Below are 57,671 nucleotides of genomic sequence, written 5' to 3'. Positions count from 1 at the left end.
GCCGCTCCATCGTGTCGAGCAGGGTGAGCTGGCGGTGGAGGAGTACCTGGCTGCGGCGGGCGAGGTTGACGAAGACCTCGGAGACGCCGCGCCGCATGTCCGCCTGCCGGACGGCGGCCTCCAGGGCGGCGCGCTGCAGGGTGTTGAGGGCCTTGCCGACCTGGCCCATCTCGTCCTGGCCGTACTCCAGGCGCGGCGCCTCGGTCTCGACGTCGACCTGCTCCCCGGCGGCGAGGCGGCGCATCACGCTGGGCAGCCGTACGCCGGAGACCTCGTGGGCCTCCTTGCGCAGCCGGGTCAGGTCCCGGACCAGGGCGCGGCCGATGCGGACGGAGACGATGATCGAGACGAGGACGGCGGCGAAGCCCAGGACGCCCGCGACGGCCGCCTGGATCAGGACGCCGACGGCGATCGGCTGGACGCGGTCCTGGTAGTCGCGGCCGGCGTCGGCGCCCATGCGGTCGAGCGCGTCCAGGACGGTGCTCGAAGCGGCCTGCCAGCGCTCGGCGTTGATGCCGTCGAGGGCCTCCTCGGTCGGGGCGTTGATCACCCGCTCCTCGTCGCCCCGCAGGTCGACGGTGTCGGGGCCGTTCCAGTACTTCTCGAAGACGGCGCCCTCCTCTGCGGGGAGGACCGGCAGGTTGGTGGAGTAGAGGAGCTTGCGGTTGGCCACGAGGTCGGAGAAGGCCCGCTGGTCGCGCTGGCTGATCCGGCCCGCGGCGAGCGCCGAGGCGAGCAGGGCGTCCTCGCGGGAGAGCTCCTCGCGGGCGCGGGTGACGCCGACGATGGCCCGGCCCTGCTTGTCCATCTCGGCGTCGTCCAGGGCGTGCAGGGCGTTCAGGAACTCGAAGGCGGGGTCGATGAGCGCGTTGTACGCGGCGAAGGCGTAGGGCCGGGAGATCGTGCCCTCCTCGACCTTGGCGCGCAGGGTCTCCAGCCCCTCGAGGCCGTCGAGCAGATTGCTGAGGCGCAGGTCCGCGTCGTCGCCCATGCCGTCCCGTATGCCGCCCTCGCGGGCGTTGGCCCGCAGCCGGTCCACCACCTGGTCGGTGGCCGCCTCCTGGCGGTGGAGCCGGCCGAGCCCGTCCGACTTCCGGGGGTCGGCGAGGTGCACCAGGGTCTGCCTGCGCTCCTGCTGGAGCATCTGTACGGTGTCCTCGGCGGGGAGGCCCACCTCGTCCACGATCTGGGCGGTGTCCAGGAGTTGCTTCGCCTCGCGGCCGGTGATCACCGTGGCGAAGGCCCAGATGGACGTCAGGGACACCAGCGGAACCAGAAGCAGCCCCACGATCTTCCTGCGGATGGACTTCCCGCGAAAGCGCATGGCCTCCCCTACGTCAACCCCGGCAGGCGGGGGCGGTGTTCCGGTCCGGATTCCGTTTCCATAAACGGCGCGAGCCTACTACTGCCTGCCGGTCATCTCGAAGACCCGTCCGGACGTTCACCCATGTCATCCTCGAGCCCGCATCCGTCGTTGTCGGCCGATGCGCGGACATCCCGTCCTTGGGCACGGGCCGTACCGACCGCCGGATTCGGAGGTTGGAGACGGGGGTTCGCGGAAAGACGGCTTCATCGGGAACCTCAGGTCTCCTTCCGTTCGTGATCCTGGTTGAGGGGAGTGAGAGCCGGATGAAGACGGAACCGGACATCGTGGACAGCAGTGGCGTCGAGGAGAGCGGCGCACACAGCGGGGGGCACAGCGGAGGGCACACCTCGCTGTGGACCGAGGAACCGGCCGTACGGCCACGGTTGCCCGATCCCGTCCGCAGGGCGGCGGTCCGGGCCTGGATCATCACGTCCGTCACCCTCGTTCAGGCCATGGTCGCGGTGCTCTGCACGTTCGCGGGTTCGTGGTTCGCGTTCCCCGCGGTGCTCGGCACGGTCGCGAGCACCGTCGTCGCGACCTGGAGCGTGCTGGACGTCTGGGTGACCCGGCAGGTGTGGAACCAGCGGCACGGAGTGGTCTCGGAGCCGAGCAGCACGGCGCGGGCGCTGCGGCGCGAGCGGCGCAGGGCGCGGCGTGAGGCCCGCAGGGCGGAGCGCTCCCGGCCAGTGTCGGGGCAGCGGCTGTCGCGAGCCTGACCGGTCGCGTCCGGTCGGGCCCGGGACTGCCGTTGTCCCCTCCCCCGCTCCGCCCGGTCCCGGGCATCCGGTCATGCGGAGGGCGCGGCCGGGACCGGGTCGCTGCTCGTTCCGGGGTCAGGGGTCCGGGGTGGTGTACTCCGTGGCTGCGTCCAGCAGCCAGTCCCCGAGGTATCCGGCGAACGACGAGCGGACGAGCACCCAGAAGCCGGGCTTGTCTGCGTCGCGCGCCGCCAGCACCACCTGCGTACGGGCCAGGTTCGTCTGCGCGCAGCGGCCCGCGCCGAACGAGCGGGGGTGCAGATCGAGCGAACAGCCCCGCGCCAGCACATCCCGCGACCGCGCACCGCCCACGAGCAGTGTGGTGCGCTGCGCCGAGACGTCCACGACGGAGACGGCCGGATTCTCCGATGCCGCCCGCAGCCGCGCCCGCAGGTCGTGCCCCCCTTCGGGCGGTCCGACCACAAGCCACTCGTCGGGCCCGAGCCAGAGGGCCGCCAACTCACCGGCCCGTACGAGGGTGTTGGGCTCCAGAGGGAGCTGGAGTCCCAGGGCGGGCCCCACCGCGTCTCCCGCGGGCCCCTGGGGATCCAGACGTACGGAGAGCTGGGTGAGGAAGGGGAACTCCGCCAGGCGGACGGCGCCGCCCGACGCGCGGGTGGCCGCGGCGAAGCGGGCGTGGTGCCGGTCCAGGGGGCTGCGGCGGGCGGTGGCTCCCGTCACCTCGGTCGGGGCCTGTGTCGTACTCGTCGGCCCCGCACTCGTCGTCCCGGCACGCGTCGTCCCGGCAGTCGTCGTCCCGATGATCGTGGTCTCAGCCGTCACGGCGTGCCCCCTCGGGGTCGTAGAGAACGGGACCGGTGACCGTCACCGGGACGAGCGCGTCCCCGACCGGTGCGAACACCCGGTCGCCGATGCGCTCCCGGCCGCCCTTGACGAGCGCGAGCGCGAAGGGGCGGCCGAGCGCGGCACTGCGGTAGCTGGAGGTGACGTGCCCGAGGGTGGGCACCGGCGGCTCGGGGAGCGTGCCGTACGCCACGAGGTGGGCGCCCTCGGGCAGCAGCGTGCATCCGTCGTCCGGGAGGAGCCCGACGAGATGCTTCCGGTCGGGCCTGGCGGTGTCGGGGCGTGCGTAGGAGCGCTTGCCGATGAAGTCGCGCTTCTTCCGGGACACCACCCACCCCATGCCGAGGTCCTGCGGGGTGACGGTGCCGTCGGTGTCCTGGCCGACGATGGGGTAGCCCTTCTCGGCCCGCAGCACATGCATGGTCTCGGTGCCGTACGGGGTGATGCCGAAGGGGCGCCCCGCGTCGTCCAGCGCCTCCCACAGGGCCGTCGCCTCCCACGGCAGGACGTTGATCTCGTAGGCGAGTTCGCCGGAGAAGCTGATCCGGCACACGCGTGCGGGGATCCCGGCGACATCCGTGTCCCGCCACGCCATGAAGGGGAAGCTCTCGGCGTCGGCGGCGAGGTCCGGGGCGAGGGCGGCGAGCACGTCGCGCGAGCGGGGCCCGACGAGGGCGACGGTGGCCCACTGTTCGGTGACGCTGGTGCAGTGCACCCGCAGATACGGCCACTCCGTCTGCAGCCACTCCTCCATCCAGTCCAGGACGGCGGCGGCGTTGCCCGTGGTCGTGGTGGTGAGGAAATGGTCGTCGGCGAGGCGGATGACGGTGCCGTCGTCGAAGACCATGCCGTCGGGGCGGCAGAGCACGCCGTAGCGGATCATGCCGGTCCGCAGCGTGCTCATCATGTTGGTGTAGAGCCGGTCGAGGAAGATGCCGGCGTCGGGCCCGCGTACGTCGATCTTCCCGAGCGTCGAGGCGTCCATGAAGGCCACGCCCTCACGCGCCGCGCGGCACTCACGCAACACCGCCGCCGCCATGTCCTCCCCTTCCCGCGGGAAGTACCACGGCCGCCTCCACTGCCCGACGTTCTCGAACAGGGCCCCGTGCGCCACGTGCCAGTCGTGCAGGGCGGTGACGCGTACGGGGTCGTGGAGGTCGCCGCGGTCCCGCCCGGCGAGCGCGGCGAAGGAGACCGGGGTGTACGGGGCGCGGAACGTGGTCGTGCCAAGGGCGGCGGCATCGGTGCCGAGGAGCTGCGCGACGACGCCGGTCGCCAGGACGCCCGAGGTCTTGCCCTGGTCGTGCGCCGTGCCGGCCGTGGTGTAGCGCTTGACGTGCTCCACGGACCGCAGGCCCGCGCCCGTCGCGCGGGCGAGGTCGGCGACCGTGACGTCGCGTTGCAGGTCGACGAAGCTGAGGGCGGGGTCGGCACCCGGGACGTGCCACAGGTGCGCGGGGGGCGACACCGGTTCGTCACGGACCTCGGGGATCGGCACGGGCCCGCATCCGGCAGCGGGTCCTGATCGCGTCCCGGCCGCCGTGAACCCCTCGGCCTCGACGGCCCGGGCGCCGGCCTCCGCCCCGTCCGCCAGCGCCGCGCCGAGGCCGAAGACGCCGCGGGCCGCACCGGCGACCCGTACGGCCTGGCGGCAGGCGCCGGGGACGAACGCGCCGAGCGTGTCGTCGTACCGCAGCCTCCCGCCCGCCTGGCTGAAGAGGTGCACGGCGGGGTTCCAGCCGCCGGAGACGAGGAGCAGATCGGCCGCGAACTCCCGTACCGGCGCCGGGCTCTGCCCCAGAGGCCGGCCCGTCACCGACGTAACGTGCGGATCGCCCGCCGCCGAGGTGACGGCGTACCCGTGCAGCACCTCGATCCCGGCCGCGGCGGCGCGAGCGGCCGCGCGCCCGGGCTCCGGGCGGGAGTCGGCGATCGCGGCGATCTCCACGCCCGCGGCGGCCAGTCCGAGGGCGGCGTCGTACGCGCTGTCGTTGGTGGTGCAGACGACGGCCCGGCGCCCGGGGAGGACGCCGTACCGGACCGCGTAGGTGCGGGCCGATGCGGCGAGCATGACGCCGGGCCGGTCGTTGCCCTCGAACGCGAACGAGCGCTCGTGGGCGCCCGTCGCGAGGACCACGCGCCGCGCGCGGATCCGCCAGACGCGCTCGCGCGAGACATGGGCGGGCGCGCGGTCTCCCAGGTGGGAGGTGCGGCGCTCGACGGCGAGGAGGTAGTTGTCGTCGTAGTAGCCGAAGACGGTGGTGCGGCGCAGGACGCGGACCTCCGGTGCCGCGTCGAGTTCACCCGCCGCCGCGGTCAGCCAGTCGAGCAACGCCGGCCCAGCGGACGGGACTTCACCACGGGCGTCGGGGGCTTCCGGGTCGACCGCCCCGAGCAGGCTGCCGCCCGGCTCGGGCTGCTCGTCGGCCAGGATGACGCGGGCGCCGCTCGCCGCCGCGGCCGTCGCCGCGGCGAGGCCCGCCGGTCCCGCGCCGACGACCAGCAGGTCGCAGTGGGCGTGCAGCGTGTCGTACCGGGCCGGGTCGGGACGCGTCGCGAGCCGGCCCCGGCCCGGGAGGCTGCTCGCCACCAGGCCGTCGTACAGCTCGACGGTCGTCGCGGGCAGCATCGGCTCGGGGAAGGGGGCCTCGATCTGGACGACCGCGTTCGGCTCCTCGCTGCCCGCCGCGAAGATCCCGCGCGGGCGGCCGAGTTTGACGCTGCTGCCGGTGACGTGGACGCCGCACGCCAGCAGGGCGGAGGCGAGGGTGTCGCCGCGACAGCCCTCGTACGCGACGCCGTCGAAGCGGAAGCGCAGCGGCTGATCGCGCGCGATACGGCCCCCGGCGGGCCGCCGGTCGGCTTGCGAGGTCATCGGATCACCGGTCCTGGTTCGCCGGCGCGGTGGACGGCGAGGATCTCGTGAGTGGCCGTGTCGCGTACGGCGTTGAACCAGCGGCGGCAGCCGGCCGCGTGGCTCCAGCGCTCGGCGAACGGCCCCTTGGGGTTGTCGCGGAAGAAGAGGTAGCGCGCCCACTCCTCGTCTGTGAGGGCCGCCGGGTCCTCGGGGTAGGGCACATGGGCCTGGCCGCCGTAGTGGAACTCGGCCTCGTCGCGGGGCCCGCACCAGGGGCATGGGATCAGCAGCATGGGCAGGTCCTCTTCTCCTCAGTGGGCCACCGCGGCCGCGCCGTGCTCGTCGACGAGCGCGCCGGTGGTGAAACGCGTCAGCGAGAAGGGGGCGCCGAGCGGATGCGGCTCGTCGTGGGCGATGGTGTGGGCGTAGACCCATCCGGCTCCGGGTGTGGCCTTGAACCCCCCGGTCCCCCAGCCGCAGTTGAGGTAGAGGTGGTCGACCGGGGTGAGGCCGAGGATGGGCGAGGCGTCGGGGCTGACGTCGACGATGCCGCCCCAGGTGCGCAGGACGTGAGCGCGGGCGAAGACCGGGAACAGTTCGAGGGCCGCGGCCATCTGGCGTTCGATGATGTGGAACGCGCCGCGCTGGGTGTAGGCGTTGTACGCGTCGATGCCCGCGCCCATGACGAGTTCGCCCTTGTGCGCCTGGCTGACGTAGACGTGCACCGCGTTGGACATGACCACCGTGGGGTGGACGGGCTCCAGCAGTTCGGAGACCAGCGCCTGCAGCGGATGGCTCTGGAGGGGCAGGTCGAACCCGGCCATCCCGGCGAGCACCGAGGAGTGCCCGGCCGCGCAGAGCGCCACCTTGCCGGCGGCGATCGGGCCGCGCGAGGTGCGGACGCCGGTCACCCGGCCGCCCCGTACGTCGATCCCGGTGACCTCACAGTTCTCGATGATGTCGATCCCGGCGGCGTCGGCGGACCGGGCCAGGCCCCAGGCGACATGGTCGTGCTTGGCGATCCCGGCCCGCGGCTGGTAAGTGGCGCCGAGGACCGGATAGCGCACGTCCGGCGCGATGTTGACGATCGGGCAGACGTCCTTGACGCCTTCGGGGTCCAGCCATTCGGCGTCCACGCCGCCGAGCCGGTTGGCCTCGACACGGCGCACGCTGTCGCGTACGTCCTGGAGGCTGTGCGCCAGGTTCAGCACGCCGCGCTGGGAGAAGAGGAGGGGGTAGTCGAGGTCGTCCTCCAGGCCCTCCCACAGCTTGAGGGCGTGCTCGTAGAGGGCGGCGCTCTCGTCCCAGAGGTAGTTGGACCGGATGATGGTGGTGTTGCGGGCCATGTTGCCGCCCGCGAGCCAGCCCCGTTCCAGGACCGCGACGTTGGTGATGCCGTGGTTCCTGGCGAGGTAGTGGGCCGTGGCCAGGCCGTGTCCGCCGCCGCCCACGATGACGACGTCGTACGCGCGCTTGGGCTCGGGGGTGCGCCACAGCGAGTCGGGGTGCTCGGGGAGGTCGGCGCCGGGGGTGCGCGGGCTCATCGGAGATCTCCTGCTTCCTCGGTGAGCGGTGGCTGGGGGATACGGCCGTGGGACACGGCTGCCGGATCGGGCTTTCCGGGCGCGGCGGTCAGCCGCGCAGCCGTGACATCGACGGGTCGAACAGCGGCTCCTCGGCGACGACGGCCGGCACGCGCCGGTCGAAGTAGCCGATGTGGAGGGTGCGTCCGGGCACGGCGGCGTCGGCGGGCAGCCAGGCGTACGCGATGCCCTTGCCGATCGTGTAGCCCCAGGCGGCGCTGGTGACGTGCCCTACGCAGGCCGTTCCGTCGTAGACGGGCTCCTTGCCCATGACCACGCCGCTCGGGTCGTCGATGGTGAGGCAGGTCAGGCGGCGGCGTACCTCCGTCATCCGCTCCTCGAGTGCGGCGCGGCCGATGAAGTCGCCCCGGTCGAGCTTGACGGCGAAGGCCAGGCCGGCCTCGTACGGGTCGTGCTCGTAAGTCATGTCGGTGCCGAAGGCCCGGTAACCCTTCTCCAGGCGGAGGCTGTTGAAGGCGCCGCGGCCCGCGGCGATGCCGCCGTGGGGCTGCATCGCCTCCCAGAGCGTGTCCCAGAGCTTCAGGCCCAGGTCGGCGGTCGTGTACAGCTCCCAGCCGAGTTCGCCGACGTAGCTCAGGCGCATCGCGGTGACGGGGACGGCTCCGATGTGGGCGGACTTGGCGCGGAAGTAGCGCAGGCCCTGGCCCGAGAAGTCGCTGTCGGTGAGCGGCTGGAGGACGTCGCGGGCCCTGGGGCCCCACAGGCCGATGCAGCAGGTGCCGGCGGTGATGTCGCGGACGGCCACGGAGCCGTCCCGGGGCAGGTGGCGGGTGAGCCAGTCGAGGTCGAGCGGGCCGTTGGCACCGATCTGGAAACGGTCGCGGCCGAGCCGGGCGACGGTGATGTCGCTGCGGATGCCACCGTCCTGGTCGAGCATCAGGGAGTAGGTGACGGAGCCGACCGACTTGGCCACGTGGGCCGTCGTCATGGACTGCAGGAACGCCGCGGCGCCCCGACCGGTCACCTCCAGCCGCTTCAGCGCCGTCATGTCGTACATCGCCACGCTCCCGCGGGTCTCAAGCGCCTCGGCGCCGACGACGGGCGACCACATGCGCGCCGCCCAGTCGCCGGGGACGGGGATGTCGTGGCGGGCCAGGAGGGGTTCGTTGGCGGAGTACCACTGCGGCCGCTCCCAGCCGGACGCCTCCAGGAAGTACGCGTTCAGCTCCCGCTGCCGTACGTGGAACGGGCTGGTGCGCAGGGGGCGGAGGTCCCCGGGCGGCTGGAGCGGATGGATGATGTCGTAGACCTCTTCGAAGTTGCGGCAGCCGCGCGCCACGACGTAGTCGGGGGCGAGTTGATGCGCTTCGAAGCGGTTGACGTCGCACTCGTGCAGATCGAACGAGGTGCAGTGGCCGTCGACGAGCCATTCGGCCATGGCGCGGCCGACGCCCGCGGAGTGGGTGACCCACACGGCCTCGGCGACCCAGAACCCCTTGACCTCCGGTGACTCGCCCAGCAGGGGCATGCCGTCGGTGGTGAAGGAGAAGAGGCCGTTGATGCCTTCCTCGATCTTCGCCTCGCGCGTGGCGGGCAGCAGGGCCTGCGTCTCCGTCCAGGCGTCGGCGAAGTCGTCCTCCGTGAAGCGCAGGACGGAGGGCATCGTCTCCGCGGCGTCCACGGACGCGATCTCGTCCACGGGGACCGGCATGGGGCGGTGGCCGTACGAGCCGATGCCCAGACGGTCGTACCGGTCGCGGTAGTAGAGGTCGGCGTCCTGGTGGCGGAGGATCGGGCGGACCGCCTCCTGCTCCTGGCCGGCGAGGGCGGGAACCGGGCCCGTCCAGGCGAGTTGGTGCGCGAGCGGGGTCAGGGGCAGGTCCATCCCGGCCATGCGGGCGACCTTGGGGCCCCAGATCCCGGCGCAGCAGACGACGACGTCGGCGGGGATCTCGCCGTGGTCGGTGACCACCGCCCGGACGCGGTCGGTGCCGTCCTCGGCCGTCTCGGTGCGGATGTCGAGGACCTCGTGGCGGGCGAGGCACCGTACGCCGCGGTCGGTGGCGGCGCGGAGCTGGGCGTCGACGGCGAGGACCGCCTTGGCCAGGCCGTCGGTGGGGATCAGCAGTCCGCCGAGCACCCGGTCGGGGGCGAGCAGCGGGTGGAGCGCCACGCAGGCGTCGGCGTCCAGCAGGCGGGCCTCGATGCCCCAGGCGGTGACCCAGCCGTGGCGGCGCTGCAGTTCGGCGAGGCGCTCGGGGGTGGTGGCCACTTCGAGGCCGCCGACCTGGAGGAAGCAGGGCTCGCCGTCGACCGCGAGGGAGCTGAGCTTCTCCACGGTGTACCGGGCCAGCTCGGTCATCGTCTTCGACGGGTTGGTCTGGAAGACCAGGCCCGGTGCGTGGGACGACGAACCGCCCGTGACGGGCAGTGGTCCCTGGTCGACGACGCTCACCTCGGTCCAGCCCCGGGAGGACAGTTCATCGGCCAGGGCCGCTCCCACGACACCGGCGCCGATGATGACCACTCGCGGTCCCGCCATCGCCACCCCTCCAACACCCAACGAAGTCTGGTTGCTGTGTGCGCAACGTGCATCAGGTTGCGCAACTCACAGTGCCGCTCGCCGGAAGTCGGTGTCAAGGGGGTGTCGGCGCCCGGAAGAGCGGGCCGGCCGCCGGGCGGAAAACAGCGGTGCCCGGCGGCTGCCGAAGCAGTCGCCGGGCACCTGCGGAGTACGGGGAATTCCCCTCCTGGTCAGCCCTTGCCGATCCAGGCGTCGACCTTGTCCTGGTTCTCCTCCACCCACTTCTCGGCGGCCTTCTCGGGCGTCATCTTGTCCTGGGCGATGTACTGCGCCACGACGTTCTGGTCCTCATTGGTCCAGGTGAACTTCTTGACCAAGTCGTAGGCGGGGCTGCCGGAATCGGCGAACTTCTTGCTCACGATCTTGTCGAGAGCGTATTCGGGATAGTCGCAGGCGACCTTCTCGGTGTCCGCGTCGCAGCCCTCCTTGTACGGGGGCAGATCGACCTTGACGAGCTTCATCTCGGAGAAGAGCCACTGGGGTTCGTAGAAATACCCGAGCACCGGCTTCTTCTCGGCCTCCGCCTTGCGGAACGCCTGGATGAGCGCGGCCTCGCTGCCCGCGTACACCACCTTGTAGTCCAGCTTCAGATTCTTCACCAGGGCCCCGTCGTTGGTGACGAACGACGGATCGCCGTCGAGGAGCTGGCCCTTGCTTCCGGATTCGGAGGTCTTGAAGATGTCGGCGTACTTGTTCAGACTCTTCCAGTCGGTGATGTCGGGGTACTTCTTCGCCATCCACGGCGGCACGTACCAGCCGATGACGCCCTTGTTCCCGGTCTCACCGGCCGACACGGCGGTCTTCTGCTGCTCGATGTACTTCTTCTTCAGGTCCGGGTGGCCCCAGTTCTCGACCACCGCGTCGACCTCACCGGTGCCGAAGCCCTGCCAGGCGACCTCCTCCTTGAGGTCCTTCTTGTTGACCGTGCAGCCGAGTTCCTTCTCCGCGACATGGGCGATGACCGCCGCATTCGCCTCGTAGCCGACCCACGGGTTGATGGCGATGTTGAACTCGCCGCACTTCCCGTCGCTGCCCTTGTCCCCGGACTCGCCGACCTTCGCACCACCGCAGCCGCTGAGTACCAGGGCAAGCGCCGCCAGTCCTGCCAGTCCGCCGCGCCGGACGGCCGGCGCGTGTCTTGTCATGACGTCCTTCACGAGTGTCCTGCCCTTCTGCATCAACGCCCCTGGGGCGCTCTTCCGGCCCGGCGTGCCGCCGCCTGCGTGATGCGGTCGAACATGACACCGAGCAGCACGATGGCCAGGCCCGCTGCCAGGCCCTTGCCGTACAACTGACCCTGCGAGAAACCGGCGACGACGTCGTAGCCGAGCGCTCCGGCTCCGACGAGACCGCCGACCACGACCATCGACAGCACGTAGATGAGGCCCTGATTGGTCGCGAGTGTCAGGGACGCGCGGGACATCGGCAGCTGCACCTTGGTGATGATCTGCCAGGTGCTGGAGCCCGCGGCGGTCGCCGCCTCCACGGTGGTCGGCGGGACGGCCCGCACACCGTCCGCGATGATCTTGATGGTCACCGGGGCCGCGTAGACGATCGCGGCGACGATCGCCGTGAACCGCGTCGCGTCGAACAGCGCCAGGAACGGCACCAGATAGACGAACGGCGGCATGACCTGCGCCGCGTCCAGGACGGGCCGGATCAGCCGGTCCGCCAGGGCGCTGCGCCCCATCCACACCCCGACGACCACGCCGAGGGCCAGCACGATCACGGTGGCCACCATGCTGGCGGCGAGCGTCGTCATGGCGTCCCGCCAGAGGCCGGTGCCGACGATCAGCCCGCTGCAGACCGCCGCGGTGGCACCGGCGCGCCAACCGCCCAGCACGGTGCCCACGACCACCAGCACGGCGGCGACGAGCCAGAACGGCGAGCCGGTGAGCAGCGCCTCGAACGGGTCGATGAGCAGGGTGGTGACCAGGTCCCGCAGACCCTCCGTCAGCCCGGCGAGGTGGTCCCGCGTCCAGCCGGTGACGGAGTCCGCTGTACGGGCGATGGCGCTGCCCAGGTCGATGTCGTTCGGGAACTCCGAGGCCCACACGTAGGTGTGCGAGAGGGCGACGCAGACCGCGGTGGCCACGCCGCCGCCCAGCAGCAGCGGCTTGCGCCAGGCACGGAACCGGCCGCCCCTGCGGCGTGCCTCCTCCGCCCTCACGCTCGCGGCCGTCGTCACGCGGTCGAGCACGATGGCCATGACGACGATGGCGAGACCGGAGTTGAAGGCCGTGCCCACGTCCAGGGTCTCGAGGGCCTTGATGACCGTCTTCCCCAGACCGGGGGCGTCGATGAGCGCGGCGATCGTGACCATGGACAGCGCGGCCATGATGGTCTGGTTGACGCCGAGGACGATCGTCCGTTTCGACATCGGCAGAAGCACCTTGAAGAGGGTCTGCCGACGGGCGGAGCCCATCGACCGGGCCGCCTCGACCGCCGTTTCCGGTACCCCGCGGATGGCGTGCGCGGTGATACGGATGGCCGGCGGCGTCGCGTAGATGACCGTGGCGATCGTGGCGGACGCGGGGCCGATGAGGAAGAACAGCGTCAGCGGCGCCAGATAGACGAACGGCGGCATCGTCTGCATGAAGTCCAGCACGGGCGTGAGGAGCCGGTTCACCCGGTCCGATAGCCCGGCCCAGATGCCCAGCGGGATGCCGATGAGCAGGGAGACCAGCACCGCCGCCGTGGTGAGGGCGAGGGTGTCCATGCTCTCCAGCCACAGTCCCTGCAGCCCGAGGAAGATGAACCCGGCGACCGCCAGCAGGGCGACCCGCGCGTTGCCGAACGCCCACGAGGCGTAGCCCGCGACGGCGACGACGCCCAGCCACCCGACGGCCGGGACGGGCCGCCCGAACGCGGGCTGGGAGATCAGTCCCTGGATGAAGGTGGTGAGCCCGTCGATGACGAGCCGGATCTCGTTGAAGAAGTAGAGGAACAGCGGGTTGCTGTTGCGGTTGGCGCCGACGGCGTCGTAGAACTCGTTGAACTCACGGTGCAGGGGGGTGAGTTCGGCCGTTCCGAGGGCCAGGGTGTGCGTGCCGTCGAATATCAGCCACAGCACCACCCAGGCCACGACGGCACCGGCGACGGCGAGTCTCCGGCCGCCTCTGAGCGGGGACGCGACCCGTGCGGCCGTCTCCGTGAGTGCCGCCATCACTCGCCGCCCCGCGCGCCGGCGACGATCTCCAGGATCTCCTCGTCCCCGACGACGCCGAGCAGCTTGCCGTCCTCGACGACCCTGACGGGGCCGGAGGAGGCGAGCACCGCGCGGGTGGCGTCGCGGACGACGGTGCCGGGGCCGAACTCGGGCCCGTCGAGCGGTTCGTCGTCTCCCGGCGGGCGCATGATCCAGCGGAGGGTGAGCACCTCCGCGCGGGGTACGTCGGCGACGAAGTCCCGTACGTAGTCGTCGGCCGGTGCGCCGACCAGTTCGTCGCCGGTGCCGCACTGCACCATCCGGCCGTCGCGCATGATGAGGATGCGGTCGCCGAGCTTCAGCGCCTCGGAGAGGTCGTGGGTGATGAACACCATCGTCTTGCCGACCTCGCGGTGGAGCCGGATGACCTCGTTCTGCATGTCCCGGCGGATGAGCGGGTCGAGGGCGGAGAACGGCTCGTCGAAGAGGAGGACGTCGGGGTCGACCGCGAGCGCGCGGGCCAGCCCCACGCGTTGCTGCATACCGCCGGAGAGCTGGTCGGGGTAGGAGTTCTCGAAGCCGGAGAGGCCGACCAGGTCGATGACCTCCATCGCCCGCTTGCCGCGCTCGGCCCGGCTCACCCCGCGGATCTCCAGCCCGTAGGAAACGTTGTCCAGGACGGGGCGGTGCGGCAGCAGTCCGAAGTGCTGGAAGACCATCGAGAACTTGCGCCGCCGCAGCTCGCGCAGCCGTTTCTCGTCCGCGGCGCGGATGTCCTCGCCCTCGAAGATCACTTCGCCCGCTGTGGGCTCGATCAGCCGGGTGAGACAGCGGACCAGGGTCGACTTCCCCGAGCCGGACAGACCCATGACGACGAACACCTCGCCGGGCGCGACGTCGAATGCGACGTCGCGGACCGCCGCCGTGCACCCGGTGCGCTCCATCAGCTCGCGGGGGGCGAGTTCGCGGAGCTCGGGCGACCCGGGCACCTGGGCGGCCTTCTGGCCGAAAACCTTCCAGAGCCCGCGCACGGAGATGACCGGGGTCGTGTCCCCGGACGAGCCCCGCTGCGGCGGCAGTTCTGTCCTGATTACGGTCACGACCGGCCTCTCTTCCGATGGCTCAGCGCGCCGCGCCCAACGCCGTCGAAGTGCAGAAAATGCCGCGCGCCGAACCTCCGTTGCGTATCACGCATCGTTTTGCTCGGGGTGGAACACACTTGCCCACGAACCGGCGTACGTCAAGAGGCGAGCCCTGGCTGATTCACGACCCGTCGACTTGGCCGACAGCCCTTGACCTGTCGGACACCAGCCCTGGACGATGTTGCGTATAACTCACCGCGTTGTGTAATGCGCATCAAGGAGGATGAGAATGGCTCCTCGACCGCGCCCCGGCCGCGAGTTCGTCCTGACGCTCTCGTGCCCCGACCGCGCCGGGCTCGTCCACTCCGTCACCGGCTTCCTCTTGGACCACTCGGGCAACATCCTGGAGAGCCGGCAGTTCGACGACCGGTTGCAGGACCGGTTCTTCATGCGGGTCCACTTCGACGTCTCGGACCCCGGCGTCACACGCGAGGAGCTGTGCCGCGGGTTCGCCCCGGTCGCGGAGGCGTACCGGATCTCCTGGCAGCTCCACGACGCCTCGACCCCGACCCGGGCGCTGATCATGGTGTCGGCATTCGGGCACTGCCTGAACGATCTGCTCTTCCGCCGGAGAACCGGAACGCTCAACGTCGAGATCCCGGCCATCGTCTCCAACCACCGCGAGTACGCCTCTCTCGCCGCGAGCTACGGCATCCCGTTCCACCACGTCCCGGTGGCGCCGCAGACCAAGCCGGAGGCGGAGGCCCGTCTGCTGGAGCTGGTGGAGGAGCTGGACGTCGACCTCGTCGTGCTCGCCCGCTACATGCAGATCCTCTCCGACGATCTGTGCAAGCGGCTGGAGGGGCGGGCGATCAACATCCACCACTCGTTCCTGCCGGGTTTCAAGGGCGCACGGCCGTACGCGCAGGCGCACGAGCGCGGGGTCAAGCTCGTCGGCGCCACGGCCCACTACGTCACTCCCGATCTGGACGAGGGGCCGATCATCGAGCAGGACGTCGTCCGCGTGGACCACTCGCGCAGCCCCGACGAACTGGTGGCGATCGGGCGTGACGTCGAGGCACAGGTCCTGGCCCGCGCGGTGCAGTGGCACAGCGAGAGCCGGGTCATGCTCAACGGCAGCAGGACCGTCGTCCTCCGCTGAGCAGCGTGAGTGAGGCACGGGGACGGGCGGGCGGTGCGCGCCCGCTCCCGCTCGTCGGAACGCTTCTACGCGCCGGGGTCGCCGAGCCGGTCCAGCAGCAGGCGCCGCCAGCGCTCCGTCTCCGCGATCTGGTTGAACGTGAAGACGTGCAGCCCCGCCACCCTCGCCTCGGGCGCGGTCAGCGCGGTCGCGCCCGCGCGTAGCAGCCGCTCGGGCGCGTAGCCGCCGGGGGCAGCGAAGCGCAGGAACCAGGCGGGGTGGCGGGTGAGGAAGCGCGCCGACTCCCCGACCCCGATCTTCGTCGCCATCGACAGCAGCTTCGCCCGCTGCACGGGCCCCGCGACGCCGATGTGCAGTGGCAGGGTGACGCCGCGGCGCCGCACCCGGCCGGTCCAGGCGCTCAGCACCCGTGCGTCGAAGCACAAGTTGCTGACGATATAGCTGGAATAGCGCTGTTTGTCCCACATGGCCTGCACGGTGACGTCGTCGTCGATCCGCGGATGACTCTCCGGGTAGCCGGTGATGCCGACGTGCGGGAACGGGCTGCCCAACTGGGTCAGCGCGCGCAGGACGGGCAGTGCCGCGTCGTACCGCCCCACGGGCGGATCGGCGTCCCCGGCGGGCACGAACACGTCCTCCACGCCGGCCGCCCGGAGGCGGCCGGCGACATCCGCGAGGTGGGCGTCGTCCAGGAACTGCCGGGCGGGCAGGTGGGGGACGACGCGGTAGCCGTGGCCGGCCAGGCGCACCGCGAGGTCCAGCGTCGGGCCGAGCCCCCTGGCCGGTGAGGCGGTCACCGTGACCGGCACATCCGGCGGGACGCTGCCCAGCACCCGCTCCTCGGCGGAGGGCGTGGGCAGCACCTCGTACCGGACCCTGCGCAGCAGGGCGGCCAGGCTCCCGGCGGGGGTGGCCCGTACGGCGTCGTCGGGGAACGGCGTACGCCGCATGGGCGCTCTCGCTTTCCCGGGCGCGTGTCAGGCGCCCTGTGTCAGGCGGGGCCGGGGCGCTGCCCGTCCCCGGCGGGCCGGTGCCGGTAGAACTCCGCCGTCGAGGGCGGCAGCGGCTCGTTGCCCAGGATGAGGTCGGCGGCCTTCTCGGCGACCATCATCACCGGAGCGTAGATGTTGCCGTTGGTGATGTACGGCATGACCGAGGCGTCCACCACCCGCAGCCCGTCCAGGCCGTGGACGCGCATCGTCGCCGGGTCGACGACCGCCATCTCGTCGGTGCCCATCTTGCAGGTGCAGGACGGGTGCAGGGCGGTCTCCCCCTCCCTCGCGACCCAGTCGAGGATCTCCTCGTCGCTCTGCACCTCCGGACCGGGCGAGGTCTCGCCGCCGTTGAACGCGTCCATCGCCGACTGGCCGAGGATGCGGCGGGCGACCCGGATCGCCTCGACCCACTCGCGCCGGTCCTGTTCCGTGGAGAGGTAGTTGAAGGTCAGGGCCGGGTGGACGTCGGGGTCCTTGCTCTTGATCTTCACCGAGCCGGCGGCATCGGAGTACATCGGCCCGATGTGCACCTGGTAGCCATGCCCGCCGGAGGGTGCGGAGCCGTCGTAGCGGACGGCGATGGGCAGGAAGTGGAACATCAGGTTGGGGTACGCCACGTCGTCGTTGCTCCGCGCGAACCCGCCCGCCTCGAAGTGATTGGTGGCGCCCGGGCCCTTGCGGAAGAGCCACTGGAGACCGATCCACGGCCGGTGGCGCCACTTCAGATACGGCTGCATGGAGACCGGCTGCTTGCAGGCGTACTGCACGTACACCTCCAGGTGGTCCTGGAGGTTCTCCCCCACCCCCGGCAGGTCGTGCACCACGTCGATGTCCAGGGCCCGCAGTTCGTCCGCGTTGCCGACGCCCGAGAGCTGCAGCAGCTGCGGGGAGTTGATCGCCCCGCCGCTCAGGACGACTTCGCCCGCGTACACCTGCCGGGGTGCGCCGCGGCCGCGGCGGTACTCGACGCCGACCGCCCGTGTGCCGTCGAACAGGATGCGCGTGACATACGCGCGTGTGCGCACCTCGAGGTTGGGGCGGTTCATGACGGGGTGGAGGTAGGCGCGGGCGGCGGAGAGGCGGCGGCCTCGGTGCACATTGCGGTCGAAGGCCGCGAACCCCTCCTGCCGGTAGCCGTTGACGTCGTCCGTACGCGGGTAGCCCGCCTGCTCGGCCGCCTCCAGGAAGGCGGGGAAGAGCGGATTGGTGGCGGGGCCGCGCTCCAGGACGAGGTTGCCCTCGTGCCCGCGGAAGGGGTCGTCGGGGTCGGCGGCCAGGCAGTTCTCCATGCGCTGGAAGTACGGCAGACAGTGCGCGTCGTCCCACGCCTCCATGCCCGGACCGGACGCCCAGCGCTCGAAGTCCAGCGGATTGCCGCGCTGGAAGATCATGCCGTTGATGCTGCTGGAGCCGCCGAGGACCTTGCCGCGGGCGTGGAAGATGCGGCGGCCGTGCATGTGCGGCTCGGGCTCGGATTCGTACTTCCAGTCGTAGAAGCGGTTGCCGATGGGGAAGGGCAGCGCGGCGGGCATGTGGATGAAGGCGTCCCACCGGTAGTCCGAGCGGCCCGCCTCCAGCACCAGCACCTTGGTGCCGGGATCCGCGGAGAGCCGGTTGGCCAGTGCGCTGCCGGCCGAACCGCCGCCGACGATGACGAAGTCGTACTCCGTGGCCACCATGGTGTGCCTCTTCCCTCCCACCGACTTCCGGCCAGGGGGCGCCCCCGGCCGCCGTACGCCGGGCATGCTAGTACGAGTATCGCCATGCGCACCAGGTTGCGACCGACGCAACTGAGGAGCGGCTACTCAAACAGAAATCCCTTGCCGCAAGGACCCATGGCCTGTTGGTTACAGCGCGTATAGTTGCATCATGAGCAACCACAGTGCAGCTGTCGAGAACGCCGGGCAGCAGCCGGCGGGAGGGGTGCAGTCCGTCGATCGCGCGGTCAGCGTCCTGGAAATCCTCGCCCAGCGCGGCGAGGCCGGCGTCAGCGAGGTCGCCGCGGAGATCGACGTCCACAAGTCGACCGCGTTCCGCCTGCTCGGCGCTCTGGAAGCACGCGGCCTCGTCGAACAGGCGGCGGAGCGCGGCAAGTACCGGCTCGGCTTCGGGATCGTACGGCTGGCCGGCGCCGTCACCGACCGTATCGACATCACCCAGCAGGGGCGGCCCGTCTGCGAGCGGCTGGCGGAGCAGATCGGTGAGACGGTCAACATCGCCGTCCTCCAGGAACATTACGCGATCAACCTGTACCAGGTGCGCGGTCCGGGCGCGGTCACCGCGCACAACTGGGTCGGGCAGCTCACGCCCCCGCACGCGACCTCCAGCGGCAAAATCCTTCTGGCTCACCTCTCCACCAAGGACCGGACGGAACTGCTCAAGGAGACCGGGCTGAAGAAGGTGACGGCGCGCACCATGACGTCCAAGGTGAAGCTCGAGAAGAGCCTCACCGAGGCGCGGGAGCGCGGATACTCGCTCACCCAGGGGGAGTTCGAGGTCGGGCTGCACGCCATGGCCGCGCCCATCCGCTCCCGCGACGGCGAGGTCGTGGCCGCGCTCAGCGCCTCCGGACCGGGCTACCGCTTCACCGAGGAGCGGATGCACGAGCTGGCCCCGGTCCTGGTCGACGGCGCTGAGGAGATCAGCCACCGCCTGGGCTACCTGGGCTGAACGGCCGCCCGCGGACGGCGACTTCACGTACCCACCCGTCCGGCCCGGCCCTCCCCTCCGGCAGGGACTGGGGCGGGACCTGCCCCCGAGACGATCAGGAGGACGATGTCCTCGTGGCCTGCACCGGGATCGGTGCGGGATCCGGCCGGGAACAGGGCCGTAGTTGCCTGAGCGGACCCGGGCGCGGCAGCACGGCCGGATGCCTCGGGGCCACGATCAGGGAGTGAGCCGCGGCGCTCAGGGCAGGCCCAGGCGTCCGTTCACCCAGGTGTGGAAGTCACCGATGTGGTGCTCGCTGGGCACCAGGACACCCCCGCTGGCGTAGAGCCGCGAACTCATGGCGGGCTGGCAGCGCTCGCAGGCGTCGAAGTCCTGGCGGTTGACCCGGTCGAAGAGCTCGACGGAGCGGGAGATGTCGCGGCCGTTGTCGACCACGTCCTTGAGGTACAGCCAGTCGCACTCGACGACCGTACGGTCCACCGCCAGCGGGAACATGCGGTGGAAGATCACATGGTCCGGCACCAGGTTGATGAAGACCTGCGGCCGTACGGTCAGGGCGTAGTAGCGGCGGTCCTGGCCCTCCGCGACGGTGGGGATGCGGTCCAGCCCCTCGGAGCCGTCGACGGTGAACCCCTTCGCTTCGGCGGAGAACGCCGCTCCGTGCCCGACGAAGTACTGCGCCGCGTAGCCGTCCGCGAACTCCGGTAGCACATCGGTGAGTTCGGGGTGGATCGTCGCGCAGTGGTAGCACTCCATGAAGTTCTCGACGATCAGCTTCCAGTTGGCCCGGACGTCGTAGACGATGCGGCGCCCGATCTCGAGGCCGTCGATGCCGTACCGGTCGATCGCCTCCGCGTCGCCGAGCCGCGCGACGACGTCCCCGACGACCTGCTCCTCGAAGGAGGGCGGGGTCTCGGACAGGCAGACCCAGACGTAGCCCAGCCATTCGCGCACGGCGACCGGCACCAGCCCGTACGCGGTACGCCCCACGTCCGGCATCTTCGTGAGATTGGGGGCGGCGACCAGCTTGCCCTGCAGGTCGTACGTCCAGGCGTGGTACGGGCATTGGAACGCCCGGCGGACCTCGCCCGACTCCTCGGTGCACAGCCTCGCCCCGCGGTGGCGGCACACGTTGAAGAAGGCGCGCACCGCATGGTCGCGCGAGCGGGTCAGCAGAATGCTCTCCCGGCCCACGGTCACGGTCCGGAAGGCGCCCGGTTTCGCCAGCTCGGAGGAGCGGGCCGCGCAGAACCACATCGACTCGAAGATGTGCTCCTGCTCCAGGCGGAAGATGCCGTCGTCCGTGTAGTGGTCGCCGGGGAGCGTGGCGATCAGGCTCTCGGGCAGACCGTCGGATGCCCCGGTCGGTGTCCCGGTCGATGTCACTGTGCACTCCTCGCGGGATGCGGGGGTCGGGAGGGTCGGCGCGCGCCGGGGACGGGAGGCCCCGGACGATACGGTGCAGTGTGGTGCGGACACGGTGCGGCGGGGCGGGAGGCGCGCCGCCGCGGAGACCCTGCAGGGCCGGTGGGCCCCGTCGCTCTGCTCTTACGGCGGCCCGCCGGGACCGGAGCCTGCGCCGGGGCCGAAGGCCGCGCCGGGTCCGGAGGCGGGATCGGGTCCGGTGGCCCTCCCCGGGCCGGATGCGGCACCGGCCAACTGGCGGCGCCAACGGGTGAACAACCGCGTCTGATTGACGCCGAGCACGGCGACCGGATGGTCCGCGCGCCGGTAGACGGCGAGGAAGCTGCGGTCCGCCGCCGCGCCCTCCTCCACGGTGACGCTGTCGGCCCCTGCGGCGTGCCCGGCGAACTGGATGCGCACACCGTACTGGTCCGACCAGAAGTACGGCGGGCGGAGCCGCCCCGGTACGGCCGAACCGCCGGACAGCAGCGCGGACACGGCCGCCGCCGGACGCTCCCGTGCACCGGTCCAGTGCTCGACCCGGCGATGGACGCCGGCGGCCGGGTCGTACCAGGCGGCACAGTCGCCGACCGCGACCACACCCGGGACGTCGGTGGTGCCGTCGGCGCCGCACCGCACCCCGTTCTCCAGCGCGACGCCGGAGCCCTCCAGCCACGCGGTGCACGCGACGGCTCCGATGCCCACGACGACGACGTCCGCGGGGATGCGGCGACCGTCCTGGAGGAGGACCGCGTCGACCCGCCCGTGTCCGCCGAGGGCACGCACCCCGGTCCCGCACAACAGCCGGACGCCGTGGTCCTGGTGGAGCGCGGACACGATGCCGCCCATCACCTGTCCCAGCGGACCGGCCAGCGGCGTCGGCGCGGCCTCGACGACGGTGACGTCCAGACCCATTCCCCGGGCGGTCGAGGCGACTTCGGCTCCGACGAACCCGGCGCCGATGACCACCAGCCGCCCGCCGCGCAGGAGATCGGCGCGGAGCGCCCGGGCGTCCTCGATCGTCCGCAGCACATGTACGCCGCCCAGACCCTCGCTGCCGGGCAGGGTGCGCGCCGCCGCTCCGGTGGCGACGACGACCCCGTCGGCGACGACCGTACGGCCGTCCGCGAGACGTACGGAGCGCTCCGCACGGTCGAGGCCGACGGCCCGCGCGCCGAGCAGCCACTCGGCGCCGAGGTCCTCGTCCGGGGATTCGAGCGCGAGACCGGTCTCGTCCATCTCCCCGGCGAGGAACTCCTTCGACAACGGCGGCCTGTCGTACGGGCGGTGGGGCTCCTCCCCGATGACGACGAGCCTCCCCTCGTACCCCTGCGCGCGCAGGGAACGGGCGGCCGACAGTCCGGCGAGCGACGCGCCGACGACGGCCACGCTCCTCACCCGACGCCTCCGGCGACGCGTGCGACGGCGCACGGCGGGAGGTTCGGGACGGCGTCGGACAGCAGCACGTAGATCACGCCGTCCTCGACGAGGACCTGGTGCGTGCGGACGGGGAAACGGGCGGGGGGCGCGTCGACGCCACCGGTGCGCAGGTCGAACTTCGAGGCATGCAGGGGGCATTCGACCTCGCAGCCCTCCAGCCAGCCGTCGGAGAGCGAGGCGTCCTGGTGGGTGCACGTGTCGTCGATGGCATGGACCTCGCCGTCATCGGTGTGGAACACCGCGACAGGGGGGTCGGTCTCGAGTCGGTAGGACTCGCCTCGCGGGAGGTCGGCGAGACGGCACACAGGGATCATCACGACCACCTCGGATGCGCATAGCGAAACAGGATGCGAAGAACGCAACGCCAGTGTGGAGGCGCCCCTATGCCTTGTCAAGGAGCCGTTTTGGGTGGCCTGAAGCCGTCCTGTCGCATCACTGGACGCAACGCTGTGCGCAGGGAAGAACCACTTGCGGGGGCGCGAGAACGCGCCACTCCGAGCGGTCGCCATGGATGCCGGGCACGGTCGAGGGCGCGCGTCAGGGGCATACCAGGGGTGCGTGCCGGGGGCGCAAGGAAGTGGTGGCGCCTGGGCGGTACGCGCGGCTCCGCATCGCCCGCGTTCGTGTCGCCCACGTTTGTGTCGCCCGCGTTCGCATCGCCCGCGTTTGTGTCGCCCGCGTTCGTGTAGCGCGTGTGCGGCGCGCCCCGGCCCGAAGCCGCTGAAGTCCTCCTGCGCGACGACCTCGTGGCCGGTGCGCGCCCCGGCGGGCACGCACCGGCCACGAGGTCCGGTCGTCGGCGATGCTGCGGGTGCGGCTCAGTGGCCGCGAGCCACCCACTCCTCCAGGTGCGGCGCCTCCGCGCCGATGCTCGTCCTGTCCCCGTGTCCGGTGTGCACCACCGTCTCCTCGGGGAGGACGAACAGCCGGTCGCGGATCGAGGCGATGATCGTGGAGAAGTCGCTGTAGGAACGGCCCGTTGCGCCCGGCCCGCCCGCGAACAGCGTGTCGCCGCTGAACAGGGCGCCCAGCTCGGGTGCGTACAGGCACACCGCGCCCGGGGCGTGCCCCGGCGTATGGAGGACGTTCAGCGCCGTGCCCGCGACCTCGAGCACCTCTCCGTCGGCGAGCGGCCCGTCGGGCAGCCGCTGCGGATGCGCCAGCTTCCAGAGCACATGGTCGTCCGGATGCAGGAGGACGGGTGCGCCGGTCAGATCGGCCAGGGCGGGGGCGGCGTTGACGTGGTCGTTGTGCCCGTGGGTGCACACGACGGCCGTGAGCCGCCGGTCGCCCACCGCCTGGCGGATCGCCGTCGCGTCGTGTGCCGCGTCGATGACCACGACCTCGTCGTCGTCGCCCACGATCCACACGTTGTTGTCGACGTCCCAGGTACCGCCGTCGAGACTGAAGGTCCCGCTGGTCACCAGGTGCTCGACGCGGACCGCGCCGGCCATCAGAGCACCACCACCGAGCGGAGCACGTCGCCGTGGTCCATCGTCTCGAAGGCCTTCTCGACGTCGTCGAGGCCGATCGTCTCGGAGACGAAGGCGTCGAGGTCGATACGGCCCTGGAGATACAGGTCGACGAGGTACGGGAAGTCGCGCGAGGGCAGACAGTCGCCGTACCAGCTCGACTTCAGGGCTCCGCCGCGCCCGAAGACGTCCAGCAGCGGCAGCTCGATCTTCATCTCCGGTGTCGGGACGCCGACGAGCACGACGGTGCCCGCGAGGTCGCGGGCGTAGAAGGCCTGCTGGTAGGTCTCGGGGCGGCCGACCGCGTCGATGACCACGTCGGCGCCGAACCCTCCGGTCAACTCCCGTACGGCCTCGACCGGATCGGCGTTCTTGCCGTTGACCGTGTGGGTGGCGCCCATGCTCGTCGCCCGCGCGAGCTTGCGCTCGTCGATGTCGACGGCGACGACCGTCGTGGCACCCGCGAGCGCGGCGCCGGCGACGGACGCCATGCCGACGCCGCCGCACCCGATGACGGCCACGGAGTCACCGCGGCTGACGGCACCGGTGTTGACCGCCGCGCCGAAGCCCGCCATGACGCCGCAGCCCAGCAGCCCTGCGGCGGTGGCCGGGACCCTCGGATCGACCTTGGTGCACTGGCCGGCGGCCACCAGGGTCTTCTCCGCGAAGGCGCCGATACCCAGCGCCGGGGAGAGGGGCGTGCCGTCGGTCAGCGTCATGGGCTGGGAGGCGTTGTGCGTCGCGAAGCAGTACCACGGCTTGCCCTTTCGGCAGGCCCGGCACTCGCCGCAGACGGCACGCCAGTTCAGGATGACGAAGTCACCGGGCTCGACCTCGGTGACGCCCTCCCCCACGGCCTCGACGCGGCCGGCCGCCTCGTGTCCGAGCAGGAAGGGGAAGTCGTCGTTGATGCCGCCTTCGCGGTAGTGCAGATCGGTATGACAGACGCCGCACGCCTCGACCTTGACCAGCGCCTCGCCGGGCCCGGGGTCGGGGACGACGATCGTTTCGAGCGAGACGGGCGCGCCCTTCTGCCGGGCGACGACTGCACGGACCTCGTGAGCCATGGGTACTCCTCGTCGTTGACGGATCCCTGGGCTGCTGTGTTTCCTATTGCGGTACGCGTCTCTGGATGCGCAACTGCAGGATTGAGGAGGAGACGCCCATGGGTCAAGGGGCGCGCCGCCGGGGTCGACGGCGTCCTCACCCGGGGCCGGCAGCAGCCGTACCGGCACCCGGCTTGCGGTGACTCCTCCCCGTAACGCCCATGATCTCGTACGGCGGCGGCTCCGCGCGCAAGAACCCGGGTGCGGGTCCCGTACGCGTGCGGACCCCGGTCCCGTACGCGTGCGGGCGGGTCGCGTCACTCCGCCGGGACCGGCGGGCGCTTGAACATCCGGGTGGCGGTGATCTCGCCGTGCACCGCCTCCTCGCCCTCCGCCTGCTGCGGCAGTCCCGGACGCAGGTGCTCCTCGACGCTGATGTACTTCAGGCCCGCCCGCAGGTCTGCGTCGTTCCGCAACCGGATCACCAGCGGGAACTCGGCCAGGGCCGTGGTGTCGAACAGGCCTGTGGTGTAGAGGAGCTGGACGCCCAGCGCGTCCGCGACGGCTCGCTGCAGCTCCAGCAGGTACGTGGCGTTGGCGCGGCCGATGGGATTGTCCAGGAACAGGGTGCCCGCGTGCCGGTGCTTGTCGCGCCCGCGGTCGTTGCTGCGGAGGGCGGCCATCGTGCAGTACAGCGCGATGGCCGCGGTCAGGAGCTGGCCCCCGGAGAAGACGTCGCCCATCTGCCCGACCGGCACGCGCTCGGCGCGCAGGACGGCGTCCGGCTTGAGGATCTCGACCGCGATCCCGCGCGGCTGGAGGGCTGCCGCGACGCCGCGCAGCAGCAGGGACATCCCGTCGCGGCGCAGATCCGAGTTCTTCTTCACCGCGGCGCGGGTCGCCTCGTCGATGACCTCGCCGAGGCGCTCGGTGAGCGTGGCCTGGTCGGGGTCGTCGAACCGGATGCGCAGGAACTCCTGCCCCGACCACTCCCCCAGTCCCTCGGGGAGCCGGGAGAGCCGCTGCGCGGAACGCAGCGTGGTGAGCGAGGACTCCACGAGTCCGCGGAGCCGGTCGACGATGCTGTCGCGGTTGCGCTCCAGCTGCGCCAGCTCGTCGGTCAGGACGCGCAGCCGCGGCGCGAAGGCCTCGGCCCAGGCGGAGGCGTGCTCGGGGAGGGCGGAGGCGGGCAGCTCGCGGATCTGCTGGCGTGCGGGAGTGCGCACCTGTTCGTAACGGGTGGAGTTGGCGTGCCGTACGAGCACGTCGCCGGCCTCGCGGACCGCGGACTCCGCCGAGGCGAGGTCCGCGGCGCACCCTCGCAGCGAGCGCCGCGTCTCGCCCGCGGCCTGCCGGGCCTCCTCCAGGCTGCCGCCGTACGGCTCGGGCGCGTCCCCTTCCGGCTCTCCGGTCTGGTGACCGTCCCGGAGGAGATCGCGCAGCAGCGCGGCGAGTTCGTCGAACCCGCCCGCCGCGTCCTCGGCCGCCCGGTGCTCGCGCAGCAGTCCGGCATGCACGGTGCGGGCGTTCTCCAGCGCGTCCGTACGGGTCGCCAGCTCCGCGGTGGCTCCGCGCAGCAGCTCCCTGGCGTGCTCGGCGTCGGCGGGGACCAGTTCCTCGGGCAGATCGGTGTGGGCCTCCCCCTCGGCCGGGGCGTGCCGCTCGGCCTCGCCGCGCAGACGGCCGAGCTGCTCGCTGGCGGCCGAGGCGCGCGACTCCAGCATCTGGACGAGGGATTCGGCCCGGGCGGCGGCGGCCTGGCGGGACGGCCCGTCGGCGCCATCGGTCCCTTCGAGCAGCTGGGCGGCGCGGGTGCGGACCTTGTTGGTGAGGCGGTCGAGTGAGGCGAGGGCCGCGGACTCGTCGCTCTCCGCCCTCGCCTGCTCGGCGCGCAGGTCGGCGCCGACGCCGACCTTCTCGTACAGCTGCGAGGCCGCGCGGTACGCCTCACGGAGCGCGGGCAGCGAACCTCCGGGCGCCGCGTCCTGTGGGGTGTCCTCGGGGGCGCCCGCGATCTCGGCGCGCTCGGCGCGCAGGGCGCGGGCGGTCCGGCGGGCGTCGTCGGCGGCGCGCTGGGCGGCCCTGCGGTCCTCGTCCGCGGCCCTGGCCCGCTCCAGGAACGCGGTCGCGCGCGTCTCCGACTCGGCCGCCTCGTCGGCCAGTTCACGCGACCGCGCCTGCCAGGAGGCGCGCTCGCGCAGGCGGAAGGCGAGACCGGCCAGGGCGTCGGCCGAGCGGCGGGCGCGCTGCGCCGCCTCCAGCCGCTCGTCGCGGACCCGCGTCGCCTCGGCGGCGATCTCGTCCGCCTCGGCCCGGGCGGTACGGGCCTCCGCCAGCGTCTCCCGCGCCGCCCGCGCGGCCTCGCCCGCCGCATGCGCCGCCTCGGCCAGCTCGGCCAGACGGCCCGGCGCGCAGCCCGTGCGCCAAGAGGTGAGCCGGGCGGAGAGAGCACGGTCGGTGGCGAGCCGGGCCGCCAACGCCCGGATCTCCTCGTCGCGTTCGGTGGCACGGGCGCGCAGGGCGTGGCGCTCGGTGTCGGCGGCGCGCTCGTCGTGCATGGCCGGGTTCGGCGGGACGAGGAACACTCCGCCGTCCTCGGCACCCGGGCCGGGGGTGGGCGCGAGCAGGGCGGCGGAGGTCCCGACGGCGACGGCGGAGCGCGGCAGGAGGGAGGCCCCGGCGAGCACCTCGCGGGCGCGGGCGTGCGTACCGGGGTCGGTAATGATGACGCCGTCGACCAGTTCGGGACGGGCGGCGAGGACGGTCGCGTGGTCGGCCGGGTCGACGGCCTGGGCGAGGTAGCGCCAGCCCGGGAGGGCGGGGATGCCGTGCTCACCGAGGTACTCAACGGCGGCCAGGACGTCGGGGCCCGCGGGGAGCAGTCCGCCGTCGCCGAGGGCCCCGAGGATGCGGGCGTCGTCGGCGGCGGCCGTGCGCAGGTCGAAGAGCTGGCGCTCGACGGACGCGACGGTCTCCTCGAGCATCTCCTGGAGCGCTTCGGCGTTCCGGTCCAACTCCTCGGCGCCGAGAGGCCCGTCGGCGACGGGCCGGCCGCGGTCGCCCGCACCGGAGGCGTGGACGGACGCCGCCTGGCTGCCGTCCGCCACGGTCTCCGCCGCGCCGTCCTCGGCGACGCCGTCGGTGGGGGCTCCGGCGGGAGATGCGGGCGCGGGGGCGGCCTGCGGGGACCCACCCGGTCCGTTCACTGGGGCCGCACCGGAGGCGGCCCCGTCCGGCGTGCTGGGCCCGTCGGCTCCCGGGTGCGGCGGGATGTCCGTCGCCGTGCCGGAGAGGCCGTCCACCGACCGCTGTTGGCCGCGGCCGTCCGGTCCACCGTCCCGCACGGTGTCCGTTCCTGCGCCCCGTACAGCGCCCTGTCCCGCGTCCCGCCCGGCGTCCGGCCCGTCCTGTGCCGCGGAGCCGCCGCTGTCGCCGGGACTTCCCGGTGCTGTGCCGAGCCCGGCGGAGGCGGAAGTGCCGGCTCCGGAGCGGGTGTTCCCGTGCGTGGCGGCGTCCGCGGCGGCACCGTCGGACCTGCCCCCGCGGCTCGCGGCGCCGGACTCCTCGGCGCGGCGCGGCTGCGGCAGCGTCGCCGCGGGTGCGGACGGAGGAAGGCTCAGCAGGTCGGCCAGCCGCTCCTCCGCGCCGATGGACTCCGCCGCGCGCCGCTCCGCCGCGTACGCGGACTCCGCCGCATCGGCCGCGTCCTCCGCGCGCGCCGCCGCCAGCTCGGCACGGGTCTGTTCCGCGGCCGCCTCCTTCGCCCGGTCCGCGGCCTGACGGGCCGTCTCCCGGGCGGAGTCCGATGCGGCGACCGCCGACTTCTCGGCGTCGCTGGCCGCGAGCGCCGCGCGCGCAGGATCGGTATCGGGTGCGCCGGGATCACCGTCCGGGGCCTGTTCGGGAACGTCGAGCCAGCCCGCCCGTACGGCCTCGGCGGTCTCCTGCTCGACCTCGGCGAGGCGCTGCCGCAGATGCTCGGCCTCGCTGCGGGCGCGCTGGGCGGCGGTGGCGGCGGCCGTCGCGTCGCGGTGGGCCGTTTCGCCCGCCTCCTGCAGCCCGGCCGAGCGCTCCTCCTCCTGGTTGGCGAGCCGTTCGCCGTCCTCCGCCGCCGCGTGCAGGGCGCGTACGAGGTCGGAGGCTGCTTTCGCGCGAGCGGCGAGCGCCGGGGCCGCGTCCCTCTCGGCCTCGCGGATCGCCACGGCGACGCGCGCCGACCGGTCGGCTGCCGCCCGGTGCCGGAGCACGATCTCGGCGGCCTGCCAGGCGGAGTGCAGCGTCCGGGCGTCGCTCAGCTCGCGGCGCTGCGCGGCGGCCGTCTTCTCCCCGGCCGCGAGCGCCAGCGAGGCGTGCCGGTAGGCGAGTTCGGCCGCGACGAGCCGCGAGCGGCCCTGGGCGTCCTCGGCCTCGGAGGCCGCGCGCGCGGCCGTGGTCACCTGCTGCGCCAGCTCGGCGGACCGGCCGCGCTCCTCGGCGCCGCGGGCGGAGAGCCGGCGGGCCAGCGTACGGGTGCGGCGCTCGGCGCCCGCGTGCACCTCGCGCGCCCGCTCGCGCTGCTCGGCGGCCTCGGCGATACGGGAGAGCAGGTCCAGCGAACCGGCCGTGAAATCCCGTTCCGCCGTCAGTTCGGCCCGGCGGCCGAGCTTGTGCGCGAAGCCATGGACGAGGTCCGCGAGCCCGTCGGTGTCGCGGGTGTCGGTGACGGCCCGGAGCAGCAGATCGGTGAAGTCCGAGTCGTTCTTGACGGCGAAGAGGCCGGCGGCCTCGCCCTCGTCGGCGTTCATCTCCCGCTGGTAGCGGAAGAGTTCGGGATCCAGCCCGAGGTCGCCGAGGTGTTCGTTCCAGCGCTCGTGGATCTCCTCCCAGACGACGTCCAGATTCGGGTACGCCTTGCCCGCCTCGGTGACGGCATCCCGGAACCCCTTCATCGTCCGGCGGCGGCCCTGCGCCCCGGATGCGCCTTCGACGGGGGGCCGGACGACGGTCGCCTCGGCGACGGGGAGCGAGTCCAGGGACATGCCAGGGCCGGGCCGGAAGGAGTACCACGCCTCGGCGAACTTCCGCGGGTCGCCCGAGACCTGGCGGCCCCGCCACTCGCTGACCTTGCCGACGACCACGCACTCCCCGGTCAGGGTGTGCTGCCATTCCAGGGCGACATGACCGCAGTCGTCGGCCAGCAGGAATTTGCGCAGCACGCCGGAGCTGGCGCCTCCGAGGGTGTTGCGGTGGCCGGGCAGCATCACGGAGAAGATCAGCTTCAGCAGGACGGACTTGCCGCCGCCGTTCTCCAGGAAGAGCACGCCCGCGGGGGCGGGGCGGCGGGGCGGCCCGGTGGGCTCGTCCTCGAAGAAGTCGGCCTGGGTGGGCGCCGGTTCGGTCACGGGCTCGCCCACGCCGCGCAGGTCGAGCACGGTGTCGGCGTAGCGCGCACCGGCAGGCCCGATGGAGTAGAGGCGGACCCGGGACAGCTCGTACATGGCGGCGGACTCTCGTTGTCTCTTCGTACGGTCGTGGGCGGTCGGGCGGGGCGGTCCGTGGTCGGACGGACCGGCGGGGCTCAGGAGTGGAAGGGCAGTCCGGCCTCCGCGACCAGCCCGACGTCGTCGGTGTCGTCGGCCGGGAGAAGGCTCGCGGTGCCGTCCGAGACGGGGACGACTCCGAGTTCGAGCAGTTCGGCCATGGCCGCGCTGCCCGCCATGTCGCGGACCTGGAGCTGGTAGCGCGCGGTCGTACGGTACGCGCCCCCGGCGTCGTCGCCGGTGCGCTGCAGGAATCCGGAATCGGTGAGGAAGGCGACGGCCTTGCCCACGATGCCCGTCGTCGAACCTGCCAGTCTCCGGGCGTCCTTGGTCGCCCCGGTGGCGCTGCGGCGGGCCCAGACCCGCCAGGCGGCCTCCAGTCCGGGGGCTCCGCTGGCGGGATCGGTGTTCTCGCCGGACTCCTCGGCCCGCTCCTCCAGGCGTCGGCAGGCCTGGCGGACGAACGCGTCCACGCCGTTGACGGTGATCCGGCCGATGTACCCGTCGTCGGCCAGGTCCTCAGGGCGCGGGAACGCCAGGGCGGCGACGGCGAGATGGGCCAGCCCGTGCAGGAAGCGGTCGCCGGAGTCGGAGGACGCGCGGCGCGCGTAGTCGCCCATGCGGACCGCGAAGACGGAGTCCTCGGCGGCGGTCACGGCCATCCCGGCGCGGGTGGAGACCTCCAGGACGACGAGGCCGAGACCGGCCGCGACGGCGTCGGCGAGCCGCGCGAACGCCGGGTCGTCGCGGTGGCGCCGCAGCAGTTCGGCGTACTCCACGTCGCGCGCGGGCACGAGCTTGGGCTGCAGCCCGAACGCGACGAGCCGCGCGGCATCGGCCGCGTCCGCGGGCGTGACCGAGCCGGCGCGGGCGCGCACGCCCCCGCCGTCCCCCTCCCCCGCGGATGCGGACAGGCCGTCGTCGTCGAACTCGCCGGTCACGGACACAACTCCTCACTGAAAACGGTCTTGACGCGGTCCGGCACCTACGCCGCCTCCGATCGGTCCGCCGCCATGCCCGCGGCGTCCAGGAGCGCCTTGCCGACGATCAGGTCGGCGCCGCCGAACTCCGGGTCGTCCAGCTCCGTGCCGTCGTCGACGGCGAACAGGAGCTGCTGTTCGCCCTGGCGGTAGGCCGTGCCCACCGGGGGGCTCGCGGCATGGATCGCCAGCAGCGCTATCAGATACGGGAGTTCGGGGTCGCGGCGGCGGGCGTCGGCGAGCAGTCCGGACAGGCGGCGCGGCGCGTCGGCCGGGAGGTCGAGGAGTTCCAGGGCGGAGGCCAGCTGTTCCTCGCTGAAGCGGCTGTCGTCCGGTGTGGCGACCAGGTCCGGCTCGGGCATCTCCGCCCCGAGGTGTTCGCGCTCGACCGGCGGGGTCAGCAGCAGGTCCACCAGGTCACCCACCCGTACGGCCGCGGGCGTGCGCAGGCCCGTGCCGCGCGCGAAGAACGCGTCGGTGACCCGCGTCGCCTGCTCGACGGGCAGCGGAAGGACGGGCGCGACGAGCTGGCCGTAGAGGTCGAGCCCGGAACCGGCGACGCGGGCGGCGAACGCCTGGCGGTCCTGCTCGGCCCGGAACAGCGGGCCCGCCTCCAGCAGCCGGGACTGGAGCTGGGTGTGACGGCGGATGCAGTCCTTGACGATGTCGACCAGTTCGGCGGCGCGGCGCTTGTGCTCGGCGTCCTCGGCCTCGTCGCGGGCGCGGCGGATGTTCGTCAGGATCGCGTTCTCGTGGCGGTAGCGGTCGGCGACGTGGTCCAGCGCCTCGGCGATCATGTCGGGTACGGCCGACAGCCAGTCGACGGCGCGGACGTTGCGGCGCGTCGCCTCCAGGGTTCTGCGCAGCGCCTCCGCGTACTGCACGGTGCGGTACCGGGCCTGCTCCGCCGCCAGTTGGGCGTCGGCGAGGCGCCCGCGGCTGATCAGCACCTCCAGCTTCACCTCGGCGGCGATCTGGGCGCTCGTCACATCGGTGTCGAGCGCGCCCATCAGGACGTTGACCGCTTCGTCGGTGGTGCGCAGATAGACGCTGCCGCCCGGGCCCGGCACCTCCTCGATGAGCTTGAAGTCGTAGTCACGGCGGACGTAGGCGCCGTCGGGCCCGAACGTGCCGTAGACGGCGCGGAATCCGCGGTCCACGCTGCCGACGTTGATGAGGTTCTCCAGCACCCAGCGGGCCACCCGGTCGTGCTCGGCGACCGGACGGGACGGCGCCTGGGCGGCCACGCGCGGCATGAGCCTGGCCACTATCTCCTCGTGGTCGGCGCCGGTGTCGAAGTCCATGTGGAGCGTGACGAGATCGATGGCGGAGAGGGCGACCTCGGCCATCGCGTAGACCGAGTACTCGCCCGCGAGGTTGGACTTGCGGGTGTCCAGGTCGTGCAGCGGGGCGGTGCAGGCGAGCGCGCGCAGCCGCCGGGCCAGCCCTTCGTCGGCGGCCGGGCCGGGGGCCGGCCGGGCGGACCCGTTGAACTGGGGCGGAACGGCCGCCGGGGCTGGAGATGTCACGACGCACAGATTAGGTGGTGGGACCGACAACGGACGAAACGGCGCGGACCTGGACCGGGGGCCACGCCGGACAACTCGGGGTCGCACGAGCCGACATGTGGCACATTCGGCTCATTCTTCACATCTCGTACAGCGCCCCGCCCCGGCGTGAGTCCCGCCACGGGGCGGGCGCACCGCCCCCGGTCACATCTCCGCGACCTTCCGCGAGTACGCCTCGGAGAGCTGCGCCCTCGAGTCGTCCAGATAGACCGCGAGCATCCGCTCGGCCTGTGCGGTGTCCCCCGCCCGCAGCGCCGCGAGGATCTGCCGGTTCCGGGCCAGATAGGGCTCATGGAAGCGGCGCGGATCGGCCATGACATGGAACACCAGCCGGAGTTCGGCCAGGACGCCGCGCATCATCTCGTCCAGCCGCGGGCTCTCGGCGAGGGCGACGAGCGCCTGGTGGAAGCGGATGTTGGCGGTCGACAGATCCTGCCAGGACTGCTCGCGGGCCGCCTTCTCGCCCGTCGCCAGCGCCGCTTCGAGGGCATCCAGCCGCGAGGCCGGGTCCCCCGCTCCGCGCACGGCGGCGCATTCGACCAGCTTCCGGACCCGGTAGATGTCGAGCAGCCCCTCGAGCGTGACCACCCGGACGAACACCCCGCGGTTGAGCTGGTGCACCAGCAGCCGCTCGTGGGTCAGGAGCCGGAAGGCCTCGCGGAGGGTGTTGCGGGAGACGCCGAGGGCGCCGCCGATGTTCTCCTCCGAGAGCCGCGTGCCGGGCGTGAAATAACCCTCGGCGATCCGGTCCCGCAGGATCGAGGCGACCCGTTCGGCCGTACTCGTACGCCCCAGGAGCGCCCGGTCCTCCTCCAGACCCGCCGCCTCCACGAGCCGGGGCTCGTCCTCGTCGGCCACGGCACACCTCCCTGTTCCGCCCGCGTCACGCCGGTGTGATCGCGCTGCCAGGGGGAGTCAATCCCAAGACCGGCGAGCGGGACAACACACCTCTTGTGGGATCGTTCAACGATCCGCTACGTTGTTCCGAACATCGGGACGGCCCGGCCGCCCCCCTCTGGGAGGGGCCGCGCGGCACGGGCGGTTCCCTGTTCGGCAGGGGAACGCGTCCGCGTCCGGGAATCAGGGGCGGTCCGCGTCCGCCGCGCGAGCGGGGCCCGCCCCCGGCCCGTCCGGGGTGCAACCGAGCGGAACGGCCCGGCACTTGGGGAGCGTAGGACGTATGAGCGACGCGGTGATCGATCTCAACGCCGACCTCGGTGAAGGGTTCGGCCGGTGGAGTCTCACCGACGACGACGGTCTCCTCTCCGTCGTCACCAGCGCCAATGTCGCCTGCGGCTTCCATGCCGGGGACCCCACGACCATGCGCCGGGTGTGCGCGACCGCCGCGGAACGCGGCGTGACCATCGGCGCCCAGGTCTCCTACCGCGACCTCGCCGGCTTCGGCCGCCGCCCCATGGACGTGCCGCCCGAGGAGCTCGCGGACGAGATCGCGTACCAGATCGGCGCGCTGGAGGTCTTCGCCCGCGCGGGCGGTGCCCGTGTCGCGTACGTCAAACCGCACGGCGCCCTCTACAACCGCGTCGTCGCCGACGAGGAGCAGGCAGCGGCCGTGGTCGAGGGCATACGCCTGGCCGGCAGCGCCCTGCCCGTGCTCGGCCTCCCCGGCTCCCGGCTGCACGCCGCCGCCGACAAGGCCGGGCTGCCGGTCGTCGCCGAGGCGTTCGCCGACCGTGCCTACACCGCCGAGGGGACCCTGGTCTCCCGGCGCCTGCCCGGCGCGGTCGTCAGCGATCCGGCCGCGGTGATCGACCGTTCCGTACGCCTCGCCGTCGACGGCGCGGTGGACGCCCTCGACGGGCGGCGCGTCGCCGTCCGCGCCCGCTCCCTCTGCCTGCACGGGGACACCCCGGGCGCGACGCAACTGGCGCAGGCGGTCCGTACGAAGCTCGAAGCGGCCGGCGTACGGGTCGAGGGCTTCGCATGAGCGGCCTCCCCCTGGAGACACCGCACATGAAGGCCCTCCCCGCCGGTGAGCACGGGCTGCTCCTCGAACTCGGCAGCGGTGAGGACGTCGAAGCGCTCCATGCCGAACTGCTGCGCCGCCGCGCCCTCGACGAACTCCCTCCCGTGCGCGAGGTCGTCCCCGCGGCCCGGACCGTCCTCGTCACGGGACTCGCCGACCCCGGCGCCTTCGCCGCCGAGCTGGCGCGCTGGCGGATCCCGCCGATCGCCCGCGGGCAGGAGTCCGCGGTGGAGATCCCGGTCCGCTACGACGGCCCCGACCTCGCCACGGTCGCGGGGCACTGGGGGGTCCCGGAGGAGGAGGTCGCGCGGATCCACGCCGGCACCGAATTCCGGGTCGCCTTCTGCGGATTCGCGCCCGGCTTCGGCTACCTCACCGGCCTCCCCGAGACCTGCCACGTTCCGCGCCACTCCACGCCGCGGACCAAGGTCCCGGCCGGTGCGGTCGCCCTGGCCGGGACGTACACCGGTGTGTATCCGCGCTCGTCGCCCGGAGGCTGGCAGCTCATCGGGACGACCGACGCCGTGCTCTGGGATCCCGCACGCGAACCCGCCGCGCTGCTCGCGCCTGGCACCCGCGTCCGGTTCGTCCCCGCACCGCGGAAGGACGAGGACGCCGCATCGCCGAACGCCGGGGACGCCGCGCCGGAAACGGGCCGGGCCTCCGCGCCCGCGCAGCGGCACCCGGCACACGAGCCCCGGCCGGCCGCCGTCCGGGAGAGCCGCGGATGAGCGACCGGGAGCTGGAGATCGTCGACCCCGGCCCGCTGACGACCCTTCAGGACCTGGGCCGCCCCGGCCACGCGCATCTGGGGGTCGGCCGCGCCGGTGCCCTCGACCGGGGCGCGCACCGGCTGGCCAACCGCCTCGTCGGCAATCCGGCCGAGGCCGCCGGCCTCGAGACGACCCTGGGTGGCTGCACCGTACGGGCCCGCGGTGCCGTCACCGTCGCCGTGACGGGTGCGCCGTGTCCGGTCACGGTCGACGGTCGACCGGCCGCGTGGGGAACGGCCGTACGGGTCCCCGCCGGTGGCCTCCTGCGCGCCGGGGCCGCGACGCACGGGCTGCGCAGCTATCTGGCGTTCGCGGGGGGCCTCGCGGTCGATCCGGTGCTCGGCAGCCGCTCGGCCGACCTCCTCTCCGGCCTCGGCCCGCCGCCGCTCACCCGGGGCACCGTACTGCCGCTCGGCGACAGGGACGGGCCGGTGCCGGCAGGCGCGGACACCGTTCCCTGGGAGCGGCCGCCTGCCGAACTCGTGCTGCCCGTCCTGCTCGGGCCGCGGGACGACTGGTTCACCCCGGCCGCCCTGCGCACGCTGGCCACCGGCGACTACCGGGTCTCGCCGTCGGGCAACCGCATCGGGCTGCGCACGGACGGCCCGCCGCTGGAGCGGGCGCGGGACGGCGAACTCCCCAGCGAGGGCATGGTGCTGGGCGCCGTGCAGGTGCCACCGGACGGCCGGCCGGTCGTCTTCCTCGCCGACCATCCGACGACGGGCGGCTATCCGGTGGTGGGCGTGGTGCCCGAGAGCCGTCTGGACGCCGCCGCCCAGGCCGTGCCCGGCACGCCGATCCGCTTCCTGCCGGTACGGCCGCGCTGAGTTCGGTGCCCTGGCGGTCGGCCGCGACGGTTCGCGGTCAGGTGCCGTCGGGAGCGACGGCCGTCGTTCAGGTGCCGTCGGGAGCGCGGCCGTCGGTCACGTGCGACGGGAGAGAGGGTGCCTCGCGCGACGGGAGAGAGACGGCTCGTCAACCGTCCGCGCTGCCGTAGCCACCGCCCCCGGGCGTCCGGACGACGAGGACGTCACCGGCCTCCACGTCGGTCACGTCGCAGCCCTCCAGCGCCTCCGTCGTGCCGCCCGACCGCTCGATCGCGTTCTCGCCCAGCTCCCCCGGCCCGCCGCCCGCCATCCCGTACGGCGCCACCCGCCGGTGCCCGGTGAGCAGCGCGACGGTCATCGGTTCCAGGAACCGGATCCGGCGCGTCACGCCGTGGCCGCCGTGCCAGCGGCCGCGTCCGCCGCTGCCGTCCCGCACCTCGAAGCTCTCCACCCTCACCGGGTAGCGCCACTCCAGGACTTCGGGGTCGGTCAGCCGCGAGTTGGTCATGTGGGTCTGGACGGCGTCGGCCCCGTCGAAGCCGTCACCCGCCCCGGATCCGCCGGCCACGGTCTCGTAGTACTGGACGCGGTCGTTGCCGAAGGTGACGTTGTTCATCGTGCCGGAGCCCTCGGCCTGGACGCCGAGCGCCGCGTAGAGCGTGCCCGTGACGGCCTGCGAGGTCTCGACGTTGCCCGCGACCGTCGCGGCCGGGTGGGCCGGAGCGAGCATCGAGCCCTCCGGGATGCGCACCTCCAAGGGCTTCAGACAGCCGCTGTTGAGAGGGATGTCGTCGGCGACGAGCGTCCGGAACACGTAGAGGACGGCGGCCATCACCACCGAGCTGGGCGCGTTGGAGTTGCCGGGCTGCTGCGGCGAGGTCCCGGCGAAGTCCAGCACGGCGCTGCGGGCCTCGCGGTCGACGCGCAGGTCGAGGCGGATGACGGCGCCGGCATCGGTCTCGTAGTGGTAGGAGCCGTCGTCCAGCCCCGCGAGGATGCGGCGGACGGACTCCTCGGCGTTGTCCTGCACGTGGCCCATGTACGCCCGCACCACGTCGAGCCCGAACTGCTCGATCATGCGCCGCAGTTCACGGATGCCCTTCTCGTTGGCGGCGATCTGGGCGCGCAGGTCCGCGAGGTTGGCGTCCGGGGCGCGGGAGGGGTACGGGCCCGCGGCCAGCAGCTCGCGCGTCTCCTCCTCGCGCAGCCGCCCGTCCCGTACGAGGAGCCAGTTGTCGAAGAGGACGCCCTCCTCCTCGATGGTGCGGCTGAAGGCGGGCATGGAGCCGGGCGTGATACCGCCGATCTCGGCGTGGTGCCCGCGCGAGGCGACAAGGAAGAGCAGCCGCTCCCCTTCCTCGTCGAACACCGGCGTGACGACGGTGACATCGGGGAGGTGCGTCCCGCCGTGGTACGGGTCGTTGATCGCGTAGACGTCGCCCGGCCGCATCGCGCCCTCCTCACGCCGGCGCCGCAGCACCTCCTTGATGGACTCCCCCATCGAGCCGAGGTGGACGGGGATGTGCGGGGCGTTGGCGATGAGGTTGCCCTCGGCGTCGAAGAGCGCACAGGAGAAGTCGAGCCGCTCCTTGATGTTGACGGAGTGCGCGGTGTGCTCAAGGCGCAGCCCCATCTGCTCGGCGATGGCCATGAAGAGGCTGTTGAAGACCTCCAGCATGACCGGGTCGACGTCGGTGCCGACGGCCGCCCGCCCTGGCCTGGGGCGGACGCGGGTGAGGACCAGGTGTCCGTGCGCGCCCGCGGTGGCCCGCCAGCCGGGCTCGACGACGGTGGTCGCGTCGTCCTCGGCGACGATCGCCGGGCCGGTGACCCGGTCCCCGGCGCGCAGCCGCTCCCGTTCGTGGAGCGCGGTGTCCTGCCACCGTCCCTCGCTGAACATCCGCACCGTGGCGGCCGCGCGGGCGTCCTCCCCGGTCCCCGACGCGCCGTCGCGGGGCGGGAGTTCGAGGGCGTACCCCGCGGTGTCGCCCGACGATCCGACGGCCTCGACGGACACCGCTTCGGCGACGAGCGGCTTGTCCATGGTGAAGGCGTAACGGGTGCGGTGGGCGCGGACGAACTCCTCGCGCATCGCGTCCGCCGTGTCCAGCGGTACGGCGATGGCGGCGTCCGTGCCCGCGTACCGCAGGTGCACCCGCGCCGAGGTGGTGACCGTGTCCTCAGGGACGCCGTCGGCCAGGAGTTCGCCACGGGTCTGTGCGGCGAGCCGGTCGCACACCTCCCGCACGTCGTCCATCGCGTCCTCGCCCAGCTCGGTCTCGACGGCCTGCTCCCGCATGGCGGTGGCGTCCGCGACCCCGATGCCGTAGGCGGAGAGCAGTCCGGCGAGGGGCGGGACGACGACCGTGGAGATGCCGAGGGCGTCCGCGACCGCGCAGGCGTGCTGGCCGCCCGCGCCGCCGAAGCTGGTGAGGGCGTACCGGGTGACGTCGTGACCGCGCTGCACGGAGATCTTCTTGACGGCGTTGGCCATGTTGAGCACGGCGATGTCGAGGAATCCCGCGGCGACCTCCTCGGGGGTGCGGTCGTCGCCCGTGGCCCCGGCCGCCTCCCGCGCGAGGCCGGTGAACTGCGTGCGGACGGTTCCGGTGTCGAGCGGCTGGTCGCCGCCGGGGCCGAACACCGCCGGGAAATGGGCGGGTTGGACCCGGCCGAGCATCACATTGGCGTCGGTCACGGTCAGAGGGCCGCCCCCGCGGTAGGAGGCCGGTCCGGGGACGGCACCGGCCGAGTCGGGACCCACGCGGTAGCGCCTGCCGTCGAAGTGCAGGACCGAGCCCCCGCCCGCGGCGACGGTGTGGATGTTCATCATGGGCGCCCGCATCCGTACGCCCGCGACCTCGGTGCCGAAGACCCGCTCGAACTCCCCCGCGTAGTGCGAGACATCGGTCGACGTGCCGCCCATGTCGAAGCCGATGACGCGGTCGTGGCCTGCCTCGGCGGCGGACCGCACCATGCCGACGACGCCACCCGCGGGTCCGGAGAGCACCGCGTCCTTGCCGCGGAAGTGCGCGGCCTCCCGGAGCCCGCCGTTGGACTGCATGAACATCAGCCGGACGCCCCGCAGTTCCGCGGCGACGCCGTCGACGTACCGGCGCAGGATCGGCGAGAGGTAGGCGTCGACGACGGTGGTGTCGCCTCGCGGGACGAGCTTCATCAGCGGGCTGACCTCATGGGAACAGCTCACCTGGGTGAAGCCCAGATCCTCGGCGAGCGCGCCGACGGCCCGCTCGTGCGCGGCGTGACGGTAGCCGTGCAGGAACACGACGGCGGCGCTGCGGAGACCGTCGCGGTGGGCGGCGCGCAGCGAGGCGGCGACGGCGTCGAGGTCGGGTTCCCGCAGGACGTCACCGTGCGCGCCGACCCGCTCGGGCACCTCGATCACCCGGTCGTAGAGCGCCTCCGGGAGGAGGATGCGGCGGTCGAAGATGCGCGGCCGGTTCTGGTACGCGATGCGCAGCGCGTCCCGGAAGCCCTCGGTGACCACGAGGACGGTCGGTTCGCCCTTGCGCTCCAGGAGGGCGTTGGTGGCGACGGTCGTGCCCATCTTGACGACCGCGATGCGCTCGGCCGGCACGGGCTCGCCGTCCCGGAGATCGAGCATCAGCCGGACGCCGGCGACGGCGGCGTCCTCGTACCGGTCGGGGTTGTGGGACAGCAGCTTGCGGGTGACCAGCCGTCCGTCGGGCCGTCGTCCGATGACGTCGGTGAAGGTACCGCCGCGGTCGATCCAGAACTCCCAGCGTCCGGTCATCCGTCCATTGTCGCAGCGGGGACGGCGGGGACGGCAGGGACGGCAGGGACGGCGGGGACGGCGGGGGCCCTAGAGGGCTGACGCACATGTGCCGCCGGCGTGCCGCGGGCCGCCTCGGCCAGGGTCGCGCGGTCACCGAAGGGCGTGGCGGGGGGCGAGGGAGGCCAGGGCGCGGAGCGCGGCGCGGTGAGCACGCACGTCCAGGACCGGCGCCGTTCCGCCGAGCCGGTGCCGGCCCTCCCCGGCGGCGAGCAGCAGCAACCCCGGCAGCAGGTCCTGGCAGCGCGCGGCCACCCACTGCGTGCCCTTCGTCGCCAGCCACAGGGCCTGCGCGAGACGGCTGGGCCCCGGGGTCACCGGCTCGGTGCCCGGAGGCGGGGTTTCGGTGACGCCCGCGCCGGACGAGGTGCCGGGCGGTCTGGACGGCGCAGTGGGCCACGCCGTTGGCATCGGGCGGGAAGGACTCGGTGACGATGACGACACGCATAGGGGTGTTGTCGACGTACGGAGCGTGGATCGGGCCACGTGGATCTTTCCGCCGGTGGAACGTCCCATGAGCGTTGTCACCGAGTCCCTGCCGGTGTCGTCACACGGCGGGCATGTCGGGCCCGATCCGGCTGCGGACGGCCGTCTGGACCTCCGCCTCCTCCGCGGGGTCGGCCGCGAGCCTCCGCAACCGCTCGACGACGCGCTGGTCGCCGGTCGCCGCGTGCCGCGCCGCCAGCTCGCGCGTCGTCTCCTCGCAGTCCCACAGGCACTCGACGGCGAAGCCCGAGCCGAAGGCCGGGTCGGTGGCGGCGAGCGCGCGGGCGGCACGGCCGCGCAGATGGGAGGACGCGGTCTCGCGGTAGATGTGGCGCAGGACGGGGGCGGCGCAGGCGATGGCGAGGCGTCCGGTGCCGTCGACGAGTGTCATGAGATCGGGGGCGTCCGCGCCCTCGGTCCGTACGGTCCTGCGCAGCGCGGAGAGGACGAGGTCGGCGTCGGCGTGGCCGCCGCGGCAGGCGAGCATGCAGGCGGCCGCGCTGCCCAGCGCGTCCGTGCGGCGGGCCCAGACGCGGGCACGGGCGATGGCCGCCGTACTGCGCATGCGTTCGAAGGCTGAGAGGGCCGCCTCCGCGACCACGGGCGAGGCGCCGGCCGCGGCGGCTTCGATCAGGTCGAAGGCCTGGGGGTCCTGCTGTTCGGCGAGGTAGCGGAGCGCCGCGCCGCGGGCGCCGTCGGGACCGCTCAGGGCCGCGCGCACGACCTCGGGGCGGTCCTCGGGGGTGGCGACGGCGGTCAGGCAGCGGGCCGCCGCGATGTGTCGGGGCTGGGAGGGGTGCTGGTCCAGGCCCTGCTGGGCCCAGGCGAGGACCTCGTGGACGCTCCAGCCTGGACGGGGGCCGGTCGGCCGCAGCTGGCGCTGCCAGCGGTCGAAGCAGCCCTGCTCGCCGGCGGCCCGCACGCGGGCGGCACCGGCCGGGTCGTCGGCGTTCTCGGCCCACAGGCGCCAGGGGCGGGGTTCGAAGGCGTCGCGGACGGCGGTGGCGAGATCGGCCTCTCCCTCGGGAGTGGCCGGGAATCTCGCGAGGATGGGGGTGCCGAGGGCGCGCAGAGCGGTGTCGTCGTCACGGAGGGCCAGCTCGTCGAGGGCCCAGGTCCAGTTGGAACCGGTGGCGGCGTAGCGGCGGAGCAGCAGCAGCGCGTCCTGGCGACCGTACGAGGCGAGGTGGCCGAGGACGGCGAGGGCGAGGCCCGTGCGCTCCTCGGAGGGGTCGAGGACGTCGTCCGCGTGGAAGAGGTGTTCCTCGATCTCCTCGAGACCGGCGTCCAGGTCGAGGCAGAGGCGTGCGTAGTACAGGGAGCGGTTCTCGATCTGCCAGTCGCGCCGGGGGTCGCGCAGCACGCAGTGGTGCAGCGCGGCGAGCGCCTCGGCCCGTGGGGCCGCGAGGGCGTGCAGGGTCCCGTCGCCGCGGCCTCGCTGCAGGAGGCCGAGCAGGGTGCCGCTGGGCGCTATGTCAGGATCGAACATAAGGTCAGCATCCGGTGCGGTGGGTTCGCTGGCAACGGGATTTCCCGCGACCGGCATTCTTGCCGGTGCCCCGGGGGTCTACGCCTGGTGAACGGCGAGGATTTCCGGGTCACGCGGCCCGCAGCCTACCCGGACGGATCAATTCCGCGGAGTCCGGACGGTCTTGAGCCCTTGTCGCGCGCTTGTACGGGGCCGGGAGGCCGGTGTCATATGTCGGAAGCACCACCGAAACGGGTGTTGCCAAATCCCTTACGGCTCGTCGCTCCCTGTGCAAGAGTCGTAACCGGCCCTTGGGTCAGAGTCGGCCGCGCAGGTAATGGAGTACGCAATGCCGTCCCCCACTTCTACGGACCGATCCGCCGCTCAGCCGCCCGAGCGCGGCCCGGTCGACGCACTGATCTCTCAGACGCGGAGACTGCGCGGCGGTGTCGATGCCGTACGCCGTGACACCGTCTCGGACGAGGACGACGCCGGTCTCCGGTGGCGGCGTGCGCTCTGCGATCTCGCCGTCCACCATCTCGACGACCTCGGCCAGCAGCTCGGCCAGCTCCGTGAGGGCCTGCCGCCCGAGGAGCCCGGCGCGGACGGCGTCCCGGGGGCGACGGCCATCCCGCTGCCCACGGCTCCGCCCGAGCGCCGCCGCAGCTCGCTCCTGAGCCGGGTCGGCAGCGCCGAGTGGAATCTGCTGGCGGACGAGGTCGACTGGTCGGAGGAGCTGTTCCGGATCTTCGGCCGCACCCCTGAGGAGGGTGCCCTCTCGCTCGACGAGCTGCCGTCGTTCGTCCTCCCCACGGACCACTCGCAGTTGACCACGATGGTCACCGACTGCCTGGTCGAAGGGAAGCCGATCGACGGGGAGTTCAGGATCGTCCGGGCCGACGGCGCCGAGCGCACGGTCCACATGACGGGTGAGCCGGTCCTCGACGCGGACGGCTGCACGGCCTCGATGTGGGCCGTCCTGCGGGACGTCAGCGAACTGCGCCGCAGCCAGCAGGTCGTCCACGAGACCCAGGCCTCGCTGCAGCGCGAGCGCCATGCCGCGCAGACCGAGCGCCGGCTCGCGGTGGAGCTCCAGGAGGCCGTCCTGCCGCCCTGGCGCGGCTCCCTGCGGTTCCCGGGGACCGGACCGGCCACCCTCGACGTACCGGCGACGCTCGACGTGGCCGCGCACTATCTGCCGTGCGCCACCGGCGCGTTGATCGGCGGCGACTGGTACGACGCGATGCCGCTGCCCGACGGGCGGGCGCTCCTCAGCGTCGGCGACCTCACCGGCCACGGCGTGACCGCGACCTCCGGGATGGCGATGCTGCTCGGGGCGCTGCGCGGCATGGCCGTCGCGGGCGTGACCCCGGGCCAGTTGATGGGCTGTCTCAACCATCTGCTGGACACGGCCTCCCAGCCGGCCCTGGGCAGTGCGGTGTGCTGCCTGTACGACCCGGCGACCGGTGCGCTGACGTGGTCGCAGGCCGGCCACCCCGCCCCGCTGCTGTTCCGCAACGGGGCGGGGCGGGCCCTGTCGGCTCCCGAGGGGGTGCTCCTCGGGGCGACCTCCGGTGCCGCGTTCGGGCAGGCAGAGGAGCAACTGCTCCCCGGCGACCTGCTCGTGCTGCACACCGACGGCCTCGCGCGGCGGCACGGAGCGGACCCCGCCGACCCGGACCAGGACTCCACGGGAGCCCAGCGTGTACTGGACCTGGCGCCGCGGCTGACGGCGGCCCGCAGCGCGCAGGAGTGCGTACGGATCGTGGTCGAGGAGTGCGGCGGCACGGAGCGCGAGGACGACGCGTGCGTCCTGGTGGCACGGGTCGGCTCCTGACACCGGTCCTGACACCGGTGTCGGTGTCCGAGGGTGTCGGTGTCGGAGGCCGCATCCCGGTGCCGACGATGACGGCGCCGGCGCACACGGAACCGTGCCGCGAACGAGCGGCCCGGTCACACCGAACACCCCTGCACGAGGCACCGCTTCACACCGCGCCCGGAACAGAGCTCAATCGCCCTTCTCCGGCGCCGCGTTGACGCGGGGATCGGTCTCCCGCCTCCCGCATGGCGTACGGAGCGCCGGACGTCCTCGTACGCGTCCACGCGTCGCGGACGGACACGCCTACGCGTCGCGGACGCGCGCCGTGATCCCCTCGTGCCGGGTGCGCCGCGCCGTGGCGCACCGCGCAGGTGTCCACCGCGCGGCGGCGGTGGATCTCCCTCACACGGTGGCGCTGCTCCCCTTGGCGGCCTTGCCCGGAGCCTTCGGAAGCGCCTGCTCGATCTCCATGCGCAGATCCTCGATCTTGGAGTAGTCGGCGAAGCGCCCCGTCAGCCGGTACATCTCGCGCAACCGGTCCCATGTGCGGTGCGACGAGGTGTCACCGATGCTGAGCAGCGCCATCCGGGCGTAACGGTCGGCCTGTTCGGGGTCGTCGGCGATGAAGCAGGCCGAGGCGATCGAGATGTGGTCGAAGATCTGCGAACGCTGGCGGCCGTTCTCCCGCATGTCCAGTGCCTGTTTGGCGTGGCGGTGCGCGATGGAGGCCACGGACGGGTCGTGCTCCGCGAGTGTGCGGTAGACCAGGCCCTCCATGCCGTGCAGATCCGCCTCGTTGAAGAGCTGCATCCAGCTCGGGGGCGGTACGTCGCCCTTGTCCGAGACGAACATGTCCTCCGCCTCACCCAGCGTGCGGTGGACCGCCTGGACCTGTCCCTTCGACGCCTGCGCCCAGGCCTCGATCGTCTGGAACATGGCCCGGGTCCGCGGCAACATCTGCTCGCCCGCACCGGACTTGGCCAGCTTCATCAGGTCCAGGGCGTCGTCGGGACGGCCGAGATGCACCATCTGGCGGGCGGCACGGGAGAGCGCCTCCGCGGCGCGCGGCCGGTCACCGCCCTCGCGGGCCGCGTGGGCCGCGATGACGAAGTACTTCTGCGCCGTGGGCTCCAGACCCACGTCGTGGGACATCCAGCCGGCGAGAACGGCGAGGTTGGCGGCCACCCCCCACAGCCGGCGCTGGAGGTGATCGGGGTGGCGGTAGGCGAGGATGCCGCCCACCTCGTTGAGTTGGCCAACCACGGCCTTGCGCTGGAGCCCGCCGCCGCGGGCGGCGTCCCAGGCGCGGAAGACCTCGACGGAACGCTCGAGCGCCTCGATCTCCTGCGAGCCGACGGGAGCCGCCTCGTAGCGGTCGTGGCCCGCGGGTTCCGCGGTGGATGGTGCGCCGCCCCTGACGCGGTCGGCCGCGAGGGCGGGGTCGGTGTGGAGCCAGTCGTACATGGCGCTGGTCAGTGCTGAGCCTGCGGCGAGCGCGGCGCCCGCGCCCACCAAGCCGCGTCGGTTGAGCATGAGGTCCATTCCCGTGAATTCGGTGAGGACCGCGGCTGTTCGGTCCGGCGCCCACGGAAGCCCGTCCGTGGACTGCCGCTTCCCTGCACGCCCATGTCTGGCGAGCCCGAGGTCCTCGATGGTCACGACACGGCCGAGGCGCTCGGTGAACAAGGACGCCAGTACCTTCGGCACCGGATCGCGCGGCACTTCGCCGGTGTCGATCCAACGCCGCACCCGCGAGGTGTCGGTCGCCAGCTGCGGATACCCCATGGCACCCGCCTGCCGGTTGACCAACCGCGCGAGCTCCCCCTTGGACCAGCCGGTGAGACCGAACAGATCCGAGAGTCTGGTGTTGGGTTCCTTGGTCACGTCAAGCCCCCAGGTTCCTCGGCTGTGTTGACAGTAACCGCCCGTCACGGGCCAGGCGACTATTCGCCAGGGTTCGCCAGGGTGCGCCAGATGGTGTGCCACCCGCAGCCGGGTGTCTGTTAGAAACGCGCCTCCCCGGCCCGGAGCCCGGATCGCACTCCCCAGGGTGCGACCGGCCCTCCGGATCCGGGAGTGCGCGCACAACTCGTCGGCGCACGAAGGGATCTGTTTCGCCCATGCACGCAGCATCGTCCTCCGTGTCCGCCCCTCCCCGGCCGCACCGTACGCACCAGACCGGCGGTGGCCCGTACCTCGACCCGACGCACGCCGTGGGGGCGGCGATGGGCGGGCGTGTTCGGCGGGCGCCGGGGCTCGGACCGGGGCCCCTCAGCGGGAGAATCGACTTGTCCGGCTCCCAGGGCGCACAGCTCCGCACCGCCATCGCGTCGGTGCACCGGATCTGCCCGGAGTTCAATCCGGTGCAGGTCCTGCGGCGCAACGGCCGTTCGGTGCTTCTCGTCGGCACCACCGGCCGCACCACTGCCGTCGCCAAGTGTTTACTCGACCACTCGCCCGCCTGGGCCGAACGCTTCCGCCACGAAATAACGGCATACCGCGCGTTCGTCCGGCACCGCCCGCCTGTGCGGGTGCCCCGGTTGATCGCCGCGGATCCGGACCAGTGCGCCCTGGTGATCGAGCGGGTGCCCGGGCGCGTCCTCTCCCTGCAGCGGCACCCGGTGGAGGCCCCGCCGCGTACCGACGTACGGGCGGCCCTCGGCGCCATCTGCCGGGTGAACCAGTGGCGGCCCCCGGCCGGGATGTTCGACGCCCCGCTGGACTACGCGAGGCGTCTGACCCGCTATCACGAGCTCGGCCTGCTGACCGACCGCGACATGGGGGACCTGCAGAAGCTTCTGCACGGGGTGGCGCACGCCTCCGGCAAGCAGAGCCAGGGCCAGTTCTGCCACGGCGACGCCCAGCTCTCGAACTTCCTGCTCTCCCCGGCCGGCGCGGCGCTCGTCGACTGGGAGCACGCCGGCTGGTACCTGCCGGGCTACGACCTGGCGACCCTCTGGGCCGCGCTGGGGGACGCCCCCATGGCGCGGCGCCAGATCAGCCAGATCGCGCAGGCCCCCGGCCCGGCCTCGCGGGACGCCTTCCTGGTGAACCTCATGCTGGTGCTCACCCGGGAGATCCGTACGTACGAGACGGCCGTGCAGCGCACGATGCAGGAGCCCACGCCGACCACGCCCCCCGCCCCCGGCTCGTCCGGCGAGGAGCAGCGGCTGCTGTTGCGCAGGCTGTACGACGACTGCGCCATGGCACGGCGGGCGGTGAGGGCGGCCGTCGGCACCCGCTGAGCACGCAGCGCCCTTGAGCGCCGTTCACACGAACGGCGCCGCGGGACGCAGGAAGTTCCGGGCGCACGGGAATTCCTGAGGCCGCGCGCGAGGCGTTCCCGCCACATGGAGGCTCGGCGGCCGCGGGCCGGGGCGCCCGAGCCGTGAGGGACACCGAGCGGCGCATCCCGACTACCCCCACCGGGGGAGTCCGGATGCGCCGCTTCGTGCTGTCCCGGAACTGGCGCTACTGGTCCACGCCACTGACGCGCCGCAGGTCGGAGCGGGTCACTCCGGAAGTCCTCACAGCCTTCATGACGTGCGACGATCCCTCCACGCGGCATGATTGACGGATCGTCGGTCAAGCGATAGCTCTAGGCCGTGTCTTCTGGATGAGCTCGGATCAGCCCGCCGCGTCCGGTGCTGGGGGCACCTCCCAGCGGTAGCTGGGGACAAGGCGGAGGAGTGTCCTCGTAGTGGGCCTACTCGGATGCTCCGACAACGCAGCGTGTGCCCCCCCCAGGCGAAGCTCTGGGGGAGCCGTGCCAGGCGTCGCGGGCCCGAGCTGATCCAGAAGACACGGCCGGGCCGTCCCACGTACCGGCTTCCCCACCCATCGTCTGCGCACCACCTGGCACAGCTCAGCCCGAGGAGGCTGCATGCGAGGATCCGTTGCCGACCGTGCGAGAACCGCACGTCGACGCATGACCCGGGCGGCGGGCGCCACGGCGACCGCCGCCCTGCTGTTCCCTCTGATCTCCGCCGCGCCGCCGGCGTCGGCCGCGTTGCCCGCCCCCGGCGCCGGTTCCACCGGCTCCCTGCAGCGGGCCTTCTCCGACGCCGCCCGGCAGTACGACGTGCCGCAGAGCGTGCTGCTCGGCGTCGCGTATCTGCAATCCCGCTGGGACACGCACGGCGGCGCGCCCAGCGTCTCGGGCGGCTACGGCCCCATGCACCTCACGGACGCCCGCACGGCCATCGCCACGGCGCCTCACCACGCCCACGGCTCCGAGGACCCGCGCGGCGACGACTCCCGGCCGGCCAGGGTGCTCACCCGCGCCATGCCCGGGCCGGGCGAACTGCCCGCGCGGCTGCGCACCCTGGACCGGGCCGCCGAGCTGACCGGTCTCGCCCCCGGGGAACTGCGCGACGACGCGTCGGCGAACATCCGCGGCGGTGCGGCCCTGCTCGCCGCGGCGCAGAAGAAGCTCGGCCTGCCGCTGAGTGCCGACCCCGCCCAGTGGTACGGCGCCGTGGCCCGCTTCTCGGGTGCGGACGACAGGACCACCGCTTCGACGTACGCCACGGATGTCTTCGACGTCATCCGCACTGGGGCGTCCCGGACGACCGACAGCGGCCGACGCGTCGTCCTCGCCGCCGCGCCCGGTGTCGCCCCCGACACCGAGCAGAGCCGGAAGCTGGGCCTGCGCACCGTGGACGCCACGAAGGCGGAGTGCCCGCGGACGGTGGCCTGCGAGTGGTTCCCCGCGCCGTACGCGGAGTTCGGCGAGGGCGACGAGCTGGACTACGGCAACCACGACAAGGCGAACCGCCCGCGCAGCCAGAAGATCGACCACATCGTCATCCACGACGTCGAGGGCTACTACGACTCCGCCCTCGAGCTGGTCCAGGACCCGAGCTATGTGTCCTGGAACTACACGCTCCGCTCCTCCGACGGCCACACCGCCCAGCATGTGGCGAACAAGGATGTCGCCTGGCACGCGGGCAACTGGTACATCAACTCCAAGTCCATCGGGCTGGAACACGAGGGCTTCCTCATCGCACCGGACGCCTGGTACACGGAGGCGATGTACCGCGCCTCGGCGCGGCTGGTGCGGTATCTGGCCTCGAAGTACGACATCCCGCTGGACCGGCAGCACATCCTGGGTCACGACAACGTCCCCGGCCCCATCTCCATGACCGTCCCCGCCATGCATACCGACCCGGGACCGTACTGGGACTGGGCGCACTACTTCCGGCTGCTGGGCGCACCGCTGAGGGCCACCGCCGGGGCGCGCAGCGACCTGGTGACGATCCTCCCGGACTACGCCGGGAACCGGCCGGTCTACACCGGCTGCACCGACGCCGGCGACGACACCTGCCCCGACCACGGTTCGGCGGCCGTCCGGCTGCACACCGAGCCGCGTGCGGACGCGCCGCTGGTGAAGGACATCGGACTGCGCCCCGACGGCTCGGACTCGACGACCGGCGTCAACGACATCGGAGCGCGGGCGACCACCGGCCAGCAGTACGGGGTGGCCGAGCGCAAGGGCGACTGGACGGCGATCTGGTATCTCGGCCAGAAGGCGTGGTTCCACGACCCGCGGACACAGCCCACGGCCGTGCCCGCCCGGGGCGTGGTCCTCACGCCGAGGAAGGGCCTGAAGGAGGTCCCGGTCTACGGGCGTGCCTACCCGGAGAAGGCGGCCTACCCGGACGGCATCACCGTCCAGCCGCTCGACCCGCTGCCGTACAAGCTCCTGCCCGGCCAGAAGTACGCGGCGGGGCTGAAGACGCGCGGTGAGTACTACTGGGCCACCACGTTCGACACGACGAATCACACAGTGGTGCGGGGCAAGCTGGAGTACTACCAGATCCAGCTCGGGCACCGGGTGGCGTTCGTGAAGGCCGACGACGTGACCGTGCGCCGTTCCGCGTCGTAGGAGCGGAACACCAGGAGGACACGGGGAGCCGCCGTCCGGCCGGGCCGGGCGGCGGCTCTCCTGTGCGGACGGGCGGCCGGTGCAGGGCCGACGGCGTCAGGACTGCTGGAACATCTCCGCCGGAAGCGGCTTGAGCAGCGCGTACAGGTCCTCGGTGATCGGCCGGTCCCAGCTGGCGATGGTGACCAGGACGCCGTCGCTGCGGTCGAACTGGACGCAGGAGATCCGCTCCTCGGAGACCACGATGCGCTTGACGATGAGGAGGTTGTCCTCCTGCATCACGGGCGTGTCCTCGGTCTCGACGACATGCACCGGCTCCTCGTTGCCGAGCGCGACGAGGAGCTGCGCCACCTCGAACGGGGGCTGGCCCTCGCCCAGTTCCCGCGCCGGGGAGCCCTCGGGCAGATTCCCGATGATCATCGCTGGGCCGCGTCCGCCGAACAGGTCGTAGCGGAGGAAGACGCCCTGACAGCTTCCGTCGGGGGCGGGCAGGAGGCCCGCGCCCAGGTTGCCGGGCCAGTCGCTGGGATCCATCGCCAGGACGTCGAAGTCCGGCCCGGTGGGCGTGGCTGCGCTGCGGCGGCGGAGGAACGACATGCGGACATGGTACGTGCCCGGGCCCCGCCGGCGTTCCGGGGCACGGGCGCGCGGGCACGAGCCCGGGCCCCACGGATCCGGCACGGAAGCACCGCATCTCGAACCGGCCGCGGCCCGGATACGCGGCCCGCAGAGGAAGGGCCCGCGATCACCGGCCGGGGGTGAGAGATACGGTCGGGACCTGCGAGAAGGGGGATACCACTGTGGTCTCGACATCACCTCTGGCCGAGGTCTTCGCCGCGCAACGCCGACTCGCCGGCCTGCTCGACGGGATCACCGACGCGAGCGTCCGTGGACCGAGTGCGCTCCCGGGCTGGTCGCGGGCGCATGTGCTCTCGCACCTCGAAGGTGTGGGCGCGGCCCTCGCCCGGCAGGCGGCGTACGCGGCCCGGGGCGAGCTGATCGAGGTGTACGACGGCGGACGCCCGGCGCGCGACGCCGCGATCGAGGCGGGCGCGCGCCGCACGGCCGAGGAACTGCGGCGTGCGGTCCTGGCGGTGCTCGCCGAGGCCGGGACCGTGTGGTCGGCGCTCGGGCCCGGCGACTGGTCGCGGCCCGTCCGCTATCGCGACGCGGAGGTGACCGCGGCGCTGCTGTGCTGGTGGCGGGAGCTGGAGATCCACACCGCGGATGCCCTCATCGGCCATGCGCCGCGCGACTGGTCCCGCCCGTTCTGCACCCATGCGCTGGATTTCCTCGCACCGCGAGGCCCCGCGGGAGGGCTGACGCTGAGAGCGACCGACGGTCCGGAGGTGTACGCCGTCGGCACCGGGCCCGACGCGGTGACCGTGCGCGGTGCGCTGAGCGATCTGACGGCGTGGATGGCGGGCCGCACCCCCGAAAGCGCCCTCGACAGCACCCTCGACAGCGGCTCCGCGCCTCTTCCGGAGCTCGGCCCCTGGCCGTGACCATCGGGCCATGACCGCGGGAACGCCCCACCCAGGACGCCCCGTGGGGAAGCGACGAGGAAACGCCGACGCACCCGCGCCGTGCCCGCTCGATGAGCCGGCACGGCGCGGGTGCGATGTCCTGCCCCGGGGTCTCCGCCCGTCAGGTGAGGTCGAACTCCCCGTCCCGCGCGCCGAGGACGAACGCGCGCCACTCAGCGGGGGTGAAGACGAGCGATGGTCCTTCCGGGTTGCGGCCGTCCCGCATCGCGATATAGCCCTCGACAAAGGCGATCTGGACATCACCCGTGCCCTGGCTGCTGGACTGCCACTCGGCGTTGCTCAGATCGAGCTTGGGCTTGGTGAACTCCGCCAGTGGCTGTTGTGTGGTGCTGTCGGCCACGTCCGTGCTCCTCCCGGTTCGTCTACCCCGGTCAGCCTAGCGATCGTGAGGGGAGGCGCACAGGCCGCAACGGCATTACGCGCCGGGGGGTTCGGAGCCGACCAGCCACATCGAGAAGAACTGCGAGCCACCGCCGTACGCATGGCCGAGCGCCCGCCGCGCGCCGTCCACCTGGTGCTCCCCCGCCCGGCCGCGGACCTGCAGGGCGGCTTCGGCGAACCGGATCATCCCCGATGCGCCGATGGGGTTGGTGGACAGAACTCCGCCCGAAGGGTTGACGGGGAGATCGCCGTCCAGTTCGGTGACACCCGATTCGGTGAGCTTCCAGCCCTCGCCCTCCTCGGCGAAGCCGAGGTTCTCCAGCCACATCGGCTCGTACCAGGAGAACGGTACGTACATCTCGACGGCGTCGATCTCACGGCGCGGATCGGTGATGCCCGACTGCCGGTAGACGTCGGCGGCGCAGTCCTTGCCCGCCTGCGGGGAGACGAAGTCCTTGCCCGCGAACATCGTCGGCTCACTGCGCATCGCGCCGCCGTGGACCCAGGCCGGCGCGTACGGGGCCCGCGCCGCGCCCTCCCTCCCGGTCAGCACCATCGCGCAGGCGCCGTCGGAGGACGGGCAGGTCTCGGAGTAGCGGATGGGGTCCCAGAGCATGGGCGAGGACTGCACCTTCTCCAGAGTGATGTCGTGTTCGTGGAGGTGGGCGTACGGGTTCTTCAGGGCGTTGCGCCGGTCCTTGTAGGCGACGAGCGAGCCGACGGCGTCGGGTGCGCCGGTGCGCCGCATGTACGCCCGTACGTGCGGGGCGAAGAAGCCGCCCGCGCCGGCCAGCAGCGGCTGCTGGAAGGGGATCGGCAGCGAGAGCCCCCACATGGCGTTGGACTCGGACTGCTTCTCGAACGCGAGGGTGAGGACGGTCCCGTGGATACGGGCCGCGACCAGGCTGGTGGCGACGAGCGCGGTGGAGCCGCCCACCGATCCGGCCGTGTGGACGCGGAGCATGGGCTTGCCGACCGCGCCGAGCGCGTCGGCGAGGTACAGCTCCGGCATCATGACGCCTTCGAAGAAGTCGGGCGCCTTGCCGATGACGACGGCGTCGATGTCCGCCCAGGTCAACTGGGCGTCCTCCAGGGCGCGTACGGCCGCTTCGCGGACGAGTCCGGCGATGGAGACGTCGCGGCGCGCGGCGACGTGCTCGGTCTGGCCGATCCCGACGACGGCGACGGGTTCCTTGCTCATGCCGGATCCCCTTCCAGGACGGCGACCAGGTTCTGCTGGAGGCAGGGGCCGGAGGTGGCGTGGGCCAGGGCGCGGTCGGAGGAGCCGCGGTGGATGCGGGCGGCGGCCTCGCCGAGCCGGATGAGCCCGGCCGCCATCACGGGGTTGGTGGCGAGGGCGCCGCCCGACGGGTTGACGTCCACGTGGGGCCCCAGCCGCAGCGCCTTGCGCAGGACCACCTCCTGCGAGGTGAAGGGAGCGTGCAACTCGGCGGTGTCCACGGGCCGTTCGAAGGCGCCGGCCCGCTCGGCCGCGAGGCGGGCCGACGGCGCGTCGGTGAGGTCCCGTACGCCGAGGCTGTGGGCCTCGATGCGGTGGTCCATGCCGCGGATCCACGCGGGACGGGAGCACAGCCGGCGCGCGGTGTCCCCCGCGGCGAGGACGACGGCGGCCGCGCCGTCGCCGACGGGCGGCACGTCGCGGCGGCGCAGCGGCCGCACCAGGTAGTCCTCTGCGGGGAGTTCACCGGCGTCGGCCGGGTCGCTCCGTTGCGCGTACGGGTTGTCCGCGGCGGAGGCGCGGCTGCGCGCGACGACCCCGGCGAGCGCCCGCTCGTCCGTCTCCCCCGCGTCGATGAGCGCCTGGGCCTGGAGTGCGGCGAGGGAGACGGAGTCGGGCCAGAGCGGCGCCACGTAGTACGGGTCGAGCTGACGGGTCAGCACATCGCGGACGCGGCCGGGCGAGGACTTGCCGTACGAGTAGACCAGCGCCGTCTCCGCGTCGCCCGTGAGGAGTTTGACCCACGCCTCGTACAGCGCCCAGGCTCCGTCCATCTCGACGTGGGACTCGGAGATCGGCGGCCAGGCGCCGACGCCGTCCAGGGCCATGGTGAAGGAGAACGCCCGGCCCGCCAGGTAGTCGCTGGAGCCGGAGCAGGTGAAGTCGATCTCGCCGGCCTTGAGGCCCACCTGGCCGAGGACGTCCTCCAGGACCGGGATCAGCATCTCGACCTCGGAGACCTCGGCCGTGTCGGCCCGGTGGCGGGTCTGGGCGAAGGCGACGATCGCGACGTCCCGGCGGCCGTCATGGAAGTCCGGTGTCACAGCAGCTCCTTGTACGTGTCGTAGTCCGCGTCGGGCTCGCCGGTGGGCCGGTAGTGGTCGGGATAGCGGCCGCCCTCCGCCCAGACGGGTTCGACGCGCAGCCCCATGCGCACCTGGTCGTACGGGATGCCCGCGATGCGTCCGTGCAGGGCGAGGTCGGCGCCGTCGAGGGCGATGTGGGCGTAGACGTACGGCACCTCGATGTCGAGGTTCTTGGCTTTGATGTTGACGATGCAGTAGGTGGTGACCGTGCCGTGGGGGCCGCACTCGACCTGTTCGCCGGTGGCCACGCCGCAGGTGGGGCAGGCTCCGCGCGGGGGCACGTAGACCTTCCGGCAGGAGGGGCAGCGCTCGCCGGTCATGCGGCGGTCGGCGAGGGCGGCGAGATAGCGGGTCTGCGCGCGGCCGGGCGAGTAGCTGTACTCCAGGCGGGCGGCGGCGACGATGCCGGTCACAGGGTCGTCGAACGCACCGTTGTGCGGGGTGGCTCGAGCCTCCGGCCCCTCGCCGCCAAGGCATTCCCCGGGGCCGTCCTCGTACGGCTCGAAGCAGGCGATGTCGGTGATGGCGCCCGTGCGCTCGGCGGCCCACCGGACGCGTACGCGCTGTCCGGTCCGTACGGCTTCCGGACCGGGTGCGTCGAGGGCGTGGAGCAGGGCGGTGTCGGCCCCGTCGAGGCGGACGAGGACCCAGGCGAAGGGGGTGGGCAGCGGCTGGTTCGGGCGGGGGGCGGGGTTCCAGGCCCAGGTGGTGACGGTGCCGAACTCCGCGACCTCGACGAGGTCGCGGAGTTCGGCCGCGGTCACCGGGTCGTACTCCACGGGTGGTACGAGCACCCGGCCGTCGCCGGTCCTGGCGCCGAGTACGGTGCGCTCGCGCAGCCCGGTGAGGAAGGCGCTCTGGACCGGCCCGAGGGAGCGCGTGAAGGGGAATTCCACGACCAGCGGTGCGCGGAGCACCTCCGGTGCGGGGGTGGGTGTCATGGGTGTCTCTCCTCGGTCGGGGGTCGGCGGTCGGCCGGGGCGGGAGTCCACCCGCGGTCGGCGCGAACTGCACGGCGTGGAACGGCGGTTGCGGGTGCGGGCGGCGGTTTGGCCGCCGGTGCGGATGGCGGTCGGCGCCGCCGTGCGGATGGCGGTCGGCGCCGCCGCTGCGGGCGGAGGCCCGTCCCCGCCGGGCTTTGCTGACGGGCCGTACGTCGGCCGGCCACCGGGGCGCGGGCCATCGCCGTACGCAGACGCCGGTCGCTAGGCGCGCCGGAACTCGGGCGTGCGCTTCTCGGCGAACGCCCGCGAGCCCTCCTTCGCGTCGGCGGTGTCGAAGACGGGCCAGCCACGGGCGAGTTCGCGCTTCAGCCCCTCCTCCTCGGTGCAGTCCGCGGTCTCGTACACGCTGGCCTTGACCGCCTCGACGGCAAGAGGGCCGTTGGCGTTGATGAGTTCGGCGGTCTCCAGGGCCTTCTGCAATGCCGTGCCGTCGGGCACGACCCGGCCGACGAGTCCGATGCCGTACGCCTCGGCGGCGCTGTACGGGCGGCCCGTGAGCAGCATTTCCAGGGCGTGCGTCCGCGGGATCTGGCGGGGCAGGCGGACGGTGGAGCCGCCGATGGGGAAGAGGCCGCGGCGCACTTCGTAGAGGCCGAAGGTGGCGCCCTCACCCGCGATGCGGATGTCGGTGCCCTGGAGGATCTCGGTGCCTCCCGCGACGCAGTGGCCCTCGACGGCCGCGATCACCGGCTTGCGGGGCCGGTGGTGCCGGAGCATCGCCTTCCAGTGCAGGTCGGGGTCGGCCTTCATCCGGTCCCGGTACTCCTGCCCTTCCATCCCGTTGCCCGCGAGGGCCTTGAGGTCCATGCCGGCGCAGAAGGCCCCGCCGGTGCCGGTCAGGACGACCGACCGGACGGCGTCGTCCGCGTCGGCCTCCAGCCAGCCGTCGTAGAGCCCCACGAGCATCGGCAGCGAGAGGGCGTTCTTCGCCTCCGGCCGGTTGAGGGTGAGCACCAGCGTGGCACCTTCGCGCCGCACGGTGAGATGCGCGGTCCCGCCCATGACAGTCCTCCCGTCTCGAGACCTAGAACAGGTTGCAGGAGCCGGAGAGGCAGTTCAAGAGTTTTCTGATGGTCAGTCAGATTTCTTGGGCGGCGCTCTTCCCACCTGTGCCCGCTGACGCTCTAATGACCGGACCGAGGCCCCGGGACCACGCTCCGGGAGACGTCCGGTCCGCCGGAGCGGCCCACGACGGGATCAGGAGGAACGGTGGAGTTCAACCTTGCCGACCTGTTCGAGTCGGTCGTCGACGTGGTCCCGGACCGCGAGGCGCTGGTGTACGTCGACCATCCCGGCACGGGCGCCGAACGGCGGCTGACCTACGCCGGGCTCGACGCTGTGGCCAACCGGCTGGCCCACCACCTCGCGGACAGCGGCATCCGTCCGGGCGAACACGTCGGCCTCCACCTCTACAACGGGGTCGAGTACCTCCAGACGGTGCTCGCCTGCCTGAAGATCCGGGCTGTGCCGGTCAATGTGAACTACCGGTACGTGGAGGAGGAACTGGTCTACCTCTACCGCGACGCCGACCTGGCCGCGCTGGTCTTCGACGCCGAATTCACGGAACGGGTGGCCGGCGCGCTGCACCACACCACCGCACTGCGCCACCTCATCAGGGCGGGAACGCCGGATGCCGACGCCCCCCGACTCTCCGTCCCTCCGGTCGAGTTCACCGACGCGGAGGCGGCCGGCTCGCCCGGGCGCGGCTTCGGACCGCGCTCCGCCGACGACCAGTTCATCATCTACACCGGCGGTACCACGGGCATGCCCAAGGGCGTGATGTGGCGTCAGGAGGACCTGTTCTTCGCGGGCATGGGCGGCGGGGCGCCGACCGGTGTACCGGTCGCCCGGCCCGAGGAGCTGGCGGAACGCGTGGCCGCGAGCGGCGAGGGCATCACCTTCTTCCCCACCCCGCCTCTGATGCACGGCACCTCCACGCTCACCGCGTTCATCGGCTTCCACTTCGGCCAGAAGGTCGTCCTGCACCGCAAGTTCGTACCCGAGGAGGTGCTGCGCACCGTCGGACGGGAGAGGGTGACCAGCATGTCGCTGGTCGGGGACGCGATGCTGCGTCCGCTGGTGGACGCACTGACGGGGCCCTTGAAGGGCGCGGACACCTCGTCCCTCTTCAGCGTCAGCAGCTCTGGCGCCGTGCTCTCGGAGACGATACGGAACCGCTTCCGCGAACTCGTGCCGCACGCCGTCCTGCTCAACAACTTCGGATCGTCCGAGTCCGGCTTCAACGGCACGGCGACGGACGACTCGGGGCCCGCGACCGGCTTCCGCGTCCAGGTCAACGAGCGGACGACGGTGGTGGATCCGGCCACGCTGGAACCCGCGGCGGCGGGTGTGCCCGGCCGGGTCGCCCAGTGCGGCCACGTCCCGCTCGGCTACTACAACGACCCCAAGAAGACCGCCGAGACCTTCTTCGAGCGGGACGGAACGCGCTGGGTGCTGCTGGGCGACATGGCGACGGTCGACGCGGACGGCGTCGTGACCGTGCTCGGCCGGGGCTCGCAGTGCATCAACACCGGGGGCGAGAAGGTCTATCCGGAGGAGGTCGAGCAGGCCCTCAAGGCGCATCCGGACGTGTACGACGCGCTGGTGACGGGCGTGCCGGACGGCACCTGGGGCAACCGGGTGTCGGCGGTGGTGCAGATGCGCGAGGGCGCGGCGGAGCCGACGCTGGAGGAGATCCAGGAGCACTGCAGGACCAGGCTCGCGGGGTACAAGATCCCCCGCGGCCTGGTCGTCGCCCCGCTCATCCAGCGCTCCCCCAGCGGCAAGGCGGACTACCGTTGGGCACGGACGGTGGCGGCGAACGGCCGCGCGTGAACGGCCGCGCCTGAACGTTCCGTCAGCGGGGGGTGCCTCTATGTCTTTCGTCAAGCGAGGCGTGGGGTTCTGGGTTCGTAGAAGGTGCCGTCGCGGAGCATTGCGAACAGCACGTTGATCCG

40 protein-coding genes and 1 pseudogene (1 of these 41 running past the window's edge) are annotated in these 57,671 nt (G+C 72.7%); 11 read left to right on the top strand and 30 right to left on the bottom strand.

All coding sequences use genetic code 11. The features are described from left to right. A protein-coding gene (locus tag ABZ822_RS30935; RefSeq protein WP_360861456.1) for a nitrate- and nitrite sensing domain-containing protein crosses the window boundary here: on the bottom strand, positions 1-1,324 show its 5' portion. The gene continues 1,457 nt to the left of window position 1, outside the view; 1,324 of the gene's 2,781 nt are visible here — the first part of the coding sequence; its start codon is at positions 1,322-1,324; the stop codon falls past the left edge of the window. A 305-nt stretch (positions 1,325-1,629) separates the two neighbouring features. On the opposite strand from ABZ822_RS30935, the gene ABZ822_RS30930 reads away from it, so the two are divergent. Beyond that, positions 1,630-2,082: a hypothetical protein gene (locus ABZ822_RS30930; RefSeq protein ID WP_360861454.1), complete on the top strand. Its 453-nt coding sequence runs from the start codon at positions 1,630-1,632 to the stop codon at positions 2,080-2,082. A gap of 117 nt (positions 2,083-2,199) precedes the next feature. Here the strand turns inward: ABZ822_RS30930 and ABZ822_RS30925 are convergent, their stop codons facing one another. From ABZ822_RS30925 to ABZ822_RS30895, 7 genes and pseudogenes are all read right to left on the bottom strand, one after another. Next, positions 2,200-2,805, bottom strand: coding sequence for a sarcosine oxidase subunit gamma family protein (locus ABZ822_RS30925; protein WP_360861502.1), 606 nt, complete (start codon positions 2,803-2,805; stop codon positions 2,200-2,202). A 91-nt stretch (positions 2,806-2,896) separates the two neighbouring features. Further along, positions 2,897-6,078: pseudogene (locus ABZ822_RS30920) on the bottom strand (sarcosine oxidase subunit delta family protein). Between the two features lie 18 nt (positions 6,079-6,096). After that, positions 6,097-7,329 (bottom strand): sarcosine oxidase subunit beta family protein, encoded by a 1,233-nt coding sequence (locus ABZ822_RS30915; RefSeq protein WP_360861452.1) that lies wholly within the window; start codon positions 7,327-7,329, stop codon positions 6,097-6,099. A gap of 88 nt (positions 7,330-7,417) precedes the next feature. Further along, positions 7,418-9,871, bottom strand: coding sequence for an FAD-dependent oxidoreductase (locus ABZ822_RS30910; RefSeq protein ID WP_360861451.1), 2,454 nt, complete (start codon positions 9,869-9,871; stop codon positions 7,418-7,420). A gap of 212 nt (positions 9,872-10,083) precedes the next feature. Then, positions 10,084-11,058 (bottom strand): ABC transporter substrate-binding protein, encoded by a 975-nt coding sequence (locus ABZ822_RS30905; protein ID WP_360861449.1) that lies wholly within the window; start codon positions 11,056-11,058, stop codon positions 10,084-10,086. A gap of 32 nt (positions 11,059-11,090) precedes the next feature. Continuing rightward, on the bottom strand, positions 11,091-13,079 hold the full coding sequence (locus ABZ822_RS30900; RefSeq protein ID WP_360861447.1) for an ABC transporter permease subunit: 1,989 nt from the start codon (positions 13,077-13,079) through the stop codon (positions 11,091-11,093). Continuing rightward, positions 13,079-14,161, bottom strand: coding sequence for a glycine betaine/L-proline ABC transporter ATP-binding protein (locus ABZ822_RS30895; protein ID WP_360861445.1), 1,083 nt, complete (start codon positions 14,159-14,161; stop codon positions 13,079-13,081). Before ABZ822_RS30895 ends, ABZ822_RS30900 begins: the two co-directional genes overlap by 1 nt. Positions 14,162-14,432: 271 nt before the next feature. On the opposite strand from ABZ822_RS30895, the gene purU reads away from it, so the two are divergent. After that, positions 14,433-15,305, top strand: a complete 873-nt coding sequence (gene purU, locus ABZ822_RS30890; RefSeq protein ID WP_360861443.1) for a formyltetrahydrofolate deformylase — start codon at positions 14,433-14,435, stop codon at positions 15,303-15,305. Positions 15,306-15,370: 65 nt separating this feature from the next. Here the strand turns inward: purU and ABZ822_RS30885 are convergent, their stop codons facing one another. Together ABZ822_RS30885 and betA are read right to left on the bottom strand one after the other, a co-directional pair. After that, a complete protein-coding gene (locus ABZ822_RS30885; RefSeq protein ID WP_360861441.1) occupies positions 15,371-16,255 on the bottom strand; it encodes a 5,10-methylenetetrahydrofolate reductase in 885 nt (294 codons plus the stop codon). A gap of 41 nt (positions 16,256-16,296) precedes the next feature. Beyond that, complete coding sequence (betA, locus tag ABZ822_RS30880; RefSeq protein WP_360861439.1) at positions 16,297-17,979, bottom strand: choline dehydrogenase; 1,683 nt, start codon at positions 17,977-17,979, stop codon at positions 16,297-16,299. A 244-nt stretch (positions 17,980-18,223) separates the two neighbouring features. On the opposite strand from betA, the gene ABZ822_RS30875 reads away from it, so the two are divergent. After that, positions 18,224-18,970, top strand: coding sequence for an IclR family transcriptional regulator (locus tag ABZ822_RS30875; protein ID WP_360861499.1), 747 nt, complete (start codon positions 18,224-18,226; stop codon positions 18,968-18,970). 237 nt (positions 18,971-19,207) lie between these two features. Here ABZ822_RS30875 and ABZ822_RS30870 read toward each other — a convergent pair whose 3' ends face one another. The 10 genes from ABZ822_RS30870 to ABZ822_RS30825 form a co-directional block, all read right to left on the bottom strand. Beyond that, positions 19,208-20,356, bottom strand: coding sequence for an aromatic ring-hydroxylating dioxygenase subunit alpha (locus ABZ822_RS30870; RefSeq protein ID WP_360861437.1), 1,149 nt, complete (start codon positions 20,354-20,356; stop codon positions 19,208-19,210). A 162-nt stretch (positions 20,357-20,518) separates the two neighbouring features. After that, positions 20,519-21,772 (bottom strand): FAD-dependent oxidoreductase, encoded by a 1,254-nt coding sequence (locus tag ABZ822_RS30865; RefSeq protein WP_360861435.1) that lies wholly within the window; start codon positions 21,770-21,772, stop codon positions 20,519-20,521. Further along, a complete protein-coding gene (locus tag ABZ822_RS30860) occupies positions 21,769-22,131 on the bottom strand; it encodes a bifunctional 3-phenylpropionate/cinnamic acid dioxygenase ferredoxin subunit (RefSeq protein ID WP_360861433.1) in 363 nt (120 codons plus the stop codon). The genes ABZ822_RS30865 and ABZ822_RS30860 overlap by 4 nt, the downstream gene beginning before the upstream one ends. 74 nt (positions 22,132-22,205) lie before the next feature. Further along, positions 22,206-22,598 (bottom strand): pentapeptide repeat-containing protein, encoded by a 393-nt coding sequence (locus ABZ822_RS30855; protein ID WP_360861430.1) that lies wholly within the window; start codon positions 22,596-22,598, stop codon positions 22,206-22,208. Positions 22,599-22,632: 34 nt separating this feature from the next. After that, positions 22,633-23,268: an MBL fold metallo-hydrolase gene (locus ABZ822_RS30850; RefSeq protein ID WP_360861428.1), complete on the bottom strand. Its 636-nt coding sequence runs from the start codon at positions 23,266-23,268 to the stop codon at positions 22,633-22,635. Next, positions 23,268-24,353, bottom strand: a complete 1,086-nt coding sequence (locus ABZ822_RS30845; protein ID WP_360861426.1) for an S-(hydroxymethyl)mycothiol dehydrogenase — start codon at positions 24,351-24,353, stop codon at positions 23,268-23,270. The genes ABZ822_RS30850 and ABZ822_RS30845 overlap by 1 nt, the downstream gene beginning before the upstream one ends. A 296-nt stretch (positions 24,354-24,649) precedes the next feature. After that, positions 24,650-29,809 carry a hypothetical protein gene (locus tag ABZ822_RS30840; RefSeq protein ID WP_360861424.1) on the bottom strand — a complete coding sequence of 1,720 codons (5,160 nt, stop codon included), beginning with the start codon at positions 29,807-29,809 and terminating at the stop codon, positions 24,650-24,652. 80 nt (positions 29,810-29,889) lie between these two features. Further along, positions 29,890-30,765: a hypothetical protein gene (locus tag ABZ822_RS30835; RefSeq protein ID WP_360861497.1), complete on the bottom strand. Its 876-nt coding sequence runs from the start codon at positions 30,763-30,765 to the stop codon at positions 29,890-29,892. 71 nt (positions 30,766-30,836) lie between these two features. Continuing rightward, entirely contained in the window at positions 30,837-32,360 is a 1,524-nt protein-coding gene (locus tag ABZ822_RS30830) for a hypothetical protein (protein ID WP_360861422.1), read from the bottom strand. A 183-nt stretch (positions 32,361-32,543) separates the two neighbouring features. Continuing rightward, entirely contained in the window at positions 32,544-33,257 is a 714-nt protein-coding gene (locus ABZ822_RS30825; protein ID WP_360861420.1) for a GntR family transcriptional regulator, read from the bottom strand. A gap of 322 nt (positions 33,258-33,579) precedes the next feature. On the opposite strand from ABZ822_RS30825, the gene ABZ822_RS30820 reads away from it, so the two are divergent. From ABZ822_RS30820 to ABZ822_RS30810, 3 genes are read left to right on the top strand one after another with little or no spacing between them, the layout of a single operon-like run. Further along, the gene (locus ABZ822_RS30820; protein WP_360861418.1) at positions 33,580-34,344 is read left to right on the top strand and encodes a 5-oxoprolinase subunit PxpA; all 765 of its coding nucleotides are present in this window, start codon (positions 33,580-33,582) and stop codon (positions 34,342-34,344) included. A 26-nt stretch (positions 34,345-34,370) separates the two neighbouring features. After that, a complete protein-coding gene (locus ABZ822_RS30815) occupies positions 34,371-35,114 on the top strand; it encodes an allophanate hydrolase subunit 1 (RefSeq protein WP_360861495.1) in 744 nt (247 codons plus the stop codon). Next, on the top strand, positions 35,111-35,983 hold the full coding sequence (locus ABZ822_RS30810) for a biotin-dependent carboxyltransferase family protein (RefSeq protein WP_360861416.1): 873 nt from the start codon (positions 35,111-35,113) through the stop codon (positions 35,981-35,983). Before ABZ822_RS30815 ends, ABZ822_RS30810 begins: the two co-directional genes overlap by 4 nt. A gap of 148 nt (positions 35,984-36,131) precedes the next feature. Here the strand turns inward: ABZ822_RS30810 and ABZ822_RS30805 are convergent, their stop codons facing one another. The 3 genes from ABZ822_RS30805 to ABZ822_RS30795 all read right to left on the bottom strand — a co-directional run bounded on the left by ABZ822_RS30805 (position 36,132) and on the right by ABZ822_RS30795 (position 41,772). Next, complete coding sequence (locus ABZ822_RS30805; protein WP_360861414.1) at positions 36,132-39,758, bottom strand: hydantoinase B/oxoprolinase family protein; 3,627 nt, start codon at positions 39,756-39,758, stop codon at positions 36,132-36,134. A gap of 132 nt (positions 39,759-39,890) precedes the next feature. Further along, positions 39,891-40,115: a hypothetical protein gene (locus ABZ822_RS30800; protein ID WP_360861412.1), complete on the bottom strand. Its 225-nt coding sequence runs from the start codon at positions 40,113-40,115 to the stop codon at positions 39,891-39,893. Positions 40,116-40,344: 229 nt separating this feature from the next. Continuing rightward, positions 40,345-41,772 carry a HEAT repeat domain-containing protein gene (locus ABZ822_RS30795; protein WP_360861410.1) on the bottom strand — a complete coding sequence of 476 codons (1,428 nt, stop codon included), beginning with the start codon at positions 41,770-41,772 and terminating at the stop codon, positions 40,345-40,347. A 328-nt stretch (positions 41,773-42,100) separates the two neighbouring features. On the opposite strand from ABZ822_RS30795, the gene ABZ822_RS30790 reads away from it, so the two are divergent. Continuing rightward, positions 42,101-43,588, top strand: coding sequence for a SpoIIE family protein phosphatase (locus ABZ822_RS30790; protein ID WP_360861408.1), 1,488 nt, complete (start codon positions 42,101-42,103; stop codon positions 43,586-43,588). Between the two features lie 384 nt (positions 43,589-43,972). Here ABZ822_RS30790 and ABZ822_RS30785 read toward each other — a convergent pair whose 3' ends face one another. Further along, on the bottom strand, positions 43,973-45,454 hold the full coding sequence (locus tag ABZ822_RS30785; protein WP_360861406.1) for a hypothetical protein: 1,482 nt from the start codon (positions 45,452-45,454) through the stop codon (positions 43,973-43,975). A 236-nt stretch (positions 45,455-45,690) separates the two neighbouring features. On the opposite strand from ABZ822_RS30785, the gene ABZ822_RS30780 reads away from it, so the two are divergent. Both ABZ822_RS30780 and ABZ822_RS30775 read left to right on the top strand, forming a co-directional pair. Next, positions 45,691-46,815 carry an aminoglycoside phosphotransferase family protein gene (locus ABZ822_RS30780; RefSeq protein WP_360861404.1) on the top strand — a complete coding sequence of 375 codons (1,125 nt, stop codon included), beginning with the start codon at positions 45,691-45,693 and terminating at the stop codon, positions 46,813-46,815. Between the two features lie 638 nt (positions 46,816-47,453). Further along, positions 47,454-49,457 (top strand): N-acetylmuramoyl-L-alanine amidase, encoded by a 2,004-nt coding sequence (locus ABZ822_RS30775; RefSeq protein WP_360861402.1) that lies wholly within the window; start codon positions 47,454-47,456, stop codon positions 49,455-49,457. A 96-nt stretch (positions 49,458-49,553) separates the two neighbouring features. Here ABZ822_RS30775 and ABZ822_RS30770 read toward each other — a convergent pair whose 3' ends face one another. Next, positions 49,554-50,054, bottom strand: coding sequence for a hypothetical protein (locus ABZ822_RS30770; protein WP_360861400.1), 501 nt, complete (start codon positions 50,052-50,054; stop codon positions 49,554-49,556). 203 nt (positions 50,055-50,257) lie between these two features. Between ABZ822_RS30770 and ABZ822_RS30765 the strand changes: the two genes are divergently transcribed. After that, complete coding sequence (locus ABZ822_RS30765) at positions 50,258-50,962, top strand: maleylpyruvate isomerase family mycothiol-dependent enzyme (RefSeq protein ID WP_360861398.1); 705 nt, start codon at positions 50,258-50,260, stop codon at positions 50,960-50,962. A 142-nt stretch (positions 50,963-51,104) separates the two neighbouring features. Here ABZ822_RS30765 and ABZ822_RS30760 read toward each other — a convergent pair whose 3' ends face one another. The 5 genes from ABZ822_RS30760 to ABZ822_RS30740 all read right to left on the bottom strand — a co-directional run bounded on the left by ABZ822_RS30760 (position 51,105) and on the right by ABZ822_RS30740 (position 55,716). Then, positions 51,105-51,344 carry a DUF397 domain-containing protein gene (locus ABZ822_RS30760; RefSeq protein ID WP_360861396.1) on the bottom strand — a complete coding sequence of 80 codons (240 nt, stop codon included), beginning with the start codon at positions 51,342-51,344 and terminating at the stop codon, positions 51,105-51,107. Between the two features lie 75 nt (positions 51,345-51,419). Beyond that, entirely contained in the window at positions 51,420-52,586 is a 1,167-nt protein-coding gene (locus ABZ822_RS30755) for a thiolase domain-containing protein (protein WP_360861394.1), read from the bottom strand. Next, complete coding sequence (locus tag ABZ822_RS30750) at positions 52,583-53,668, bottom strand: thiolase domain-containing protein (RefSeq protein ID WP_360861392.1); 1,086 nt, start codon at positions 53,666-53,668, stop codon at positions 52,583-52,585. Before ABZ822_RS30750 ends, ABZ822_RS30755 begins: the two co-directional genes overlap by 4 nt. After that, on the bottom strand, positions 53,665-54,651 hold the full coding sequence (locus ABZ822_RS30745) for an OB-fold domain-containing protein (protein WP_360861390.1): 987 nt from the start codon (positions 54,649-54,651) through the stop codon (positions 53,665-53,667). Before ABZ822_RS30745 ends, ABZ822_RS30750 begins: the two co-directional genes overlap by 4 nt. Positions 54,652-54,915: 264 nt before the next feature. Beyond that, on the bottom strand, positions 54,916-55,716 hold the full coding sequence (locus ABZ822_RS30740) for a crotonase/enoyl-CoA hydratase family protein (protein ID WP_360861388.1): 801 nt from the start codon (positions 55,714-55,716) through the stop codon (positions 54,916-54,918). 207 nt (positions 55,717-55,923) lie between these two features. Here ABZ822_RS30740 and ABZ822_RS30735 point away from each other — a divergent pair, with 207 nt between their 5' ends. Beyond that, on the top strand, positions 55,924-57,549 hold the full coding sequence (locus tag ABZ822_RS30735) for an acyl-CoA synthetase (RefSeq protein WP_360861386.1): 1,626 nt from the start codon (positions 55,924-55,926) through the stop codon (positions 57,547-57,549). Positions 57,550-57,671 lie beyond the last annotated feature (122 nt).

Source organism: Streptomyces sp. NPDC047108, assembly GCF_040643575.1.
Taxonomy (GTDB): Bacteria; Actinomycetota; Actinomycetes; order Streptomycetales; family Streptomycetaceae; genus Streptomyces.
This window is presented reverse-complemented; position numbering and strand designations above follow the sequence as displayed.

What these genes read in the sequence shown, in the direction of transcription:
- ABZ822_RS30930 (WP_360861454.1), top strand. Translation starts at nt 1,630, where the DNA reads ATGAAGACGGAACCGGACATCGTGGACAGCAGTGGCGTCGAGGAGAGC.
- ABZ822_RS30915 (WP_360861452.1), bottom strand. Translation starts at nt 7,329, where the DNA reads ATGAGCCCGCGCACCCCCGGCGCCGACCTCCCCGAGCACCCCGACTCG.
- ABZ822_RS30910 (WP_360861451.1), bottom strand. Translation starts at nt 9,871, where the DNA reads ATGGCGGGACCGCGAGTGGTCATCATCGGCGCCGGTGTCGTGGGAGCG.
- ABZ822_RS30905 (WP_360861449.1), bottom strand. Translation starts at nt 11,058, where the DNA reads ATGACAAGACACGCGCCGGCCGTCCGGCGCGGCGGACTGGCAGGACTG.
- ABZ822_RS30900 (WP_360861447.1), bottom strand. Translation starts at nt 13,079, where the DNA reads ATGGCGGCACTCACGGAGACGGCCGCACGGGTCGCGTCCCCGCTCAGA.
- purU (WP_360861443.1), top strand. Translation starts at nt 14,433, where the DNA reads ATGGCTCCTCGACCGCGCCCCGGCCGCGAGTTCGTCCTGACGCTCTCG.
- ABZ822_RS30885 (WP_360861441.1), bottom strand. Translation starts at nt 16,255, where the DNA reads ATGCGGCGTACGCCGTTCCCCGACGACGCCGTACGGGCCACCCCCGCC.
- betA (WP_360861439.1), bottom strand. Translation starts at nt 17,979, where the DNA reads ATGGTGGCCACGGAGTACGACTTCGTCATCGTCGGCGGCGGTTCGGCC.
- ABZ822_RS30850 (WP_360861428.1), bottom strand. Translation starts at nt 23,268, where the DNA reads ATGGCCGGCGCGGTCCGCGTCGAGCACCTGGTGACCAGCGGGACCTTC.
- ABZ822_RS30845 (WP_360861426.1), bottom strand. Translation starts at nt 24,353, where the DNA reads ATGGCTCACGAGGTCCGTGCAGTCGTCGCCCGGCAGAAGGGCGCGCCC.
- ABZ822_RS30840 (WP_360861424.1), bottom strand. Translation starts at nt 29,809, where the DNA reads ATGTACGAGCTGTCCCGGGTCCGCCTCTACTCCATCGGGCCTGCCGGT.
- ABZ822_RS30820 (WP_360861418.1), top strand. Translation starts at nt 33,580, where the DNA reads ATGAGCGACGCGGTGATCGATCTCAACGCCGACCTCGGTGAAGGGTTC.
- ABZ822_RS30815 (WP_360861495.1), top strand. Translation starts at nt 34,371, where the DNA reads ATGAAGGCCCTCCCCGCCGGTGAGCACGGGCTGCTCCTCGAACTCGGC.
- ABZ822_RS30810 (WP_360861416.1), top strand. Translation starts at nt 35,111, where the DNA reads ATGAGCGACCGGGAGCTGGAGATCGTCGACCCCGGCCCGCTGACGACC.
- ABZ822_RS30805 (WP_360861414.1), bottom strand. Translation starts at nt 39,758, where the DNA reads ATGACCGGACGCTGGGAGTTCTGGATCGACCGCGGCGGTACCTTCACC.
- ABZ822_RS30795 (WP_360861410.1), bottom strand. Translation starts at nt 41,772, where the DNA reads ATGTTCGATCCTGACATAGCGCCCAGCGGCACCCTGCTCGGCCTCCTG.
- ABZ822_RS30790 (WP_360861408.1), top strand. Translation starts at nt 42,101, where the DNA reads ATGCCGTCCCCCACTTCTACGGACCGATCCGCCGCTCAGCCGCCCGAG.
- ABZ822_RS30780 (WP_360861404.1), top strand. Translation starts at nt 45,691, where the DNA reads ATGCACGCAGCATCGTCCTCCGTGTCCGCCCCTCCCCGGCCGCACCGT.
- ABZ822_RS30775 (WP_360861402.1), top strand. Translation starts at nt 47,454, where the DNA reads ATGCGAGGATCCGTTGCCGACCGTGCGAGAACCGCACGTCGACGCATG.
- ABZ822_RS30770 (WP_360861400.1), bottom strand. Translation starts at nt 50,054, where the DNA reads ATGTCGTTCCTCCGCCGCCGCAGCGCAGCCACGCCCACCGGGCCGGAC.
- ABZ822_RS30755 (WP_360861394.1), bottom strand. Translation starts at nt 52,586, where the DNA reads ATGAGCAAGGAACCCGTCGCCGTCGTCGGGATCGGCCAGACCGAGCAC.
- ABZ822_RS30745 (WP_360861390.1), bottom strand. Translation starts at nt 54,651, where the DNA reads ATGACACCCACCCCCGCACCGGAGGTGCTCCGCGCACCGCTGGTCGTG.
- ABZ822_RS30740 (WP_360861388.1), bottom strand. Translation starts at nt 55,716, where the DNA reads ATGGGCGGGACCGCGCATCTCACCGTGCGGCGCGAAGGTGCCACGCTG.